Below are 57,671 nucleotides of genomic sequence, written 5' to 3' on the forward strand. Positions count from 1 at the left end.
CCTCGTTTTGCAGTTTTCCAATGAACAATCCCTCTCTTGCGGGGTGCAAATATAAAAACTATTTTTCTCCTAATCCAAATAAAAATTACCCTTTTTTTGTCTTTTTTTTAATCTCCTGATATCATGAATTTTACAAACACCGTTTGTCGATAGTTTACTTTTTGAATCGTTTTAAAAAACACAAAGCCTGCTCTTTTAGCCCCGATAGGAGCTAGCTACCGTGTAGCGCGGATAGCGGGACGACGCCTCTTGAAAACCCCTAAAGTTCTGCTCCTGATAAATCTTTTCTATATTACACTATATATATTGTATGTGTTTTGTTAATCTGTTATATTTGCATCCCGAAGATTCGGGACATAAAATTTTAGAAATGATAAAGATTACACTACCTGACGGTTCGGTTAAGGAGTTTGAGCAGAATTCGACTCCAATGGATGTTGCGAAAAGCATCAGTGAAGGATTAGCGCGAAATGTGATTTCGGCAGCTTTTAATGGTACCACTATTGAAACAGAAACACCATTAACGACCGACGGTTCCCTTATATTGTATACATGGAATGACAAAGAAGGCAAAAAAGCTTTTTGGCATTCGACTTCGCACGTAATGGCGCAGGTATTGGAAGAAAAATTTCCTGGTATAAAATTAACGCTTGGTCCTGCGATTGAGAATGGATTTTATTATGATGTTGATTTTGGAGATAAAAAAATCACTGATGCCGACTTTAAAGCTATTGAGGACCGCGTGTTGGAGATATCGAGAGAGAAACACGAATTTAAAATGAGAGCTGTTTCTAAAGCTGAGGCTTTGGAAATCTATAAAAACAACGAATACAAAACGGAGTTGATTTCGAATTTGGAAGACGGAACGATTACGTTTTGTGATCATGCCAACTTCTTTGATTTGTGTCGCGGAGGTCATATACCGAATACCGGAATCATCAAGGCGATGAAAATCATGAGTGTTGCCGGAGCTTATTGGCGTGGTGACGAGAAAAATAAGCAATTGACTCGTGTTTACGGAATTTCGTTCCCGAAACAAAAAGATTTGACGGACTATTTAGAATTATTGGAAGAAGCAAAACGTCGTGACCATAGAAAACTTGGGAAAGAATTAGAATTGTTTGCTTTTTCGCAAAAAGTAGGTCAAGGTTTGCCATTATGGTTGCCAAAAGGCGCTGCTTTACGAGACAGATTAGAGCAATTCTTGAAAAAAGCACAGAAAAAAGCAGGTTACGAGCAAGTAGTAACGCCACATATCGGGCAAAAAGAATTGTATGTAACTTCAGGTCATTATGCTAAATACGGCGCTGATAGTTTCCAACCAATCCACACTCCTGCAGAAGGTGAAGAGTTCTTGTTGAAACCAATGAACTGTCCGCACCACTGTGAAATTTACAACAACAAACCATGGTCTTATAAAGATTTACCAAAGCGTTATGCTGAATTCGGAACGGTTTACCGTTATGAGCAATCTGGAGAATTACATGGTTTGACTCGTGTTCGAGGGTTTACTCAGGATGATGCGCATATTTTCTGTACGCCGGATCAATTAGACAGAGAATTCAAAAATGTAATTGACCTTGTATTATATGTATTTGGTTCGTTGGGCTTTGAAAACTTTACGGCTCAGGTTTCGTTAAGAGACAAAGAGAACAGAGATAAATACATCGGAAGCGATGAAAACTGGGAAAAAGCGGAACAAGCAATCATCAACGCAGCAAGCGATAAAGGCTTGAATTATGTAATTGAATATGGCGAAGCCGCATTTTACGGTCCGAAATTGGATTTCATGGTCAAAGATGCTTTGGGCAGACAATGGCAATTGGGAACGATTCAGGTAGATTACAATTTGCCGGAGCGTTTTGAGTTGACATATAAAGGAGCCGATGACAAGTTACACCGACCAGTAATGATACACCGAGCGCCATTTGGTTCGATGGAACGTTTTATCGCTATTTTACTGGAACATACGGCTGGAAATTTCCCACTTTGGTTGATGCCGGAGCAGGCAATTATCTTGTCTTTGAGCGAGAAATATGAAAATTATGCGAAAAAAGTTTTAGAATTGCTAGAAAATCACGAAATTCGCGCCCTAATTGACAACCGCAACGAGACGATTGGAAAGAAAATCCGAGAAGCAGAAGTGCAAAAAATGCCGTTTATGCTGATTGTTGGTGAGGAAGAAGAAAAAAACGGAACCATTTCAGTTCGTCGTCACGGACAAGAAGGAAAAGGGAATATCACGGTTACAATTGACGAATTTGCCAGAATTGTAAACGAAGAAATTGCCAAAACATTAAAAACATTTGAAGTTTAATTTAAATAAGTAAGCCATAGCAATTAGAAACAACAGAGGTTATCAACCTCGAGTAGAAAAAACAGCAGCCCACAGAATTAACAATTTAATCCGTGGTGTAGCAGAAGTTCGTTTAGTAGGAGAAAATATAGAACCGGGAGTGTTCAAGTTTTCCGATGCAATGCGTCTCGCAGAAGAGCAAGAAGTAGATTTGGTGGAGATTTCGCCAAATGCGGATCCGCCTGTATGTAAGTTAATGGATTATGGAAAATTCATTTATCAACAAAAAAAGCGTGATAAAGAATTAAAAGCAAAGTCAACGCAAATCACCGTTAAAGAGATTCGTTTCGGCCCTCAGACTGATGAGCATGATTATGAATTTAAAAGAAAAAATGCAGAAAAGTTCCTAAAAGAAGGCTCAAAATTAAAAGCTTTTGTATTCTTTAAAGGACGTTCGATTATTTATAAAGAACAAGGTCAAATCTTATTGTTGCGTTTAGCACAAGATTTGGAAGAATACGGAAAAGTGGAAGCGATGCCGGTATTAGAAGGAAAGAGAATGATTATGTTCATTGCTCCGAAAAAGAAAGGAAAGTAATTAGGCAATAGGCAGTAGACAATAGTTTTAAAACTAATGGCTAATGGCTTTTGACTATTCACTAAAAATAAAGTAAGTAAGTTAAATTAAATAAACTAGGAAAAGATGCCTAAAATGAAAACAAAATCCAGTGCTAAGAAGCGATTCAAAGTAACTGGCTCTGGAAAAATCAAGAGAAAACACGCTTTTAAAAGTCACATCCTGACTAAAAAATCTAAAAAGCGTAAATTGGCTTTAACTCACTCTGCTTTGGTTCACAAAACAGATGAGAAAAGTATCAAACAACAATTAAGAATTATCTAAGAAAGCCATTAGTGAAAAGCCATTAGCCATTAGTTTACTACTGCCTATTTTGCCTAATCACTATTGCCTAGATAAAATCTTTAGGTTAAAAAATTATTTAAAATAACCTTGGAGTATGGCTTTAAAGTTCCCTTGATTGAATTCGGGACGCCTGCTACAAAAAAACAGAAAAATTATGCCAAGATCAGTAAATTCAGTTGCTAAAAGAGCAAGAAGAAAAAAGATAATGAAGCAAGCCAAAGGTTTCTTTGGTCGTCGTAAAAACGTTTGGACAGTTGCTAAAAACGCAGTAGAAAAAGCCATGTGCTATGCTTACCGCGATAGAAAGCAAAACAAAAGAAACTTCCGTTCACTATGGATCACGCGTATCAACGCCGGTGCTAGATTGGAAGGAATGAGTTACTCACAATTCATGGGATTAGTTAAGAAAAACGGTATCGAATTGAACCGTAAAGTATTAGCTGATTTAGCCATGAACCACCCAGAAGCTTTTAAAGCTGTTGTGAAAAAAGTAAAATAAACGTTTGTACAAACTCAATTTAACTTACTTACATAGAAAAATCCCAGTCGAAAGATTGGGATTTTTTTTGTTAAATATCTTTTTCTATATTTGACTCTAATCTTAATCATTTAATTATGAACACAAAACAATTAATGAAACCTTTATTGTTACTCTTTCTGTCGGCAACTTTATTAACCGCTTGTTCAAGTGATAGTAGTTCATCAAGTGGTGATACTGACCAATTGTTTGACAAATGGTGGTACGATTCAGAAGATTTTACTGCTGATGTCTTTTTCCACGCTGACGGAACCTACGAACAATATTTAGAATTCGCAGGCATGAGCTTCTCTAATACAGGAACTTGGGTTTGGCAAAACGAAAGTCAAAAAATAATGAAAGTTACCTACGAAACCGGACCAAATGCTGTCACTGAGGCTTGGTTCAAATTTTCTAACATTCAAGAACAAAGTTTTAACCTAAAGCAATCAGTTGACGGTACAACTTATACTGATGAAGCCAGATTATATAAGGACACTGATGAATAACATTAATCCCAATCATTCGATTGGGATTTTTTTTTCACATATATTTGACAAAAAAAACCATGAAAACAAAATCTTTAATCAAAACAATGTTTTTACTAATTGCTGTCATGTTAGGTAGTAGTTGTTCCAATGACAACAGCACTGCTGAAGGAGATGTCAGCTTATTGTACAACAGATGGTGGTACGACAGTAAGGATACAAATCCGGCTCCTGATTTGTTCTTTAATACCACAAGCGCCTTCCAGCAACACCAAGTAATTTCGGGTGTTAGCGTTTTTTATAACGGCACTTGGATTTGGGAAAACCAAGACCAAAAAATTATGAAAGTCACACACGACAGCGGAACTGGTACGTCAACTACGATTTGGTTTCAATTTTCCGGCATACAGGAAAGTGGTTTTAAAGTCAAACAATCAACTGACGGGATCACTTTCTCGAACACCACTTTGGTATACCGATTTACCAACGAATAAAACCAAGTCCCAACCATCTTTGGGGCTTTTTTTATGGCGTGACCACAAGGGTCGCGCTGTCCGCAGTACACGGTACTTCGCTTCCATCGCTCACTCAACAACTCTCAATCCTAATTGTCCATTAAACCATCCTCTTTTTTACAATTAAAAACCAACTGCACTCATTCATTTTAACATTTGTTTGTAAAAATAAAACCATTTGTTTCCCTATTTTTGGACGAAACTAAACCATTTATGAAAAAAATAATCATTGCCTGTTGCTTGCTAATTGCCGCAAACTCAATTGAAGCACAAACTTATTCCACAGAAAAAAAACAAGACAGTCAAGGCTATACCTATGAAACTGTAAAAAATGACAAAACGGGTGTTAGAGTTTACACACTGAAAAACGGTCTAAAAGTCTATTTAGCCCAAAACAGTGATGAACCAAGAATACAGACTTACATTCCTGTAAGAACCGGTTCCAACAATGATCCGGCTGATAATACCGGGTTGGCACACTACTTAGAACACATGGTTTTTAAAGGAACCAGTAAGATAGGAACTCAAGATTGGGCAACCGAAAAAAAACTCATAGCCCAAATTTCAGACCTTTACGAACAACACAAGGCAGAAAACGATCCTGAAAAAAAGATTGCTATCTACAAACAAATCGATCAAGTTTCGCAAGAAGCCTCTAAATATTCAGTAGCCAATGAATATGACAAACTGATTTCATCTCTAGGCGCCAAAGGAACAAACGCACATACTTCACTTAACGAAACCGTTTATAAAAACAACATTCCCTCTAATGAATTAGAGAAATGGATGATTATTGAAAAAGAACGTTTTTCTGAGTTAGTGTTACGCCTTTTCCACACCGAATTAGAAGCAGTCTATGAAGAATTCAACCGTTCACAAGACAATGATGGCCGTTTGGTCAACTTTGAATTGATGGCTGCTTTATTTCCGGACACACCTTATGGTCAACAAACCACTATTGGTAAATCTGAGCACTTGAAAAATCCTTCAATGGTTGCTATTCACAACTATTTCGACACTTATTATGTACCAAACAATATGGCCGTAGTCTTAGTAGGCGATTTAGATTTTGAAAAAACCATTAAAATGGTAGACAAACACTTTGGAACGTTCCAATACAAAGAATTACCAATGAAGAAAAAAGTAGTCGAAAAGCCTATGACTGCTATTGTTTCCAGAGAAGTAAAAAGTCCTACAGCTGAACGCTTGAACATGGCTTGGAGAACTTCAGGTGATGGAACTAAAGAAGCTAGATTGGCTGATATGACTGCAGAAATATTGTCGAACGCCGGTGATGTTGGTTTAATTGACATCAACATTAATCAAAAGCAGTTGGCTTTGAACGCCGGTGGTTTCAGCACTACTTTCAATGAATATGGCTATTTAGGCATGAGTATTACGCCAAAAGAAGGACAAACTTTAGAAGAAGCCAGAGATTTGCTGCTTTCCCAAGTAGAAAAAATCAAAAAAGGCGAATTCGACGAGTGGATGATTCAAGCCATCGTAAATAACATGAAACTAAACCAAATGAAGGCCTATGAATCGGGTGACGGATTAGCTACAAGTTTATACCGTGTTTTTATTCAAGGTAGAAGTTGGGAAGAAAACCTAGCAGAAATCAATGAATATTCTAAAATTACCAAAGCCGATATTGTTAAGTTTGCCAATGAGTTTTTCAAAGACAATTACGTAATTGTATATAAAAGAAAAGGCGTGAACGATAAATTGGTTCGTGTCTCAAACCCAAAAATCACACCTATTCAATTAAATCGTGATGCGCAATCAGAGTTCTACAAGAACTTTGCTATGCAAACACCTAATGATTTAGCTCCGGTATTTGTTGATTTTAAAAAAGAAATTCAAACTAAAAAATTAAAAAACACCAATATCAGTTTTATCAAGAACAATACGAATACCATTTCCAGCTTATATTATATATTCAATATGGGTTCTGATCATGACAAAAAGTTACAATTGGCAGCTGGAATGTTGGATTATTTAGGTACTGACAAAATGAGTTCTGAAGACGTAAAAAAAGAATTCTACAAAATCGGAATCTCTTATTCAGTGAACTTTACTAATGATATGACTTATATATCGCTTTCGGGTTTAGAAAACAACTTACCAAAAGGAATTGCTTTACTAGAAGATTTACTTAAAAATGTAAGGCCGGATCAAGAAGTTTATAAAACCCAAGTAGAAAGTATTTTAAACGCTCGAAATAATGCTAAAAAACGAAAAGAAAGCATCTTAAACGCTTTGGTAAATTATGCCAAATACGGTAAAGATTCTCGTTTCAGAGACATCATTTCTGAACAAGAATTAAAAACTATGGACGTGGCCAAACTTACTGATTTAGTTAAAGGAATGACTAATTATGAACACCAAATTTTCTTTTACGGAACAGATTTAAACCCGATAGTTGCCGCACTAGAAAAGCACCATAATTTAGCGGCCAACAAACCAATTCCGGCACCAAAAAAGTACCAAGAACCGGAAACTTCTAACAAAGTTTACTTCGCCAATTACGATATGGTGCAAACCGAAATGACTCGAGTAGCAAAAGGCACAAAATATAATGCAAAAATAGCAGGAACCGTTAATGTCTTCAACTCTTACTTCGGTTCGGGCTTATCTTCAATTGTCTTCCAAGAAATCAGAGAATCTAAATCTTTAGCTTATTCGGCACGTGCCAATTACACTATGGCCAATGACAAAAACCTAAACGATTACATGCAAGTAGCGATTGGAACACAAGCCAATAAATTACCGCAAGCCGTTGAAGCTATCAATGCTTTATTAGCAGAGATGCCAAGAATAGACAAACAATTCGACAATGCCAAAGAATCCAGTTTGAAACAAATTGCATCAAGTAGAATCATCAAAACCAATATTTTCTTCAACCAACTTAACTTGAAAAAATTAGGTTTCGATTATGATATTCGTAAAGACATTTATAAAGACATACAAGGATTAACAATAGAAGCTACCAATGATTTTTTCAATAAAGAAGTAAAAACTAAAAATTACAACACTGCCATTATTGGTAAAAAAGAGAGTTTAGACTTTGATGCCTTAAAAAAACTAGGTGAAATTGAAGAAGTAACATTAGAAGAAATTTTCAACTATTAAAAGATTTTTTCACAAATCATTCATTTAAAATCCCGGACTGAACTCCGGGATTTTTTTTGTATTACACCTTATAGCCGTTAAAAAAATCATAACATTTGGTTGACACATCAAATAATATAGTAAATTGGTGGGTTTAAATTCTAACACTTAACCTTATTCATCAATCTTAAATTAAATTTAAACTATGAACAAAATTAGACTTACGTTCATGCTTTCTTTGGCAGTGCTTTTGAGTTCTGGTTTGTCACAGGCACAAGACAAATCGAATCGTAAAAAGAAAAATGACAAAGAAATTGCTGCGGCAAAAGCAGATTCAATTAAGGCCAAAAAGCCGGCTAAAGTTTCTATCGCCGACAAGATAAAAACCAGTAAAAAATCCGAAGGACTTTTCACCATTTATCAAGATACGGTAACCGGAAGCATCCAACTTTTCATCAAGAAAGACCAATTAGACAAAGAGTTCATTTACCAAAGTTATTCGATGAACGGACCAACCATGCTAGGTTTGAACCAAAGCATGCACAGAGCAACTAATATTTTTAATATTAAAAAAGCCAATGACAAAATCGAGTTTGGATTAGTCAACACCAATTTTTACTACGACAAAAACAATGCAGTAAGCAAAACAGCGGGAACCGACATTGCTGAGGCTATTTTCTTAGCTGAAAAAATTGTAGCCAAAGACAGTACCGGTTATTTAATTGCAGCAGATGGTTTATTCTTAAGTGAAAAATTAGACCCTGTTAAACCAGTTATGCCTCCGGGGATTCCACCTGGAGCTGTATTTAATTTGGGTAATTTTAATGCTGCAAAATCAAAATACCACAGCGTTCGTTCTTATCCAAACAATACGGATGTGTTAGTTGACTTAGCCTATGACAATCCGGCTCCTTTAAATGGCGGTGGAGCTGATATCACTGATGCGCGTTATGTTCGTGTTCGTATCCAACATACTTTTTTAGAAATACCGGTTAATGATTTTAAATCTCGTAGAGATGATCCTCGCGTAGGTTACTTTGGACAAACCATTAATGACCAAACAAGTACAAAACCAACCCCTTACAAAGACATTATCAATCGATGGTATTTAACTAAAAAAGACCCTGTTGCTTTCTTAAGCGAACCGGTTGAACCAATTGTTTGGTGGATTGAAAATACGACGCCTGTAGAATACCGTGAAACAGTTATGAATGCAGGAAACAAATGGAACGAAGCTTTTGAAAAAGCCGGTTTCAAGAATGCTGTAGTCATGAAAATCCAACCCGACGATGCCGAATGGGATGCTGGCGATGTTCGTTATAATGTAATCCGCTGGGTTGCTTCGGCTAATCCACCTTATGGTGCAATTGGCCCAAGTTTTGCCAATCCGCGTACCGGTCAAATTTTAGGTGCCGACATTACAATTGAATGGGCTTCAGGAAGTAATTCCCCTACTTTAGACGAATTGTTTTCCGGACCTGGTTCAGAATCAGGAGCACATCTCAATCATTATTTCCACAATGACGGAACTGCTTGTACATTGGCTAACGAACTAAAAAATCAGTTCTTAATGGGTACGACAATAGCTGAGGCATACGGTGAAGATAAGGCAACCATATTAAAAGTACACGAAGAGTTTTTATACTATTTGGTTTTACATGAAATGGGACACACTTTAGGATTAAACCACAATATGAAATCGAGCCAAATGTTAAGTCCGGCCGACTTACACAACAAAGCCATCACTGAGAAAATAGGCCTTATTGGTTCAGTAATGGATTATCCTTCCATCAACCTTTCTTTAGACAGAAGTAAACAAGGAAATTATTACACAACAAAACCAGGTCCTTATGATCTTTGGGCTATTGAATACGGTTACAAAGAATTTGATGAAAAATCAGAGGAAGCAGAATTGGCCAAAATATTAAGCAGAAGTACTGATCCAAATTTGACTTTTGGAAATGATGCCGATGATATGCGTTCTCCGGGTAAAGCCATTGATCCTCGTGTAATGGTTAACGACTTAAGTAGCGATGCTGTTGGAAATGCGGAAGAAAGATTCAAACTGGTTAACAATGTAATGACCAAATTGAAAACCAAATACAGCAAAGAAGGACAAAGTTATGCCGAATTAAGAGCACGCTACGGAATGCTAAATGGCCAAAGAAGAAACATGGCAGCTGTTGTAAGCCGTTATGTGGGTGGTGTTTATGTTGACCGAAGCTTTGTTGGTCAAAACACAACCCAAAAACCATTTACTCCGGTAACCAAAGCCCAACAAAAAAGAGCCATTGACATCTTAAATAAATATGTTTTTGCTCCTGATGCTTTTGATGCTGACATACAATTGTATCCTTATTTACAAATGCAAAGACGCGGATTTAGCTTCTTCTCTTCAACAGAAGATCCAAAATTAAGCGCTATTTATCAATCTATTCAAACTGATGCAGCCTTAGGCCATATTCTTCACCCAACTACTTTACAAAGGGTTTCTAATTCAAGTTTGTATGGCAACAATTATTCTGTAGCAGAAGTAATGGGCGATTTGACCAATGGAATTTTCAAAGCGGATTTGGTAGGTAAAGTAAATATACAACGTCAATACCTTCAAACTTACTTTGTAAAAGAAGTAGCCAAAATTGCCGATATCAATGATACTAGAAGTAGACACGATGATATCTCAAAAGCAGCGGCACGCCAAACTTTAAAGAAAATTAAATTGATGTTAGCTACTGCTTCTTCATTAGATGAAAGCACCAGAGCACACAGAAATTATATCAATTTCTTAATCGAAAATGCATTAGCCATTAAATAATCGATTAGGCTTGACAATAAAAAATCCCAACCAAATGGTTGGGATTTTTTTATATCTATTACGATTAAAACTAATTAAAAACTTCTTCTTTCTCGCCATCAAAACTGGCAAAAACCATACTCGGATGCGAATCTTGGTGGAAAATATTGCCTTTATTGTCAATGGCGATTGCTCCGGCAAAACCATCAAATGGCTTTAGTTCATTAAACGTTTTTTCAAAAGCTTGCGCCAAAGTAAATCCATCGGTAACACGAGTCACAATTTTAGCTGCAACAGCACCGCTGACAATATCTTCACCAACTCCGGTCAAACTTACACCGCAAAACGCATTAGCGTAATTTCCGGCCACAGTTGCCGAATCGGAGATTCTTCCCGGAATTTCAAAACCTTTTCCGCCGGTAGAAGTGGCAACTGCAATTTTTCCTTCGGCATCTAAAGCTACACAACCAACCGTTCCTGTTCCGGTAGCAACTAATTTGGCTTCATATTCGGCTCTTCGCTGTGGAATTTCGGTGGAAAATTTTTCAAATCCGTGTTGGCGTGCAAAGTTCGTAGCGCCGCTTCCACCCAAAACTTTATCATCATAATTCAATAAAACCTGCGCGACTTGTACCGGATTTTTGACTTCTTCGATATTAATCACACCACTCATTTTCATCGTCGAACCATCCATCAAAGAAGCACTCATTCTGATTTTACCGTCAGATTGAATTTGGGAACCTATTCCGGCGTTGAATAACTCATCATCTTCCAATAATGACGTTGCATAAACCACCGTTTCTAAAGCAGAATGGTTTTGCAAATAAGCATAAGCCTCTTTGGCAATACGCAATAAAGCTTGCTGTTTCGCCACTTTAGTTTCGTGATTAGTTGACGATTCTGAGAAAAATCCACCGTGAATTATGATTTTAGACATGTTATATTTTTAGATTTTTAGACTTCTTAGACGACTTATATCCTTAGAAAACATCTAATATTCTAACAATCCAAGAAGTCTAACGATCAAAATTAAACGTATTGCGATGACTTAATTGTCATTTTAAAGGTAGTCAAATCAAAAGTATCATAAATGCTCAACACATGGGTTACCAAATGATTAATGGAAATTGGTTGACCTAATTCTACTTGCGTTAAATTTGTGTCTTTTATTTCTCTTCCATCAACCAGTATTACCAATCCTGAACCAATAGCTTCCATCTTAGTATTGTGCGTAATTAACAAACCGGTATCTTCTCCCAATCCGATGCCTAAAACTTTCGGATTACCGACAACCGATTGGAACAAACGTCCGATTCTACCGCGTTGTACAAAATGGGTATCGATAATTACACCGTCTATCAAACCTAATCCGGAAGTAATTTTTACTTCGCCTTTCAATAAAGCCTCGCTACTACTTCCTTGGTAAATCATATTGTTAGAAGCTGCTGCTGCACCGGCTGAAGTTCCGGCGTAGATAAATTCTTCGTTATGGTATTTGTCTAAAATAATATCGTGAAACGGTGTTCCACCTAGGATTGAGGTCAATCGCAATTGATCACCACCAGTAAACATTACCACATCAGCAGCTCTCAATCTGTCTAAAACTTCAGGGTCTGAAGCTTGTTCTCGCCTTTCGATATTCAACACATCAACATTGTCAGCACCTAAATAATGTAGGGCTTTCACGTATTCCGGACCAATTTCTCTGGGGATTTTGGAAGCCGTTGTAATTACTTCTATTCTGGAAGCTGTTTTATGCTTAGATTCTTCAATTATTCTTTTTAAGATACCGGCTTCAAAGAAGTTCAAATTCTTTGCCGCACTTCTATCTAAATTGGTTTCAGTGAAACTACCTTTATCAACAGCGCCACCTATTATTATTAATTTTCCACGTATATTCATGTCGGTAAAAATAACAAAATCTTAATACGTACAAAGTCTTTTTTTCTCTTTTTGATGCTAATTTATCAACGACTTATCAAGAAACAGTATTCTCAAAATATGTTATATTTGCCAAATGGAAGTCAATCAAACCCGTATCAATAAATTCCTGTCCGAAAGTGGTTTTTGCTCGCGTCGTGAAGCCGATAAATTATTGGAACAAGGCCGAATTACCATCAATGGCATTGTACCCGAGTTGGGTACCAAAGTTTCCTCGGAAGATGAAATACGCGTCGATGGAAAACTCATTCGTGAAAAAACCGAAAAACCGGTCTATTTGGCTTTCAACAAACCTGTTGGTATTGAATGCACTACGAATCAAAATGTGCGCGACAACATTGTTGATTACATTAATTATCCGAAACGTATTTTTCCAATCGGACGTTTAGATAAAGCCAGTGAAGGTCTAATTTTTATGACCAACGATGGCGATATTGTCAATAAAATTCTTCGGGCACGAAACAATCACGAGAAAGAATATGTAGTAACGGTTGACCGACCAATAACAGACCGATTCATCGAGAGAATGAGCAACGGAATCCCGATTTTGGACACCGTAACCCGAAAATGTAAAGTTGAGCAAATCAGCAAATACGTCTTCCGAATCATTTTAACACAAGGTTTGAACCGCCAAATCCGAAGAATGTGTGAATATCTAGATTATGAAGTTACGGCTTTAAAAAGAACTCGAATCATCAATATTTCGCTCGATGTCCACGTTGGCAGATACCGAGATTTAACCGAGGCCGAAATCAAACAATTGAATAAATTGATTGAACCTTCAAGCAAAACGGAAGAAGCGAGTTTGCCTAAAAAAATCAATCGCAATTTCAACAACAATAAAACGTAAATGCTAAAACCCATTTTATATTTAGTTTATAATGGGACAATTGGAAGTTTTTTACAACTTTTCAACTCTTTGGTATGAAAAATTTGAATCTTTCAAAACAATAATTTCTTTTTGGCTTTTGCTTACATTGGTTTGAGCATTTATCTCGTTCTTTTTGCGATTTGGGTTAGACTTTTTATATCCAAATAATTACCATTTCCTGAAAAAAATGTAACTTCGCCATCTATGAAAAAAGAAGACATTTTTGCCATCCAACAATTGTTGGCTACGCCAAAAAAAATTGTGGTGATTCCACACCGAAGCCCTGATGGAGATGCTATGGGTTCGACCTTGGCTTTGTACCATTTTCTGTTGAAGTTGAATCATCAGACGGTTGTGATTGCACCTAATGATTTCCCGAATTTCTTGGCTTGGTTACCAGGTTCAGAAACGGTCTTGGTTTTTGAAAATGATAAGATAAATTGTTCCAAAATTATTCAAGAAGCCGAAATAGTTTTTACTTTAGATTTTAATGCGTTACACAGAACCGGAGAAATGGAACAAGTGCTAAATAAAGTTACCGTTCCAATGATTATGATTGACCATCATCAAAAACCGGACACTTACGCTACGTATACTTATTCCGATACGATTTTTGGTTCAACTTGTGAAATGATTTACAATTTCATTACGTTTTTAGGTCATAAAGATTTAATCGATAAAACTATAGCGAGTTGCATTTATACAGGAATCACAACTGATTCGGGTTCGTTTCGATTTCCGTCAACCACTGGAACAACGCACAGAATTGTAGCAGATTTGATTGATTTAGGCATTGACAACAGTCAAATTCACAACCTACTTTTTGACAATAATTCTTATAATCGATTACAACTTTTGGGAAGAGCTTTGCAAAACATGAAAGTGTTTCCGGAATATAAGACGTCTTACATCACGCTATCGCAAAAAGAATTAGACGAGTTTCATTATGAAAAAGGTGATACAGAAGGTGTCGTAAATTATGGATTGACGATTAAAGGCATACATTTTGCAGCCATTTTTATTGAACACAAAGACGAGAATATCATCAAAATCTCTTTCCGTTCCCAAGGTAATTTTGATGTGAATCAATTTGCCAGAGATAATTTCAATGGAGGCGGACACATCAATGCGGCGGGTGGAAAATCATATGAAAGCATGAAAGAAACCATCAAAAAATTTGAAAATTTAATTTCAAAAATAACTATTTAGTATATGAAAAAGATCACCCAAATTGCAGTTTTACTAATAGTTTTTGTAACCTTGATGAGTTGCAAACAACAACAAGCTCGTATGCCGATTTCAAGATCATCGGGTACATTTATGAAAGAATCTATTGAGCGCAATAAGAAAATGATTGCCGGCGAGGAAGCCAAAATAGATTCGATCATTAAAAGCAATCCGAAAATAAAATATTCTGCTTCTAAAAAAGGGTATTGGTACCATTATGTAATCAAAAACGATCGCGATACGCTTAGACCTAAAAAAGGAGATGTGGCAAATTTCGATTACGAAATCAAGGATTTGAAAGGCAACGTCGTTTATTCTGAAGTAGAATTACGTCCGCAAACTTATGTAGTTGACAAACAAAATATCATGATGGGATTACGACACGGCATCAAATTGATGCGTAAAAATGAAAAAGTTACTTTCTTGTTTCCCTCGCACATGGCATACGGATATCATGGTGATAATAAGAGGATTGGTTCAAACGAACCACTGATTTGTACTGTGACTCTTAATGATTTTAAACCAGAAACTAAATTAAAAACAGAAAATTAATTCCCTCCAAATGAACAAAACAATTTGTCTTTTTGTATTGACTTTATCCTTAGTCGTTAGCTCTTGTCAAAATGAATACAAAAACCTGAAAGACGGTTTATATGCAGAAATCATCACCTCCAAAGGTACTATTGTTTTAGAGCTTGACTATAAAAAAGCACCCATTACTGTTGCCAACTTTGTAACTTTAGCCGAAGGAAATAATCCTTATGTAATGGAAGACCTTAAAGGAAAACCTTTTTACAACGGAACTATTTTCCACCGTGTGGAAAAAGGATTTGTAATTCAAGGTGGTGATCCTTACGGAAATGGTTCCGGTGATCCTGGCTATATTTTTAAAAATGAAATCAGTGATTTAAAACATGACAAAGCCGGTATTTTAGCCATGGCCAATTCTGGTCCTGACACTAATGGCTGTCAATTTTACATCACCCAAAAACCAACACCCGATCTTGATGGCAATTACAGCATATTTGGTCACATTGTTGAAGGCATGACTGTTGTTGATTCTATTGCCAAAAATGACGAAATGATTGAGGTAAATATTATCCGAAAAGGAGAAGATGTAAAAAAGTTTGATGCTGTAAAAGTATTCACTGACTTCTTCAAAAAACAAAAATCTACCAAAGACCAAAAAGCAAATTACTTTAAAGAATTGCAAAAATCTGCAAAAAAATTGCCTTCAGGATTAGCTTATAAAATCACTCAAACTTCTTCAACTGAAACTCCAAAACCTGGTACGACAGTCATGATTAATTATTCTGGCTATCTAGAAGACGGAACACTTTTTGACACCAGCGATACAGATATTGCTAAACAATTTGGTAAGTTTGATCAACAAAGAGCTGCCCAAAACGGATATTCAAAAATACCTTTTACTTTTGGTGGGCAAAATCGATTAATTCCGGGATTCATCGAAGGAATAGAAAAATTAAAAGTAGGTGAGAAAGCCATACTATTCATTCCATCAAATTTAGGATACGGAGAGCAAGGTGCCGGAAATGTAATTCCGCCAAATGCCAACATCATTTTTGAAATTGAACTATTAGAAAAATAAACACAAACGAAATCTATTAAACCATGAAAATAAAATTCAGTCTTCTTTGCTTACTTATTGTCGGATTGACATGCAGCATAGCACAAACCAAGAAAAAACCTTTTGCCAGCAAAGCAACACCAGCAGTTCAGGCAAAAAAACCTGTGACAACTAATGCTTCCGATGGTATTTTTGCTGAAATCGATACAGATAAAGGAAAAATTATTTTACAATTAGAGTTTCAAAAAACACCAATAACTGTAGCCAACTTCGTTTCTCTAGCTGAAGGAACTAATACCTATATTGTTGATGAAAAGTATAAAGGAAAGCCTTTTTATGATGGATTAAAATTCCATAGGGTAATTGCCGATTTCATGATACAAGGTGGCGATCCTGCCGGAAACGGTTCGGGCGGACCGGGCTATGCTTTTAAAGATGAAATTGTTGCTGATTTAAAGCACAATCGTCCGGGTGTATTGTCTATGGCCAATTCAGGCCCGAAAACCAATGGATCTCAATTCTTTATCACACACAAAGATACGCCATGGCTGGATGGTAAACACACCGTATTTGGCTTTGTTACCAAAGGACAAGAAGTGGTAAACGCGATTAAGCAAGATGATGTGATTAAGAAAATAACCATCATCCGAAAAGGAGTTGAAGCCAAAAATTTTGACGCGACAAAGATTTTCACAAACTATATGTCGAATAAAGCCAGTGATGAAGCTAAAGAAGCCGCTCTTGCTGCTGAAAACAAAAGAAAACAAGAAGAAGCCGAAGCAAAAAAACAAGCAGAATACAAAGCCAAATATGGACCTGTTTTTGAGGCTAAAGCAAAATATTTAAATGATGTAAAAGCGACCGCTACTGAAACCGCTTCGGGATTAAGATATAAAATCATCCAAACCGGAACCGGTAAAAAACCAGCTGACGGGACGAATGTATTTATACATTACGCAGGTTATTTAGAAGACGGGTCTTTATTTGACAGTAGTTATGAAGAGGTTAATAAAGAATGTGGCAAATTTGATGAAAATAGAGCCAAGCAAAATGGTTACCAACCTTTTCCTTTTCAGTATGGAAAAAAAGATGGTTTAATTCCCGGTTTTGTGGAAGCATTAGGCATGATGAACTTTGGGGATAAATTAATTGCTTTTATTCCGTCAAAATTAGGATATGGAGAAAGAGGTGCAGGAAATGTCATTCCGCCTAACTCAAACATTATTTTTGAAATTGAAATGTTAGAAGCTGTTCCAACTAAATAATTCTCAATTGTTATAAAAAAAAGAGTCCTGAAAATCAGGACTCTTTTTTTATTCTTTTTTATTCATAAACAAATAATACACCGGTATTCCTAAAGCAACTATCACTAAACCTAATCCGGTATTTACAGTATCGTAAATCAATAAGGCTACACAAATAGCAGCGGTCAAAATTATATAAAGTGCCGGAATTATTGGGTAACCAAAAGCTTTATAAGGTCGTTCCGCGTCGGGTTCTTTCTTTCTTAAAATGAATATGCCATAAATGGTTAGAATATAAAACAGTAACGAAGCAAAGGTTGCATAGGTCAACAAATCGCCATACTTTCCTGATATACAAAGCAAACATGCCCAAATACATTGAAACCACAACGCTCTTTCCGGAACATCATGTTTATTCAATTGACCAGCTTTTTGGAAGAACAAATTGTCTTTCGCCATAGCATAAAACAATCTTCCACCAGATAAAACCAAACCGCTGTTACATCCGAAAGTCGATACCATAATTAATCCGGCCATCACAAAAACACCTATATTACCCATAATCATATTGGCTGCAGCAGCACCTACTCTATCTTGAGCAGCAAACATAATTCCGTTTTCAACCACTGAACCATCGGGCGTTCCTGTTAAAGGCAATAAAGCTAAATAAGCAATGTTGGCCAAAATGTATATGATGGTCACGATTAAAGTTCCTAAAAACAAACTTCTCGGAATATTCTTCTTAGGATCTTTAATTTCTCCGGCAATAAAAGTCACATTGTTCCAAGCATCGCTCGAAAATAAGGAGTTGATTATCGTAGCTCCGATAGCCCCAACTATAGCAATTCCGGTGAGTTTAGTAACGGTAACTGTCTTAGTAGTTTCATCAAAAACAGTTTTACTGGCTTCCCAAGTATTATCAAAATTACTAGAAAAAGTATCGGTACTAAAACCTATATACAAACCAAAACCTATTAAAGCGAAGAGTGCAATTAATTTGGCAGAAGTAAAAACCAGCTGAATGACTTTTCCGTTTTTAACGCCTTTAGTATTGATATAAGTTAATAAGACAACGCTAAACATCGCTAGAACTTGGCTGTTTTTAAACACAAAAGAGTCGCCTATTCGGAAAATTTCTTCTTGTAAAACCGGAAAGAAAACCGCAGTATAATTGGCGAAAGTCACTGCTACAGCAGCAATCACTCCGGTTTGGATTACGGTAAAAACCGTCCAACCATAAAGAAAAGAAGCCAGTCTTCCGTAAGCTCTTTGGATGTAAACAAATTGACCACCGGCGGTTGGCATCATTCCGGCTAACTCACCATAGCTTAAAGCGGCTGACATCGTTAACAAACCGGTAATTAACCAAGTGACCAATATCCAAGCGGCCGAACCTAAATCGCGTGCCATGTAAACCGTTACTACAAAAATACCGGATCCTATCATGGAACCGGCAACTATACTGGTGGCGTCTATTAGCCCAAGGGAACGTTTTAATTCGTGTTTTGTTTCAGACATAAAGTGTTTTTTGGTTGGTTAGTTTATCAAATATAGTGAAATAGAGAAAAGAAAATAGAACAAAGAAAAAAGACTGCTGTTGTGTTAATCGAATGCCGGCCAACTGAACACTACAACTTCTTCGCCTCTTCCCAAAATACATCCATCTCTGCGAGCGTCATATCGGCTAAAGGTTTGCCTAGTTCACCTGCTTTACTCTCGAGGTACATGAATCGCTTCATGAATTTTTTATTCGTCCGTTCCAAAGCGTCTTCAGGATTTACTTTTAGAAATCTTGCATAATTTATCATTGAAAATAAAACATCGCCAAACTCGGCTTCGATTTTATCTTGATTGCCTGCACTTACTTCGACCTGGAGCTCTTGCAATTCTTCTTGAACTTTGTCCCAAACTTGATGTGGCTCTTCCCAATCGAAGCCAACGCCTTTGACTTTGTCTTGAATTCGGCTGGCTTTGACTAAGGCCGGCAAGCTTTTCGGCACGCCTTCGAGTACTGATTTTTTACCTTCTTTTAGTTTGAGTTTTTCCCAATTTTGCTTTACTTCTTCTTCATCGGCTACAATAACATCTCCGTAAATATGGGGATGACGGTCGATTAATTTGTCACAAATACTATTCGCCACATCGGCTATGTCAAAATCATTAGTTTCGCTACCTATTTTGGCATAAAAAACGATGTGCAATAGTAAGTCGCCCAACTCTTTTTTGATTTCTTGTAAATCATTATCCAAAATAGCGTCGCCCAATTCATAAGTTTCTTCAATAGTCAAATGACGCAGACTTTCGAGGGTTTGCTTTTTGTCCCATGGACATTTTTCACGCAAATCATCCATAATATCTAGTAATCGATTGAAAGCTTCGAGTTGTTGTTGACGAGTGTTCATTTGTTGTTTTTGTTTCAAGTTTCAAGTTCTATTGCCTATTGCCTATCCTGTAAAAATAAAAAATCCTATCATTGAAATTCAACAATAGGATTTGTATTTATAAAGAAGTAATTAACTATTCTTCTTTCTTAGTTGCTTTTTTGGGTGCTTTCTTAGCTTTTACTTCTTCAACCACTTCATCTTTGATCGTTTCAGCGTTTTCCACTTTTGGCTCTTCTTTAGAAACCAAACCTTTGCCCTGAAGAATATTATACCAGTTCAACACTTTTTTAATATCCGAAGCGTAAACTCTTTCCTCGTCATAATCAGGCAGAATTTCTTTGAAGTAAGCGATTAATTTGTTGTTGTCTTCTTTGTGAGAAATGGCCGGACCTTCATTTTCTTTGATAGCAATCGCTCTCATGATATCAGCTAACGGTTTTTCTTCGCTATAGGTATACATCGAAATTTCTGAAAGCAAACTCACGTTACTTCTCATTCCAACAGTAATTTTTTTTCCGTCGATTAGTGATTCTGCTAAAAACCCGGAACGAGTTTGCAATTTCAATTCGAATAAACCCGGTTTTCCGGCAATAGCTAATATTTTTTCTACGTTCATTGTATAATTTTAATTAGGGCACAAATATAAATAATAAAAATCCCAAAGTTCAAAAAGCAAAATCCATTTTAAGTTAAAATTAATACTGTTCTTTGATTTTTATTTTTTTGGGAATTTGAATAAACTATCTTCCTTTTTTATTGGCAAATTTCATTCGGTAATCAGGGAAAGCTTTGCCATCCATTATGTTTTGCAATTTCTTCTTAATCAATGTTTTTTTTAAGGTCGAAATTTTATCTGTAAACAATACGCCTTCAATGTGGTCGTATTCATGTTGGATTACACGCGCAATCAATCCGTCAAATACTTCTGTTTTTTTGTTGAAATCCTCATCACAATATTCAATCGTAATTCTTTCATGACGGTATACATCTTCACGAACATCCGGAATGCTTAAACAACCTTCGTTAAAACCCCATTCTTCACCTTCTTCTTTCAACATTTTGGCATTGATAAAGGTTCGTTTGAAGTTTTTCAATTGCGTTTGTTCTTCTTTGGATAAATCATCGCTGTCACTGAATGGTTCGGTGTCGATTACAAATAATCGAATCGCCATACCTACTTGTGGCGCGGCCAAACCAACACCATAAGCATTGTACATCGTGTCATACATGTTGGCGATAACTTCTTTTAAGTTTGGATAATCGGGTGTTATTTCTTCTCCGACTTTTCTTAAAACAGGTTCACCATATCCGTAAATAGGAATAATCATTTTGATTTTAGATTTTGGGTTTAAGAATTTTGATTTTTGACCATCAGAATTCTTATTTTTATTTTAACGGAGCAAAAGTAACAAAATTAAATCATTTTTCGTGTCAGATAATCTTGTAGCAAGATTGTTGCGGCAATTTCATCCACCAATCCTTTATTTTGTCTTTGCTTCTTTGACAAGCCACTATCAATCATTGTTTGGAAAGCCATTTTAGATGTAAAGCGTTCATCTACTCTTTCTATTTTCATTTCTGGGAAAGCCGTAGTAAAATGGGTTACAAACTTTTCTATAATCGGTGTACTTTCCGAGGGCTGACCGTTCATTTGTTTGGGTTCACCAATCAGTACTTTAGCCACATTTTCTTTGGAAAAATAGTCTTTCAAAAAAGTAATCGCAGTTTCAGAAGGAATCGTAGTCAAACCCGATGCGATGATTTGCAACTCGTCGGTCACGGCTATTCCGGTGCGTTTCATTCCATAATCGATGGCGAGAATTCTTGGCATTCCTTTGTTATTTAGACGGTTCAAAGGTAGCCAAAACTTCCTTTTTACCTTTATGAAGCTTAAGAATATTATCTTTAATTGAATATCGGTCTGTTGCTTCCAATGCTTTTGAAAAACGGGCTTCTAAATCCATATTCGAACAAGCCATTCGGGTCATAGCCACATCGGAAAACGATAAACCAAAAGCCGAAGGCATCATGTAACTTCCCATGATTGAATTACAACCGGCGTAAGCACTAAATTTACCGTCATTTGAATTTAATTTGATAAAATGGTCTTTCTTTCCGTTTTGGTCAACAACCTTTCCATTAAGAGTTATGAGTTTCCATTTCGTTTCAGCTAAAGTAGCTTTTCCAATGGCAGGGTTTACTTTTTTGACAACAGTTTGTGATTCTATTCTATTGTTCAAATCTACAGTGGATTCGTTTTTTTGAGGAGTTTCAATAACGGCATTAGTTTCAGGTTGCTTAGCCAAAACATAGTCTGAAGCCAAATCGCCGGTTATTTTTTTTCCTAACATGTCCAATTGAGTCAAGGTGTTTTCACCTACAAAGTATTGATTAGGTCCGTTTGCTTCGTGGTCTAAAACAATAGTATTTCCGGCTTTATTCCAGGAGAAAGTTCCTTTTTGCTCAAAAATTTTATTGCCTTTTCCCAGGTATTTGGTTTTGATGTTATAAGTATTGTTCTCATTGATACAAATAATAGTTTCCAAACCTTCACAGTCTGCGCAAGGCAGAATACCCTTATAAGTTCCAATGTAATCCAGTGAGTTTTTTGCATTATGCGCCGCCACATTGTTTATCGAATCAACTTTTGTAATCGAATCTTGGTTGGACAGATTGCTATCAGTAGTCTGCTTTTGACAGCTTATAAAAAAGCTCAGAGATAGTAAAAAAAGTAATAGTCTTGCTTTCATAAGCTTACAGATTCAAAATGTTAAATTGGTTGAAGCAAACTTACTTATTCTAGCAACTAGTAATAAGAATTTAACATTTTTTTGATACAATAACCTATCAAATAAATGCTTTGTTACTTTCTAAAATTGAAACTATCTTTGCTAAAATTCAAAAACATGACAACACTACAACATACCATTGAAAAAGCATGGGATAACCGTGCTTTACTACAAGAAGAAAACACTACAAATGCCATCAGAGAAGTTATCGCTTTATTAGATGCCGGAACTTTGAGAGTTGCGGAACCAATAGCAGATGGTTGGCAAGTAAACGAATGGGTAAAAAAAGCCGTAGTGATGTATTTTCCAATCCAAAAAATGGAAACTTGGGAAGCCGGAATTTTTGAATACCACGACAAAATGTTACTAAAAACAGATTATGCCGAAAAAGGAATTCGTGTTGTACCACCGGCTACGGCTCGTTATGGCGCATACATTTCTAAAGGCGTAATCTTGATGCCAAGTTATGTAAACATCGGCGCTTATGTTGATGAAGGAACCATGGTGGATACTTGGGCAACAGTTGGAAGTTGTGCCCAAATCGGGAAAGATGTTCACCTTTCGGGTGGCGTTGGAATCGGTGGTGTTTTAGAACCATTACAAGCTGCTCCGGTTATTATTGAAGATGGCGCTTTTATTGGTTCAAGATGTATTGTTGTAGAAGGCGTTCACGTGGGTAAAGAAGCGGTTCTTGGTGCCAATGTTTGTCTGACGGCATCCACCAAAATCATCGACGTTACCGGAAGCGAACCGATAGAATACAAAGGATTTGTTCCGGCGCGTTCTGTAGTTATTCCTGGAAGTTACACTAAATCTTTTGCCGCTGGCGATTATCAAGTGCCTTGCGCTTTAATTATAGGAACCAGAAAGCCTTCAACCGATTTAAAAACGTCTCTTAACAATGCGTTGCGAGAATATGATGTAGCTGTTTAATTTTAATTTTTTTTAAGTAAAAATATTTCATACGCTATGAGTTTGTTGCCAATTTTGCAAGCTCATAGATTTTTTTTATTTGTTTTTCCTGAAAGTGATTTTCAATAATATGCTGCCTTCCGTTTCTTCCCATTTCTTTAGCTTTAACGGGATTTTCAAGAAGTTGCATCATAAAATCCGCCATTGCATTCTCCTCTTTTTCTTCTACTAAAAAGCCCGTTTTCCCATGAATAACGGCTTCTTTTATTCCACCGTGAAGCGTACTCACAACCGGTAAAGCTGCGGCACTTGCTTCTAAAATTCCAAGCGGCGTTCCTTCCATATCACCATTGGAAGCCGTAATAGAATGTTGTACAAACGCCAATGAATTACTCATTAAATCGGCAATTTCATTAGAATTAAGAACGCCTGTAAAATTTACTGAATTTGAGATATTTAATTCATCTACTAATTTTTGACATTCCTCATACAGCCCTGTTTTTCCACCAACCATAACCAATTTGGCTTCAGGAAATTTCTGTAATGCTTTGTTGAATGCCCGAATAGTATACAATGGTCCTTTTTTTTCTGTAAATCTCCCTACGGCTAAAAAAGTATTGACGTTATTATTCTCGTCATTTGGTTTAAACTTTGAAACGTCTACTCCATAAGGAATAAGTTTTAGCTTTTCTGGAATTGCTCCTAGAGCGATTAACTTATTTTTCATGACTTCTGAAACTGCAATCGTGAAAGAGGCATATTCAAACATGCTTTTATACTTCTTTTTGTATTCGTTCAAAAGTTTTTTATCAGTAGCATCATGTCCGTGAAAAATGACCAATAAAGGAATGTTCAATGCTTTACAAATTGGCGCCATGTGTGCGCCGGGCATCCCATAATTAGCTAGAACAACTTCAATTTTATTGTCTTTTAAATATTTTTTTACAGCATAATTTCCGAAAAAGTTATTTCTCCCCAAAAACACTTTAAGGACTTTGTGCAAAGCCCATAAAAATTTTGAAGTTAGCATCGTTCCATCTTCTTTTTTCTCAGGAAGTCGTCCGCTATGAATAGTGTAAACATCAGCCCAATTTTTAAAACCCGCAATTTGATCGCGAATAAATGTTTCAGAATAGGCATTTCTACTGGAACGTGTTATACAAATACGCATCGTTTTTGAATTTAATTAAAGATTAGATTCGATACCAATTGGTGTTTTGATTACTTTATTTTTTCGAGTATTCTCTCTGATGGCGTAATTCTTCTTCCAAGTTTCTTGGTTTACATAACCGCGTTTGTGGTCTAGATGAACGCAAATAGCCGAATACCTGATTTGTTTTGATTTCAAACCTTTGTTGAACAATCTTTCGCCCAATTCTCTGTCTTGACCACCATATTGCATTTCTTGATTGAAACCGTTTACCTCAATTAAATCTTGTTTCCAACCGGATGAATTGTGTCCGTTCCAAGAAGCGTTTGTTGGTGTAATAAAGTTTAAAATTTTCGAACTTAATCCTGAAGCTAAAAACTTTACATTCTTGAAACCAGCGGGTAATCCGTTGGCTTTTAACCAATTTAAATCAAAACAATTCTGTTCAATAATATCTTGTTTTGTGATAGCTTTAGAAATATCCATTGGCAACTTAAAATAACCACCTGACAGAAAATATCCTTTTTCTCTAAAGTTGTTATGAACCGCAACAAAATCTTTTCTTGGAATACAATCACCGTCTGTAAAAATTAGATAATCAGCCTGAGAGGCCAAAATAGCTTTGTTGAGAATTTGTGATTTTTGAAAACCGTTATCTTCTTGCCAAACGTGAACAATCGGAATGTCAATTTCCTTTCTCAATCTGTCAATAAGCGTTTTGGTGGCGTCTCTGGAACCGTCATCGGCAATTATAATTTCGAAATCGCGATAGGTTTGCACACTGAAACCTAAAATAACTTTTTCAAGCCATTCCTCAGAATTATAAGTACTAAATATGACTGATATTTCCATTTCTTATATTTTTCGTTGCAAAATTACACTTTTATGACTTAACAATTCCGGTGGAAATCCAAGTAATATTATTCTTTTTATTGAATTTTCTAACTGAAAGATTAAATTTGATTTTTTCAGGATTGACATAATTTCGGGCATGATCCAAATGAACACAGATCGCAGAATACCTTATTTGCTTAGACAATAAGCCGTTATTAAATAATCGTTCACCCATTTCTCTATCTTCACCGCCATATGCTAACAATTCATTGAATCCGTTAATCGCTAAAATATCCGATTTATAACCTGATGAATTGTGTCCGTTCCAAGAACGTTTGGTTGGTGTAATCCAATTCATAAAAGCAGCAATAGTCTTGTTATTCGTAAGTTTTGTGACTTTAAAATTAATTTTTAAGCCTTGTTTTTTTAACCAAGAAATTTTAAAACAATTTTGATTTATAATTTCTTCATCCGAAATAGATTTAGAAATTGACATTTGAAGTTTAAAATAACCACCCGACAAAAAATAACCAATTTCTTTATGTTTCAGATGATTAGCCACAAAATCTTTCCTTGGTATACAATCACCGTCAGTAAATAATAAATAATCGGTATTTGACTTTTGAATGGCTTGATTGAGAATGATGCATTTTCTGAATCCTTTATCTTCATGCCAAACATGAATAATTGGATGTTCAAATTTATGCTGAAACTGTTCAATTACACTTTTAGTTTTGTGGGTTGAACCGTCGTCTGCTACTATAATTTCAAAATCATTCTCTGTTTGAATAGAATAGCCGAGTAACACTTTGTGCAACCATTCTTCTGCATTATAGGTAGAGATAATTATAGACAACTTCATACCATACAAACATAAAGAATAAATTGGATTTTGAGCAAAAGTTGTACTATCGTTTTAGGACATTAAAAAAAAAACTAATTTTACCAAAAATACAACGATCAACCACAAAACAAATGACTAATCAATCGGACCTTAATTTTGAAATAGATGTAGTAATTTTATGGGTTGACGGAAGTGATGAAAACCATATCAAGAAATTATCTCAATATATTGAAAATAAATCTTTATTAGATAAAAAAGGATTTCTGACCCGGTATTTGCAAGTTGATGAAATTGAATATTGTGTGAAATCAATAAAACGGTTTGCGCCTTATGTCCGAAATATTTATATCATTACAGACAATCAAATCCCATCATTTTTAAAAAATCAACAAAATCAATCGGAATTTGAAAACGTAAAAATCATTGACCACAAAGTCATTTTTAAAGGATTTGAACAGTATTTACCAACATTTAACTGTTATCCAATTGAAACAATGATGACGAAAATTCCCGATTTAGCTGAACATTTTATCTATTTTAATGATGATATGTTTATTATCAAAGAAACAAAACCGACTGATTTTTTTACAACAAAAGGATTTCCAGTTTTAAGAGGAAAATGGTCCAATTTTGACACTAATTCTTTCAAAGAATTCTTGAGGAAAATTGGCATCAAAAAAAGACGTATCTCAAAAGTTACTTATAAAAAGTCACAGGAAAATTCGGCAAAAATTCTTGGAATGAAACAATATTTAAAAGTAAGCCATACACCTTTCCCAATGCGAAAATCTACTTTTAACGATTATCTGGATAAAAATACTGATATTATGGTCAATAGTATCAAACACCGTTTTAGAGATTCGTCCCATTTTATGATTCAGTTACATGCTGCGCATTTGGAAATCTTGAACAATACCTGTGAACTGAAAAAAAACTATAAATTGGTACATTTTGGTTCTACAGAAAAATCGATGTTGTGGATAAAATTAAAGTTGTTTTTGACTGAAAAAGACCAAAACAAATTGTTCCTAAACATTCAAAGTTTGGACTTGTATCCCGAAGAAAAACTCAACTATATTCTAAATTGGCTCGATAAATTATTACAAAAAAACAAAGATGAATCTTAACGAAGAAGTACACAAAGCTTTTGAAGTCATCCAAAATGGTGGCATCATCTTGTATCCGACCGACACCGTTTGGGGAATCGGTTGCGATGCTACCAATGCGGAAGCCGTGAAAAAAATCTATGCCTTAAAACAACGTGAAGAAACCAAAAGCATGATTGTATTGATGAATGGCGAAAAAATGATGTACAACGTCTTTAAAGACATACCGGAAGTCGCTTGGCAGATATTGGATTTATCCGAAAAACCTACAACCTTAATTCTTGATAATCCGAGAAATGTTGCCGCAAATGTTATCGCTGAAGACAAAACCCTTGGTGTGCGAATCGTTAAAGAACCGTTTTGCTTTAAACTGATGGAACGAATGAAAAAACCCTTAGTTTCTACATCAGCAAATATTTCGGGCATGTTTACCCCAAAATCTTTTAAAGAAATAAGCTCCGAAATTATAAATGGTGTTGACTATGTAGTAAATTTGCACCACGAAAAAATTTGCGATAAACCGTCAACAATTATTAAGTTAACTAGTGATAGCCAGGTGAAGATTATTAGAAAATAGTATTGACCGCAAATTCGCAAATTATTTTGAAATAAAATGGACGACTATTTATACAAGGACGAAAGTTATTCAATAGTTGGAATACTATACGAAGTACATAAAAACCTTGGAAAAGGATTTTCTGAAATTGTATATAAAGATGCCGTTGAATATGAATTTCAATTGTAAAATATACCTTATGAAAGAGAAAAAGAGTTTGCCGTTGCTTATAAGAACACGACACTAAAACATAAATTTTATGCTGACTTTGTAATATATGGAGAAATTATTCTAGAAATAAAAACAGTAGAATGTTTTAATAGTGCCCATTATAATCAATGTATTAACTATTTAAAAGTTTCAGGAAATCAATTAGCGATTCTTGCAAATTTCAATTTAATCTCTTTAGAATACAAACGCATAATAAATTCAAAAAAATAATTTGCGAATTTACGGTAAAACTTATGAATTACACCAAAGCCTTAGAAAATCCGATATTTAAAATTATAGCACAAGCAAGTCAAGAACTCAATCTGGAAAGTTATGTCATTGGCGGCTTTGTTCGTGACTATTTATTGCAACGCGATTTCAAAAAGGACATTGATATAGTTGCGGTTGGTTCCGGAATTGATTTGGCGCTGAAAGTTTCTCAATTGTTACCCAACAAACCCAAAGTACAAGTTTTCAAAAACTATGGCACGGCGATGTTGCGTTACAAAGAAATCGATATTGAATTCGTTGGCGCTCGAAAAGAAAGTTATACCCATGACAGCCGAAATCCTTTAGTAGAAAACGGAACGCTTGAAGACGACCAAAACCGTCGTGATTTCACGATTAATACGTTGGCTTTTTCTTTGAATCTCAATAATTACGGTGCATTGGTTGACCCGTTTGATGGTTTAACCGATTTGAAAAACAAACTCATCAAAACGCCCTTAAACCCTGATATTACTTATTCTGATGATCCTTTGCGAATGATGAGAGCGATTCGTTTTGCAACGCAATTGAACTTTACCATTGAAGAAAAATCATTGCAGGCCATTACTGATAACAAAGACCGAATCAAAATCATTTCCGGGGAAAGAATTGTAGACGAATTGAACAAAATTCTTGAAACACCGAAGCCGTCGATTGGCTTTTTACATTTATACAAAACCGGCTTACTCGAGTTCATTTTACCCGAATTGACTGCGCTCAACAACGTAGAAGAAATCGAAGGTCATACCCATAAAAATAACTTTTATCACACTTTAGAAGTGGTAGATAATATTTGCCCGAATACAGACGATGTTTGGTTGCGCTGGGCAGCTTTGTTGCACGACATTGGCAAAGCGCCAACGAAACGCTTCAATAAGAAACAAGGTTGGACTTTCCACGGACACGAATTTTTAGGCGGTAAAATGGTGAAGAAAATCTTTGAGAGATTGCACATGCCCTTGAACCAAAAGATGAAATTTGTCCAAAAAATGGTGATGTTAAGTTCAAGACCAATCGTATTGTCGGAAGACATTGTTACCGATTCGGCTGTACGTCGGTTAGTATTTGATGCGGGTGAAGATGTGGATAATTTGATGACGTTATGCGAAGCAGATATTACAACTAAGAATCCAACCAAGTTTAAAAAATACCATAACAATTTCGACATAGTCCGTCGGAAGATTGTTGAAGTAGAAGAACGAGACCACGTGCGTAATTTTCAACCGCCAATCTCAGGAGAAGAAATTATGGAACTGTTTAATTTACAACCTTCCAGAGAAATTGGCATTTTAAAAGAAGCGGTGAAAGAAGCTATTTTGGAAGGAGAAATTCCGAATGAATACCAAGCCGCATACAATTTTATTTTGGCTAAAGCCGAGAAAATGGGATTAAAAAAAACAACATAAATTGGCACTAGATTAACTTTTGTTGAAATCAGAATTCAACTTTCAACCATTAATTTTGTATAATATTTTAAATAAAGTGAAAAAAGACAAATCAGTCATTTATTGGCTACTTTCCGGTTGTATTTTGGTGTTTGTTATGGTAGTCGTTGGCGGCATTACTCGTTTAACGAATTCGGGTTTATCAATGACCGATTGGCATTTAGTAACCGATACTTTTCCGCCGATGAGTGAAGAAAAATGGCAACAAGCTTTTGAGGCTTACAAACAATTTCCGGAGTATCAAAAAATCAACATTCACTACGATTTTCAGTTGGAAGACTATAAATTCATTTACTTCTGGGAATGGTTTCATCGTTTTATCGGAAGGATTATCGGTTTGGTTTTTATAATACCTTTCCTTTATTTCTTAATCAAAAAGCGAATTGACAAAGCCACTTTGCAGAAATGTTTCATTCTACTCGGAATGGGTGCTTTGCAAGGTTTCTTTGGTTGGTTTATGGTGAAAAGTGGTTTGGTTGACCATCCTGATGTGAGTCATTTTCGTTTGGCCTTGCACTTGACTTTTGCTTTCATCACTTTTGCTTACACACTTTGGGTAGCCTTAGATTTGATATATCCTGAAAGAAAAGAAGTCATTTTACCTTTAAAGAAATGGGGCAGAATTACAATGTTCTTCTTAATCGTTCAAATCATCTACGGTGGTTTCGTTGCAGGATTAAACGCAGGATTATTGCACAACCATTGGCCACTGATGAGTGACGGACAGTTTTTTCACGATAGTATTAAGTTGGAATACGACAGTTGGTTATTGCGTTTCACTGAAGGCAAAAGCGGTGTGCAATTTGTTCACCGAACAATGGCTTATGTAGTCGTTGGATTGATTTTATATTTGTATTTCAAAAGTCGGAAATATACACTTTCAGCCCAACAAACCAAAGGATTAAATTCGTTGGTCGTATTGGTTTTTGTTCAGTTTGCTTTAGGGGTTTTCACTTTGTTGTATGCTGTTCCGATTTGGTTGGGATTGACGCATCAAGTGATGGCTTTCTTTTTATTGTCCGCAATGACTTATACATTACATCGCTTTTCTAAATAATTACGCTTACCAGACTATATTGTCGCAGTTACCTAGTTTACCAACTTAAATGTCTAAACTTACCGCACAGGATAAATTTTTAGATTTATCTGATTATGGAAGATCTTTCGGGAGATTTTTTGCCAATCAATTAAAAGATACTCGCTTTACGCCTATTCATGTAACCTTACTTTTTGGGCTTTCCGGATTGATTGCGATTTATTGCATTTTGGAACAGCATTTTTTTCTCGCCGGTTTTTTCATTCTCTTAAAATCCGTAATTGATGCAGCTGATGGTGAATTGGCCCGATTAAAAAACACGCCTTCTTATTCGGGAAGATATTTAGACAGTGTGTTTGACATTATATTAAACTTCATGTTTTTAATGGCAATTTGTTATGTTTCTGAAACCTCAATTTGGTTTACGATTTTGGCTTTTATTGGACTTCAATTACAAGGCACTTTGTATAATTACTACTATGTGATTTTGCGAAATAAATCAGTTGGCGGAGATAGTACCAGCAAAATTTTCGAATACAAAACACCTAAAGCTTTACCTGGAGAAACCCAAAAATCGGTCAATATCTTGTTTGGGATTTACCAAATTGTTTATGGAACATTTGACAAAATTATTCATGCTTTGGATCCAGAAGCCTATAAAGTCAAAACTTTTCCAAACTGGTTTATGACTTTACTTTCTTTATACGGATTAGGCTTTCAGTTGTTAATCATCGCTGTGATGTTACCAATGGGTGGCATTGAATTAATCATCCCCTTCTTTATTGCTTACACTTTGTTGGTTCTTGCCTTAATTGGAATACGAAAAGTTTTTATACAATAAAATTATTTAAGCTTACCTTTCTCTAAAATAAACAGCACGCTTCAAATTAGTAAACCTTTACAAAAGTTAAGAAATTTCTACTATCATAAAAAATACTATTCTTGTGCACTTCTATCGGAAAAAATAAGATTAAGGCTATATTAGAATGATCAAAACCCTAAAACCACTTATTTCATTATAAAACAACACTTTAACAACAACAAACTAAAAATCCTAAAGATTGCGTCTAAAAATTGCAATCGATTACATATTTAAAATTGTTTATGAAAAAAAACAGATAATTTATTTAAGTTGTTAATTTTTTATTATGTTTGTAATCGATTACACTCCATAAAAAATTTAATGATAAAAAATAAAACCCCAAAGCAAACATTACTCTTTAAATTTTATGCAATCGATTACATAAATTATAAATGATGAAAAAAATAATTACTTTATTAAATCTATTTTGCTGTATTTATATTAGTGAGGCTCAAGTGGGGATAAACACATCTACACCAAGTAACGCAGCTGTTCTTGAACTAAACAGTTATTACAGTGCCACAAAATATGGAGGTTTTATGCCACCGAGAGTAACTGAGGCACAGCGGAATTTAATACCGGTCACAGCAGCAGATGATGGATTGATAGCTTATGTTAGCTTTCCTAATGGAGATAGATGTTTACAACTATATGATGGTGTGACTTCAACTTGGGAAAGTATAAAATGTGTCACGCCACCGCCACCGCCGGTAGTTGTTTTTTTTGAACCAATAAACAACGCTACTAGCACTACATTAGCTACAGCTTACACCGGTTACAGTAATTATCCTACCTGTACTTTCACAAGACCTTATGGTTCAACTGCTGCATCGGTTAACAATACATCACCATCCAATGCAACTATTACTACTGCTTCCGGAACCGGAAACTTCTACTTTCAACCATCTGCTAATAGATCTGTTGCAATTGGAAATATAAATTTAACTAGTCACACAGGTCCGTTAACATTATCTGTATTGATTTTTAAATCTACTCAAGCTTCTACCGGCTCAGAACTTCTAATTGAATATTACAATGGAAGTACATTAATCAATGTTAGTGTAACAAATCTTCCAACAGGTGCAGGTACTGAAAATAAATGGTATGAAAGAACATTGTCGACAACTGTCCCAAATACTATTTCTGAAATTCGCTTTTCAGTGACTAGCACAAATACTTGTGAGTTTAGGATTGATGACATTAAAATTACCAAGCCTTAAAGTATTATCACAATTTTGGTTATTTAGTTTGAATATTTGGAAATATAATTAACAGCGTTATTTCCATAAAAAAAGTCCCGATTGATTCGGGACTTTTTTTATGCTTTTTTCTTGGTTTTAATTGAACAACCTATTGCTTTTGTAGTAGCCGGCATAGGATCGGTTCCATTGTCTAAAGCCCTGATTGCATTTTCAAGATACTTCTCTTTTACAGCAGACGGATCATCAGTGTTGTCATCGATAGCTCCTATGTATTTTACAATTAAATTTTTATCTAATAAAAATACGTGAGGCGTTTTAGTTGCTCCATATTGTGGATAAATCTTTTGCCCTTCATCTACTAAATAAGGAAAAGCAAATCCTTTTTCTTTAGCTTTTGCTTGCATCAAATCAAATGTATCGGCAGGTTGTGCTTCAGGATCATTTGGATTAATAGCTAATAGGACGTAGCCTTTTGAGGTGTATTTTTTAGCCAAAGCATTGATTCGATCCTCATATTTAATAGCGAATGGACAAGTGTTACAGGTAAAAACAATAATAAAGCCTTTGGCATCTTTGTAATCGGCCATGCTGTACATTTTGCCGTCAACGGACTTCAATTTGAAATCGGTGGCTTTGTCTCCTGGCTGGTAACCACCGGAAACCATACTATCTCCGGCAAACAAAGTGCTGAAGAATACAATTAATAAGGGTAAAAATTTCATAATGAATTAATTTAGATTGATAAATGAGTTAACATAGTCATTGAGTTCGGTAAAATTTTCAAATTCGTGCTCGGCAAATAATTTCTTTTTACCATGTATAATTAGTGTTGCCGGAATTGCACCCGACCAATCTTTGTCTATTTTAGACAACCAAGTATTATAATCTTTGTCGCTCAATAATAAAACCTCAGCAGTTATTTTTTTTCTTTCCACAAATGGTACAAGCTTTTTTTCCAAATCCTTTTGGCTATCGAGACTGACCAAAATAACTTTTACTTTTTTATTATCAGTATGTAGCTTTTCAAAATAAGGTAATTCTTTGATACAAGGTGCGCACCAAGTCGCCCAAAAATTAATTACATAAACCGTATCGTTTTCTTTGATAACAGCTTTTTCAAAACTATCAAACTTCTCATAAACCATTATTTGTGCCAATGAAGTGTTGGCGAATGTCAGCGTAAAAAAGATTGATAATATGTAAAGCAACTTCATAATAAGCGATTAAGCATAACGAAGTTAATGAGTTAGTGGTTTGATTGGAATTTACTTAACAAAAATTTATCAACTTTAACATGGCCAAGCATACATCGGATCGGTACAAGCTTCCAATAGTCAAAACAATCTTCTTTTAGTTTTCAAGATCAAAGACAATAATAATCAAAATCTTACGTTTACTTTAAAACGTTTAAACTTGAGGTCATATGATTAAGCCATTTCATCTTTTTTTCTTGCTATTTCCTTTTATTCTATTTTCTCAAAATCAAAGTCAGTATCCGGATGTCATCATTGATTCCTATAACAGTTCGACCAAAACAAAAAACTCTTTTTATGGCGGTTCAAAAATCCCCTCTAAGAGAATAGTAGTCTCTTTAGATTCGCTTTTCTATAAAAACGACTGTTTTATAAGTTTACCAAAAGGTAGCTATGTAATCGTTGGATTTACAGACAATTACATTATCGATGCACCTAATCAGAATGATATTTTTATTGAAGAAGTTGGCGGTGCTGGAGAATATGCTGATGTGTTTGTAAGTTCAGATAATGTGGAATATTCGTTTTTAGGAGTAGCTGGCAATGGTAGTGTTAATGAATTTGATTTGGCCAAAATCAATTATAAAAAACAAGTTAAGTACATTAAAATTATTGGTAAAGACAATAAAGGTTCCTCACCGGGTTTTGACTTAGGATGTGTTTATGGATTGCCCGGAGCCAATAAATATGAAGAGGTTGTAATTCTGGAAAACGTATTATTTCAAACCAATAAATCCATTTTATTAGAAGAGTCTTTTACTTCATTAGATAAATTAGTTCACCAGCTTCAAAAAAATGAAGCCTTAAAAATAGAAATAAGAGGTCATACCGATAACATAGGTATAGAAGTCAAAAATCAGTCGCTTTCAGAACAACGTGCCAAAGCTGTTCTAAACTACCTTGTTTCAAAGGGCATTGACTCCAATCGATTTTCTTATAAAGGCTTTGGAAGTACGCAACCAATTACATCCAATGACAGTGATGAAGGACGAAAGAAAAACAGAAGAGTTGAGTTTCTAAAAACAGAGTAAAATTGTAACCTAACCCAACCATTCCTTAAAATCATTCACCCTTTCTCTTGCCACGATAATTTCATCGTCTTTGTACGTTGGCAAAATAACTTTAAGTCTGGAATTACTGTGAAGTTGAATTTCTTTAATAGCTTTCATCGGGATGATGAATTTGCGGGAAATTCGGTAGAAATCCTTCGGATCGAGTTCGGTTTCGAGTTGTTCCAAAGTATTGTCGAGCAAATAATCGCGATTGTCTGAAGTATGCAAATAAGTACCTTTGTTTTCGCTGTAAAAACATTCGACTTCCTCAATGGCAATCATCTTTAACTGCTGTCCCATTTTGATGGTGAAACGCTTTTTGTAAGTTCTGTCGATTGGGTTGACCAACATTCTTTTTATCGACTCAAAATCCAAATTAGAAACCAAACTTTTCTGAAATTGATTTTTGAATTTTGTTATTGCTATGGCTAAATCGTCTTCATCTATTGGTTTCAATAAATAATCGATACTATTTAACTTAAAAGCTCGCAACGCATATTCATCATAAGCTGTGGTAAAAATCACGGCGCTTTTGATCTCAATATTTTCAAAGATTTCAAACGACAAACCATCGGACAATTGGATATCCAAAAAAATCAAATCGGGATGCGTGTTCGAGTTGAACCAATGAATGGCTTCTTCCACAGAATGCAATAAAGTATTGACTTCCAAGCCCAATTTTTCTACTTTGCGTTGGAGTAATCTTGCGGCCGGTTTTTCGTCTTCGATGATTATAATGTTCATCCGGTTTATTTATGGATTTAGTTATTGGATTAATTAAAACTGCTTACTGTGACTGCGACAGAAAACTGAGTTATTCCCATTTATTATTCTTCTCCTTCTCCATCAATTCCTTAATCTTCTTGTCTTCCCAATCTTTGCCTAAAATCATTGTGGGTACAAAAACAGAGAATCCGTGCGCTACTAAACCGATTCCCCAAAAGATAGGTGTAGCAAAGTGCTTCCAATGAAAAAAGCTTTCAGAAGAATTTTGACCATTTACAACCAACAGGATAATGTTAATCACTACATAAACCGCAGCATGCGTATAAAATCCTTTGATTCTTTTTACTCGTTTAACCGCTTCTTGGTATTTGATTTCGTCTAAATTTTCCATGATTATTCAAATTTATTTCTTTTATTCTCTTCGTCCATATATTGTTTGATCTTTTTTTCCTCCCATTCTTTATTGAAAAACGGAAACCAATTAAAAACTTTCATGGCGTGAAAAAACAGGCCAATTCCCCAACCCATCATCGACCAAATAAACCAAAGATATTGTGGTGTGTATTTTAAATTGATAAAGATTAAAACTGCCATTACTAAAACATAAGAAGCCAAGTGACCATAAAATCCTTTAATCTCTTCTACTTGTTTTTTGGCTTTTTGATAGCGTTCAAATTCGTTATTTGTTTCCATGATTATTGCCATTTTTGTTTTTCGATTCTTTCTTTTTCTATCATCCTCTTGATGCGTTTTTGTTCCCAATTAGCCCCAAAAACTTTTTGCACCAAAAACAATTGAACCGCCTGAACTACTAAAAAGAAAGTCCAAATCCACATTACAAATTCATTAATGAATCGGATGGGCCAAAAATTAAACGGAACACCAAAATACGTTTTGGCTACATAAATTGAAATTCCAATAACATAAATAAACAAGTGAATGTAAAATTGTTTTAATTTTTGCACGCGTTCTCTAACCATTTGCTCTAAAAGTTCGTTGGCATTTTCCATGACTAACTCCATTTGTTGTTTTGATTATTTTCTTTGTTTAATATCTCTTGAATTTTCTTTTCTTCCCAAGATTTTCCGTAGCCAAAAGTTTCTAAGGCGTGAAACGTTACTCCCATTCCCCAACCTAACATTGGGAACCAAAACCATTGGAATCCACCGGTTTTTAAATTGATAAAGATTAAAAACGGAATTACACAACAGTAAGAGATCAGGTTACCGTAAAATCCTTTGAGTTTTTCTACTCTTTCTTTGGCTTTCATGTAAGCCATATTTTCGTTGTAAATATTTTTTGTTTCCATGATGACAATTTGCTTGGTTAAAATCGGAATTTTTACTTTAAAGGCCGTTTCGGTTTGATCTACTAAAACTTTTCGGGCCGAAATCAAGGCATAACGATTAACGATGTTCTGCAGTCCAACGCCTTTTCGGTCTTGCAAGACTTCTTTCTTTTGTAAATTATTCTCGACGATTAAATAATTATTTTCAATGTAAATTTTAATGTGCAGCGGTTTTTGTTCGCTCGCCACATTGTGTTTAATAGTGTTTTCTAACAAAAGTTGTAACGATAATGGCACCACCTTAGCATCGGGATTATCAAACTCGGTTGGCAATTCGTAGCTGATGCTGTTTTCAAAACGCATTTTGAGCAAGTTCATATATGTTTTAGCGAAAGTCAGTTCTTCTTCTACAGAAACCAGTTCTTTGTCTTTTTGTTCCAATACGTAACGGTAGATTTTAGACAAAGAAGTCGTAAACTTTTGCGCATTATCCGGATTCTCTTCGATTAAAGAACTCAGTACATTTAGGCTGTTAAACAAAAAGTGTGGATCGATTTGGTTTTTTAAACTTTCAAACTGTGCCGAAGCTGTTCCGGCGATTACTTTTTGCTCTTTGACTTTGTTTTCGGCGTAAGCCTTATAGAAATAAAACGCGTGAAAAGCTAAGGTAACTATTAATGTAATAATAACCGCTACTAAATAATTGGCCATATGTTCTTGACTTAAAAAAAGGTTGAACGGTGTACCTTCAACAATTACATCTTCAAAAATTCGCAATAAAAATATAACGACAATAGAATCGATGAAAGACAAGATAAAACCAATTAACAATCTTTTAGGCGTAAATCTTTCAACTTTAAAAACCTTATCCAAATAGATAAAAATAAAAGCATTAGACAAGTACAATGAAAGTCCGTAGAGCATAGTGTAACCAAAATTGACCAGCAAAGCCTGATTGAACTCCACTTTGTTTCCGGTAATCAAGCTGATCAAAACCAAAACAAAAAAGATGGTAACGGAGATGATAATCGCTCTTGGAATTTCTTTTATCAATTTTTTCATTGCTTGTTTTTTTTTAGGCTCTAAGGTACTAAGGTACTGAGGTTTTTTTTACTTAGTATATTGAAGTCTTATTACTATTTACAATTTTTCAAACTTTGTTGGGCTCTTTCCAAACCCCAATTGGGATGAAATGGAGTTTCAGGCACAAACTTTCCAAATAACGGAATGGCTGATTCTAAATCTGAACATAGTTTTTTTACATCGGCTCCGGTCCATTGGGCACCACTAATTTCAAATTCAGCTTTGCAATATACTACTCTCGGATTTTCGGGAGCAATTATTTTTGCTTTAGTGTATAATTCCATCACTTTAGGCGAATACTTCATTCCGTTGACCATGGGGTCTTGTACAATTAAAGCGGTATAAATCATCGCTTGCATTACCATCAGTTCCGGATTGTCAACACTAATCATTGAGGCAGCATCTTGGGCGTTTTGTGCTTTTTCTAATAACGCAGCTACTTTGGTTTTATTAGCCGGTTTGAAGGCTTCTGTGGTGTTGATTAAAGCTACATAGTAATTGGGTAACCAATTTGTTTTTTCTGCAGCGGCGATGCGTTCCATTAAATCAGAAGCTTCTTGTGCTTTGCCTTCTCCCCAAAGTCCGAGAGATTTGGCCATTCCTTGTTCAAACTGTGTTTGCGCTGATAATAAAGAGCAAATGAAAAAGGCGATTGTTGTGATAATTTTTGTCATGTCTTTTAATTTTATTTGATGATTAAAACTCTTGTTATTTTATAGTCCAAAAGTATCTCGGTTTTTATTGTTGTAAAACTTATAATTACTGAACTGTTGATTTTTGGGGATGAATTGTTTTTTTGGAGTGGATGAATTTTTTCTCAGTTACTCAGAAACTTAAAGATTGTTTAACTGATTGTCTTTCTTATTCTCACTAATCGTCCAAAAGAAACCAACAAAGAAAAACTGGTCGGCAGTTGGTCTGATGGTTCTTCTGTTGTACACTCCATCAGTATTTGGTGAGTTCGCGTATTCGTACCCAAAGACGTTGGCGGTTCCCAATACATTCGATACAGAAAAATACAAAATCTTTTGTGGTGACATTAAATAAGCCCAACCCAAACTCAAATTATTATAGCCTTTGGTCCTGCCATTCATAAATTCTGTTTCATTCGGGTTGTTGAATGGTCTGCCGGATGTAAAGGAATTGGTAATACTCACTTGTGATTTTAGTTTGTTAATCCACCATTTGCTCACCACGCTTAAACTGTGATTGGCCACAAAACTTGGGGTTACTTCAGCTGTAAAGTTTTTATAATTTCTTTGGGTATCGATATAAGAATACGAAATCCAATATTCTACATTCTTGATGGTTTTATTGTCTCTCCAAAAAACGTCTAGACCTTTAGCGTAACCAGTTCCTGAATTATTGAAATCAGAATTAAATTGAGCCGCTTCAGTGTCGTATTTCACCAAATCAGAATACTCTTTTAAATAAATCTCAGCACGAAAAGTTCTTCGGTCTTTGCTGTATTGGTAATTCAAAATGTAATGCTGTGCTTTTTCGCTTTCCAAATAATCGGCATACTTCAAATAGTCTTGTCTTGGCGCTTGGGTAAAACTTCCGTAGGCAAAAGAAAACTGTCCGTTTTTAGAAATTTTATAGGCTAAAGAAGCTCTCGGAGCTACTACTGTTTCGTCTAATAAATCATTATTAGAAAGTCTTGCGCCTAATTTTACAGCAAACTTTTTAGAGAAGAAAATATCCGTTTCGGTAAAGAAAGCCGAGATGTTGGTGTTGTAACCGCTTTTGAAAGTATCGCCCTCGAATTGCTTGAAATCTTCGTCAAACTTAGTGATGAAATAATCGCCACCAAAGGACAACTTCACTCTATCGGAAAAGGATTTTTTTAGTTTTACTTTTAAATGAGAAGAATGCTCTAAATTGGTGACATCATCTAAATTGATGGCGATTTTATTTTGGCTATAACCATAACTCAAACCGGTAAACAACTGCCATTGGGAACCAAAATTGCCTTTATAAGATGAATTCAAATAGAAATTATTGTTGTCCAAATCGACTCTAATTTTATCCGGATTATTGATGGATTCGCTGTTGATATCAAACTGAGAAGCATCAAAAGCAGCGTATAATTTAAACAACCCATTCGTAAAACTATGTCGGTAAACCGCTTCGCCTGAAAGCGATTGAAAAGGTTTGTTCCAATCCGCTCGTTGCGGAAATACTTTTTGATAAGGTGCCAAATTGATATAAGCCGTGTTAAAACTTAAGGAATTGTTGCCCCATTTTTGAGTATTCGCTAAACCTAAACCAACGGTCATCAAAGAAATATCGGTTTTCTCTTCGGTCGCTTCGTCTTGCGTATTCAACAACAAAACACTTGACAAAGCTTCCCCATATTCGGCAGAATAACCACCGGTAGAAAAAGACATTCCGCTAAACAAAAAAGGAGAAAATCTTCCTCGTGTGGGAACATTTGCAGTCGTTGCACCATAAGGTTGAGCTACTCGAATACCGTCTACAAAAGTTTGGGTTTCATCGGCTTCACCACCACGAACAAATAGTCTTCCGTCTTCACCTACGGTTTGTGTTCCGGGTAAGGTTTGTAAAGCCGAAACAATATCGCCCATCGCGCCGGCTGTAGTCACTATGTCTAATGGTTTCAAAACCGAAACTCGGGCTTTTTCACCAGCATCAAAAGTTCCGGCGGTAACGATAACGGCATCGAGTGTATTGACACTTTCTTTGAGTTTAAAAGATTTGTTTTGACATGTCGCTACGTCAATTGGCATTTTTAAAGTTTCATAAGTCAAAAAACTTATCACTAAAATTTGATTGCCTTTGGCCGCTGTTGTGAATTTAAAATTGCCGTTCTCGTCAGACGAAGTGCCATCGTAAGTGCCATCGATAAAAATATTGGCTCCGACTATAGGTTTGCTTTTTTCATCTAAAACTATTCCTGAAACGACTTGCTGTGCGTTGCTTACAAAAGCAATTAAAAAAAGAACTAATGTATAAATTGTCTTCATCTGATGATATTTTGATGAAGCAAACTTGCGACAAAGTATAAAACTGTGAAATATAAGTTTACCGAATTGTTATAATGCACGGATGAATTGTAAATTCTAGCGCTGCGGTAAGACAAAATAAAAGAATAAAGGCTTTGTGTTTTTGTAATGATTCAAGGCAATTCAAATAAAGCATTTAGAATCAGCTTATTAAAAAACATCCTCCCTTAAAGACAAACAAATGTTAAAAATGTTCTTCTTTTTAACATTAATAATCAATAAAAATAATTAGAATTGCGTAACCAAAAATTACAAATACCACATAACCTATGAAAATTATCAAATCGCTATTTGCATTTGCTACGTTCTTTACCTTTAACACTTCATCAGGCCATTCAATTACAGATATTTGGCCTCAAATCAAAGCTTACCACGAAATAATGTCGAAAACATTTCTTTCTTCTGCAGAAGGAAATTTGATTCCCATAAAAACTTATTCAGAACTTCTCTTAGAAAAAGCCGAAGCCTTATCAGTTGAAAACATGCCTGAGACATTTAGAAGTCCAAAGTTGATTGAATCACTTGTAATACTAAAAAAAGAAACCAAAACCGTTAACGAATTAGTACAACAAAAAGCTAGCGATGACGAAATAAGCATAGCCTTAGGTAAACTGAATCAGACTTTTCATAAAATTGCAGGAATGTGTCAAGCGGAAAAAAAATAATTAAAAACCTAACTTAACCGTTAGGTTTTTTAATTTTGAAATATATGATAAAAAAGATAGCCTTTTGGACAGGGATAATTAGCACATTACTTTTTATTTCAACCACAATAATTGCCGGTTTATTTTATCCCGGTTACAGTCATACGTCACAATTTATAAGTGAATTATATGCGGTTGATGCTCCAAACGCCGACGTAATTCGATATTATTTTTATTTACCAAGTGGAGTTTTGTTTTTTTTGTTCGCCTTATCCTCAAATGCTTCTGCACCCAAATCAAGTTTGAAAACTCTTGGCCTCTTCGGAATTGGATTTGGCTATGGAATTGGAACCATTGTTTGTAGTATTTTCAATTGTGATATCGGTTGCAACCCTAAATTTGTAAATCCGAGTTTGTCTCAAATCATCCATAATTTGATGGGAATGCTTACTTACCTTGTGGTTCCGTTCTCTATTTTAGCTATTGCAATAGCTTCAAAGAAATGGAATAATGCGAACAATTTCACCACATTAAGTTACCTTATTGCCGGTGTTTCATTTGCTTTTGTCTTGGTTTTGAATGTGAGTTTAGAATCGTCTTTTAAAGGATTAATCCAAAGAATTATCGAAGGAAGCATTCTGATTTGGGTTGTTTTTTGTTCGTTTCAAATTAATAAAAATCTTATCAACAATTCATAATTCGCAATTCATAATTTATAATATATAATTTACCTTTGTCGGCTCAATAAAATTTCGATTATGATTTATAAATTCAGAGCAATTCTCGATGCTGAAGAAGATGTTTTCAGAGATATTGCGATTCAGGAAGAGGATACTTTAGAAGATTTGCACAATGCCATTGTCAACGCGTTCGGTTTTGACGGTTTAGAAGTCGCTTCTTTTTATACTTGCGATGACCAATGGAATCAGGAAGAAGAAATTCCGATGTTCGATACCGGCGACGTTGTTGGCGAACAAAAAATCATGAGTGATTATCCGTTGAACCAATTGTTGGGCGAAGACCAAACCAAAATCATTTACGTTTACGATTTCATCAACATGTGGACATTTCTGGTAGAATTAGCTGCCGTTGAAGAAGAAGAAATTGGGGTAATCTATCCAAATCTATTGTTTTCTCATGGCGTTTTACCCGCTATTGCACCGGAAAAAGAATTCGAAGCCGAAAATGAAGATTTCTACTCTGAATTTGAAGACGATTTAGATGATGATGATTTAGACATGTTTGGTGGTGATGACAGCTTTGAGGATTTCGGGTTTGAGGAGAATTGGAATTAATTTTAACAGAAAATAGAGAAAAGAGTATAGAACATAGACTTTAAAAGTCTTTATTCTATTTTCTATGTTCTTTATTCTTAAAAACAAAAAATGATAAACTTATTTAACGCTCATATTGAGAGCTTATCAATACACCGAGTTGGAAACAAAAGCCGTAACGAAGCTATTTTCCTTTCAGACCAACCTTATGGTTTGAATGACGAAATTGTACCACTTTTAAAAGAATATTTTTTCAAACCGTTTCGTGAAAAAGAAGAAAATTACTTCCAGTTTGCGCATGATGTCGATTTAGAATACAACGACATGTTCAACTTGGCCACGGAGATTTTCACTAATCCGAGTGACACACATGAAGTTTCTAAAAAGATAACCAAACATTTATTCGAACAGTCTAACCATCCGCATATAAAGAACGGTGAAGTATATGTAGCACATTTGACCAATGTTTCCATCGATAATAACGTAGTTGATGCAATTGGTGTTTTCAAAAGCGAAATCAAATCTGATTTTATGCAGTTTGAAGAAAAAGGCACTACCTTGGAAATGATTTTGCAACAAGGAATCAACCTAAATAAATTAGACAAAGGCTGTTTGATTTTCAATTACAAAAAAGAAGAAGGTTATAAGATTTTAACCATCGACAGTAACCGTTATGATGCCCGTTATTGGTTAGAGCATTTCCTTTCGGTAGATGCTTTTCAGGATGAAAATTTTTATACCAAAAAGTATTTGAAATTCTGTCAAGGCTTTGCCAAAGATGTAGTTCTTCCGGCAGAAGACAAGAAAGAAGAAGTAATGTTCATGAACCGTTCGGTCAATTATTTTGCCAAAAATGACGAATTCGAAGAAAGTAAATTCTTAAACGAAGTCTTAGACAATCCCGATTTGATTCCGGAATTCAAAAACTATAAAGTGGATAAAGGTGAAAAATACAGCATCGAAGACATCACCAATTTCCCTATTGCCAATGCCGCTGTAACGGATGCCCGAAAGTCAATTAAAAACGTGATTAATTTGGACACTAACATTCAAATCAAACTCGATTTTATCAACCCTGAAAGTGCCGAGAAATATGTTGAAAAAGGTTGGGACGAAGAAAAACAAATGTATTATTACTTGGTTTATTTCAATAAAGAACAGAAATCCTAATTTTCTAATAAAAGTAAAGACTTCCTCAATTGTTAAAAGAATTGAGGATTTTTTTTATCTGATGAATTATTTTATACCTTTCACAATTAGTTAATCAAGTTCAATGTCCTCAAAGCATTATATATACTTCCTACTCCTGCTTTTTTGTTGCCAAAATTTATTGGCACAAGAAAAAAAAAGCCACAGTGGTAATGATTCCACCAAAGTATATAAGAACATTGAAAAACTATCCAAGAAAAGTAAGTTCAATAAATTTATCTACAAACTGCTCTTCAAATCCAATCGAAAGCAAAAAGCTTCAACGTCTAGCACCAAAAGAAAACGATTTCTAATCAAAAAAGCCTTTGACCGAAGCGAAGGAAAAATCGTTAGAAACATCAATATCGAAACCCTAGATCCTTTCGGATACTCTGTTGACAATTACAAAGATGAACCTGAAAAAGGATTTGAAAAATTTGGCAACAGATTACACCTTAAATCAAAAAACTGGACCATCAGAAACCTTTTGCTTTTCAAAAAAAACGAGCCTTTAGATTCGTTGGTAGCCAAGGAATCAGAGCGTTTAATCCGACGCCAACGCTACACGAGAAGCGTAATCATCAAACCTGTTGAAATACCCGGCAGTAAAGATTCTGTAGACATTTCTGTACGTGTTTTAGATTCTTGGAGTTTAATACCAACCGGAAGTTTGTCGAGTTCACGAGGAAATTTTGAATTGACAGAACGAAATTTTTTTGGTCTTGGTCACGAATTCAGAAACGATTTCACCAAGCGATTTGACACAGGACAAACGGCTTATTTAGGTCAATATTCTATCAATAATATTAAAAACACCTACATCAATAGTGTTTTTACCTATGAAAACTCAATTTTCAACAATACCACCAAAAGTGCAAGAATAGAACGTCAATTCTTCTCGCCTTTTACACGATTAGCCGGTGGCATCTATTTTGAAGATCGTTTTTATGTAGATTCATTATCCCTTGGTACTGTTGATTTTGAAAGCCACCGATTCAAATTGGAAACACAAGAATATTGGCTAGGTCATTCGTTTAAAATATTTAAAGGAAGAGATGAAGACTATCGAACTACCAATTTGGTAACAACCATAGGTTATAAAAATGTCAACTATTTAGAAACCCCAACTTTAGTCTATGACCCGAAACGTTTTTTTGCTTCTGAAAAATTATATTTAGCCACAATTGGATTAAATACCCGAAAGTTTGCCGAAGACAAATACTTATTCAATTTTGGGATTATCGAAGATATTCCATATGGCCAAATCTACTCGATTACCGGTGGATTTCAGGATAAAAACAACAACAGACGAAGTTATTTTGGCGGTCGATTTGCTTATGGCGACTATTTTCCCTTTGGCTATTTGAGTTTAAATACGGAATGGGGAAGCTTTTTCAATAATGGTTGTACTGAAGAAACTACTTTTAAAATTGAAGCAAATTATTTCACCAATCTAATTCAGCTGGGCGAGTGGAAAATAAGACAGTTTGTTAAACCAAAATTGGTCATTGGAAATCACAGAGCACCGGTTAGCAAAGACAGAGTTTTACTCTCTGATGACAATGGCATCGTCGGATTTAATAATCCTTTAATTAGTGGTACTCGAAAAATTTCGATGGCTTTACAAACCCAAACTTATGCGCCTGGCAATTGGCATGGTTTTCACTTTAGTCCATTTTACAATATGACTTTTGGTTTTTTAGGTGATGAAACCGACAAAACTTTTGATGGTCGATTGTATTCTAAATTCAGCATAGGTGTTTTGATTAACAATGACTATTTGGTTTTCAATAGCTTCCAAATTTCTTTCTCCTATTATCCATCAATACCATTTGAAGGCGACAATGTTTACAAAACTAACTCCTTCAAAAACGACGACTTAGCCTTACCGGATTTCCAAATTGGTCAGCCTATTATTGTTCCTTATAAATAAAACTATATTACCTTAAAGTTAATTAATTGTAAGTTTTATCGCTTCTAAATAACTGAAACCATGCATTTTAACGATTATTTTTTGTTTTTCAACGATAAAACAATAGGTTTACTATACCTAAACTAACCCGAGACGTCGTTTCATAACTTTAGCCAAACAGCGAAGCCATTGAATAAAACGTAGCGGAATAAACCTTATCCTATGAATCTAAACTACTTAACTCATGGAATGGTAAAAAAAAATATTCGCTGTTCCTTTCTTGGACATCGCTTTGTGGAAACGAAAAAAATCAATATTCACTTTAGCGAATACCAATGCGAAATATGTAAACTACAAGCAACTAATGATAGTAGAGGTCAAAAAATTACACTGACTTCTAAACTCAGAGACATCAACGAAACTCTTTTTTATTTGAATTTGAAAAAACAATTTATCAGTAGATTTTATTTTCAGAAAAAAGAGTAGTAACAAATTCAGATTTCAATCGTCATACGTGAAACCAAAAAACTGACCATTGGAATCAACAATCCTCTCTATCAATAAACTCAACAAACGTTACGGGAAAATTCATGCGGTAAAAGACGTTTCTCTCGAAATACACAAAGGCAATGTTTACGGCATCCTCGGACCCAACGGAAGTGGAAAATCTACCACTTTAGGCATTGTTTTAAATGTGGTTAACAAAACATCCGGTGAATACAGTTGGTTTGGCGGAGCGATGCAAACCCATGAAGCTTTAAAAAAAGTTGGAGCCATCATTGAACGACCGAACTTTTATCCTTACATGACAGCCAAGGAAAACTTAGAATTGGTTTGTAAAATTAAAGGCATCAACTATACCAAAGTTGACGAAAAGCTTGAAATTGTTGGACTCATAGATCGAAAAGACAGCAAATTCAAAACCTTTTCGTTAGGGATGAAACAGCGTTTGGCTATTGCTTCTGCTCTTTTAAATGATCCTGAAATATTAATTTTAGACGAACCAACTAATGGCTTAGATCCACAAGGTATTCACCAAATTCGTGACATCATTCGATTAATTGCTTCACAAGGCACAACGATTCTTTTGGCTTCTCACCTCTTAGACGAAGTGGAAAAAGTTTGTAGTCATGTATTGGTTTTACGCTATGGCGAAATTCTTTACAGCGGAACTGTTCACGGAATGGTTGCGCACGAAGCCTATTTTGAATTACAATCCAATGATCCTAAAAAACTTATAGAAGTTATAAATTTACATCCGGAACTCGAGAAATTCTTAGAGACTGACGGTAAATTAATAGCTCATTTCAAAAAAGAAGTAGATGCAGCTCAATTAAATAAGTACTTGTCTGAGAAAGGTATTTACCTTAATCATTTAGTGGTAAAAAAACTAAGTTTAGAGGAACAATTTTTAGCCTTAACCAATAAATAAAAGCCACGAATATGAAAAGATTAATCTCCATAGAACTACAAAAAATCTGGAAAAATCGTGCCAGTAAAATTTTGACCATCGGTTATTTTGTCATCCTTTCTTTTATTGCTTTAATAGCTTCAATAAAGTTTGATATTGGAAATTTTAAAATTCATTTTGCCGAAATGGGCATCTTTAATTTTCCTTTTATATGGCATTTTAACACTTGGGTAGCTTCATTGTTAAAGTTCTTTTTAGCGATTGTGATTGTCTCAATGATGGCTAATGAGTATAGCTACGGTACTTTGAAACAAAACCTTATTGACGGAATGAGCAAAAAAGAGTTTATTCTTTCTAAATTCTTAACAGTAGTGCTATTCGCATTTGGTTCAACAGTTTTCATTTTTATAATGTCGCTAATTTTAGGCTATAGTTTTTCTTCATATACCGAATTTAGCATCGTTTTTTCCGGTATGGAATACTTGCTTGCTTATTTTGTAAAGTTAGTTGGATTCTTCTCTTTCTGTTTATTTTTGGGAGTTTTAATCAAACGCTCTGCCTTTGCTATCGGATTTTTATTCATTTGGTTTTTGGTTGAAAAAATATCCTATGGGATTTTAAAATTTGAAATCTTTAACAAAAATCCAAAAGTAGATGATTTTTATGCTTTTATGCCTTTAGAATCAATGAGTAACTTAGTTATTGAACCTTTTACAAGATTAAGTGTTATCAAAAATATTCAGACTGCAGTCGGGGAAAATAATGTTAAAGATTACGACGTTCATTTTTTATCATTGCTAATCGTTTTAGCTTGGACCACAATTTTTATTTACTCATCTTATAAAATAATCAAAAAACGAGATTTATAATTCAATCTTCAATCATTTCTTAAAGAAAACATAAATAGAAAACTTCTCTTTATGTTTTCTTTTTTATTTGTTAATTTTAGCAAATGAAAAAGAAGTTATTTTTTTTATTTTTTATTGCCTTTCTCTCTACCAATTGTTTTTCTCAATTTAGTAAAACACATTATATTCCGCCACTTTCGGGTTCCAATTTGGTTACTTCCGAAGATCAATTTCTATATATTTCCACGCCAAACAGCAATCCCATTAACTTCAGAATTATAGAATTGGGTGGAAGCATCATTAACGGAACTGTTTCCAAAAGCGCACCTTTTATATACAATGTAGGTTTTGGAAACGATACTCAATTGCATGTTGATGCCAGTCAAACTAACAACATTTTTAGCAACAAAGGCTATATTGTTGAAGCAGACGATTTGATTTATGTTTCTGCCAGAGTAACTGCCGGAAACGGAAATCAAGCCGGAGAATTGGTTTCAAAAGGAAAAGCATCCCTAGGAAACCGATTTAGAATTGGTGCCATACCTAATCTTACGGTAAGTAATTACAATGAAATTCACAACACTTTCATATCTGTCTTAGCCTCTGAAAATAATACAACTGTTAACTTTAGTGATTTCAAAACCGGTGTACAACCTATTAATAGTGGAACCGGAAATAGTCCTTTCAGCATTGTTTTAAATAGTGGCGAAAGTTATGTGATTGCCGTTCAAGGGCCGCATGGACCTAATCGTGACGGATTAGTTGGTGCCTTGGTTACCTCAGACAAGCCTATTGCTTTAAACTGTGGTTCTTTTGGTGGCAGCAATGCTCAGGGGAATCTCGATTTAGGTTTTGACCAAATAGTTCCGGCGGAACGTATAAACAATAACGAATACATCTTTATTAAAAGTACCGGAGTTAATATTGTAGAAACTGTTTTATTAGTAGCCGATGTTGACAATACCGAAGTGTTTTTAAGCGGTTCAACCACACCCGACTTAATTATAAATGCCGGTAATTATGCCGTTTTGAACGGTTCTAATTTTGATGCTAATGGGAACTTATACATTAGAACCAGTCAAAAAGTTTTTGCCTATCAAACCATCGGCGACAATAGTGCATCGGACCAAAGAAATCAAGAAATGTTTTTTGTACCGCCTTTAAGTTGTCAAACCCCAAGAATCATCGACAATATTCCATCAATAGACTATATTGGCAGCAGACAATTTACCGGAAGAGTTACCATAGTAACCAAGACCGGCGCTACTTTAAATTTTACCATAGACGGCACAAATTACACCTTAGCCGAATTATCTTCGATAACCAATTTAACAGGACCAACAAATGTTACAGGCAATAATAATTACCAAACCTATGTAATCACCGGATTAAGTGGAGATGTTTCAGTCTTTTCTACAGAAGAGCTATATTTAGCTGCTTATGGTACCAGCGGCGCAGCAACTTTTGGCGGATTTTATTCAGGTTTTACCTTTGAACCTGAAATTTCTTTTACCCAATTAGATCTTAGCCAGGCTAATTGTATTCCTAATACTAGTTTATCTGTAAACACTCTGAGTCCATTTGATACTTTTCAATGGTATTTTAACGGAAATATTATTCCAAGTGCGACCAACAGTAGTTATGTTCCTTCAACACTTGGCCCCGGTTACTACTATGTTTCAGCAACTATTTCTAACTGTACACTTCCTATAAATTCTAGTGAAATTCCGGTAAGTATTTGTCCAACTGACTCCGATAATGATGGTGTGAACGATAACATGGATCTTGATAACGACAATGATGGTATTACTAATTGTAACGAATCCCTCGGAAATCAAAATATTAATTTAACCAACACTACTCTTGGCTCAGTTAATATTGAAGATTACATCAATTCTTTCTTGGGCACAATTACTTTTGCAGGAACCGGAACTCCTTCTGCTACGCCTATTGTTGGTGATGCCGATGGGAATTTTGTAACCGAAGCAGCCATCGGAAAACAAAACAAAGTGAGCTATACAACCACATGGAACAATCCGATAAGTTTAGCCGTTGAATATGCCACGACAGCTCTAGCCGATGATTTATTTACAGCGGCTACCGAAATTAGAATAACTTGTCCTATCAATAAAACCTTAACTATTTTAAACCCGAACGATCAGGTTTTAGTTGATACCAATTATGATGGAATTTTTGAAAGCGGCGTTACTGCTTATTCCTCTTTTGAAATTCGATTTCGTTTAAACGAAAATACTTCATTGCCTGCCGGATCCGGATCTTTTTCTGTCAGAGGAAATTTAATCGACCAAATAACGGTAACCAATGTAAACTTGGTTGATACCAATACCAGTAAAGTTGCTCTGCGATTAATTGCTACTTGTGTCCCAAAAGACTCTGATAATGACGGTATTCCTGATCATTCAGACTATGATAGTGACAATGACACAATTCCGGATTTTATTGAATCACAAGGCCAAAATATTACTGCGTTATCCAATGTAGATTCCAATAATGACGGTATTGATGATGTTTTTGCAAACGGAATTCAACCGGCAGATTCTGACAATGACGGCATTCCAAATTACCTAGACTTAGACAGTGACAATGACGGAATTTTTGACATTATAGAATCAGGAAGCCCTGGCAATGGTTCCAATACCAATGGTATTACTATAAATCCTGTAGGAAGCAACGGTTTGGATAATAGTTTGGAAACAACAGTAAACAGCGGTATTATCAACTTTACTTTAGCGGATACCGATGCGGATGGTATCTTAAACTATGTGGAGATTGACAGTGATGACGATGGTTGTTTGGATGTGACTGAAGCCGGTTTTATCGACACCAATAATGATGGAATTGTAGGCGATGAAACTCCAACTAACACAGACGGTAACGGACTTGTATTAACCGGTAGTGGTTATGGTGTCCCAAATGGTGATTACATTATTGGCGCTCCAATATCAATTTCTGTTCAGCCGGTTGATGTGACTACCTGTGAATTACAATCGGCGACTTTTACCATAACTTCGGTTGCCGTTGACAGTTACCAATGGCAACTTTCGACTGATGATGAAACCAGTTGGACTAACTTGACCAATAATACTACTTATTCCGGTGTAAATACGGTTTCACTCACCGTTTCCAACGTTTCTCCGGCTATGGTTGGCTACAAATACCGTGTGTTCATTAATAAAAATGGCAATGCTTGTGGCTTGTATTCAGAGTCCGCTACTTTAACTACTCTTGTATTGCCTGTCGTTACAACACCTATTTCCTTAATACAATGTGACAATGACACCGATGGTATTTCTGTATTCAATTTGACTCAGAAAAACGATGTAATTTCAGCTAATTACTTCAATGAAACCTTTAGCTATTATACAACTTTGGAGGCAGCTAATAACGAAAATACAGCTTTTGAAATCACAAACCCTTTGGCTTATACGTCAGGAAACGGGAGTGTTTTTACCAGAGTAGAAAACAGTAATGGCTGTTTCAGCACTGCCCAAATTAATTTGTTGGTTTCAGTAACCCAAATTCCGGCCAACTTTGTGATTCCAAATCAGTATTTATGTGACGATTATTTGGATGTTTTAAATGATGACCGAGACGGCATTTCTGGACCATTTAATTTTACCAATATCCAAAATAGTTTGGCCGCAATTTTACCTAACAATACTACCATAAAATTTTATAAAACCGAAGCCGATTTCTTAGCAGAAACCGATGCTTCCGGAAATTCTTTGGCCATAGTTGATATAACCAATTACAGAAATATCGGTTTCCCTAATTCACAAAAAATTTGGGTAAGAGTTGATAGTACGATTGACAATTCTTGCTTTGGATTCAAAACTTTTGATGTAGTAGTCGAAGCCTTACCGATAGCTTATCCGATAAATGCTGACAATTTGATTCGAGCTTGTGATGACAATCATGATGGTATTTTATGCTTTGACACTTCCGGAATTCAATCTGCTGTCTTGAATGGACAAACTGGTGTCAATGTAACTTATTTTAGAGCGAACGGAACTCAAATTTTACCTTTTACCAATCCGTATTTTGTAACCGGAACGGAAACCATAACCATAAGAGTCAGTAACAACTCCACACAAACAGGTGGTCAACCTTGTTATGACGAAATACCATTACAATTTATTGTCGACGATTTACCGGAAGCTTTTGCGGTACCAAATAATTTAACCACAACTTGTGATGACGAAGCAAATTCAATTGACCAAGATGGCTTTTTTGATTTTGATACCTCAAGTTTTTTAAGCACAATAATTGGAACACAAACCGGAATGAATGTTTACTATTACGACGAAAACAATGTGCTTATTCCAAGTACAATTCCAAATCAATTGCCGAATCCTTTTAGAACCAACACTCAAAACATAAGGGTTATTGTTGAAAATGCGCTCAATAGTTTATGTTCTGCTGAAGTAATTATTCCTTTTGTAGTAAATCCAACCCCAAAAATTGATCAGGAAGAACGCGTGACCATTTGTAGTCCGGAAACCCAAACGCTGATTGATGCCGGAATTGTAGATGGTTCACCTATAGCTAACTACACCTACCAATGGTATTTTAACAACGTAATTATGCCGGGACGAACAGGTTATTCATTAATAGTCAGTGCTGAAGGTGTTTACAGCGTGATTGTAACCAATAGCTTTGGATGCACAAAAACAAGAGTCATAACCGTAATAACCTCAGAAATAGCTACTTTACAAACTCTCAATGTTATTGATTTGAGTGAGGTCAACTCTATTTCAGTAACAGTAAACGGTTCTGGAGATTATGAATATTCTTTAAACGACATAAATGGCCCTTACCAAGACAGCGGTTTCTTTAACAATGTACCAATGGGATTGTACCAACTTTATGTTCGTGACAAAAACGGTTGCGGATTGTTAGGACCTATCGGGATTCCGGTTTTGGGAATTCCACAATATTTTACGCCAAACGGAGATGGATATCACGACTACTGGAATGTAAAAGGTGTCAGTATGTTTTCTAATACTAATTCTATTATTTTCATTTTTGATCGATATGGAAAGTTATTAAAACAACTCAATGCTTTCAGTCCTGGTTGGGACGGAACCTACAACGGACGTGAAATGCCAGCAGACGATTATTGGTATTCCATTCAATTTGACGACGGACGAAACGTTAAAGGTCATTTTGCGCTGAAACGTTAAATAAAATAAGCTAATGGCATGTATCAAGAAATCTTTTTTTCTTTTTTTTCTTTTTTGCTTTCAAACCTGTTTTTCACAAAATGATTGCATCAATGCTTTAGTCTCTTGCGGAAACACCAGTTTTAACAATTTGTCAGTTCAAGGACCGGGCTTACAAGAAATAACACCGCCTTCCTGTGATAGTCAAGAAAACAATTCTTTATGGATTAAAGTCACCATTAAAACCGATGGTACGTTGGGATTTTTGATCACTCCTCAAGAGAGCAACTTAATGGTCGATTTTGACTTTTTTGTTTTTGGTCCCGAAGTGACTTGTCAAAGTTTAGGAAGTCCTATTCGATGTTCTACCACCAATCCTATTTTGGCTGGTTTACCCAACAATCTGACCGGAATGATTGAAACGGAGTTAGACTGGAACGAAGGACCTGCTCAATTTGGCAATGGTTATGTCGAATGGCTTGAAGTTCTGGAAGGAGAAACCTACTATATTGTGGTCGATAGGGCTGCCGGAAATGGTAATTTTTCTTTGGAATGGACCGGAACGGCCACTTTTAGTGAACCTCCAGTGGTTAATGAAAGTACTTCAGGTGCTTTGAATATCGTTTTGTGTGATAGTGATGCTATTGACGATGGATCAACTGCAATTGATTTAACCCAAAGCGGTACTTTAGCGGTAGGTAATCAAAACAATATTGTAGTCACTTATCATTTAACCGAAAATGAGGCTACCATCAACTCGAATGCTATTCCGAATCCGACTAGTTTCATAAACACTGTAAACCCTCAAACCATATTCATCCGATTGGAGAATGAGGTCAGCGGTTGTTTTACCCTAAGCGCTTTTTCCGTGTCTGTTACCCCTTTCAGCCTTCCTGACCTAATCGATTTGGAAGAATGTGACAATGACAATGACGGTTTTGTTGTTTTTGATTTATCTCAAATTAGCGATTTGTTCATTACCGACCCAAACTTTACCATTAGTTTTCACCCTTCCGATAATGATGCGGTAACTTTACCTCAATCGTATACCAACCAACTGCCCTTTGGCAATGAAGTCTTATGGGCAAAAATTTACAATGCGGCTGAAGGATGTACGGTATACAAACCTTTTAACCTAATTATCAACAGAACTCCTGTAGCCGTTCCTTCTCAAATAACACAATGCGATTTTGAACTTTTTCCTGACGGATTAACAACCTTTAATCTTAATCAAGCCACTACCAATTTAACCAATGGCGACAGTTCCGTGTTGACTCAATTTTATCTAAACGCAACCGATGCTTTGAACAGTCAAAACGAACAAAATACAATCTTCAACAACACTGTCAATCCTCAAATACTGACTGTAAAAATCATCAATCCCTTAACAGGTTGCTACAGTCTGACAACGCTTACACTGAACGCTAATTTAAATCCAACCACTATCGTCAACCTGCAAAGTTGTGATGATAATGCAGCAGACGGAATAGCAACTTTTAATTTAACAGATGCCGGTTTTGAAACCAATGGCAATTCTGTAAGTTATTATTACAATACAAATGATGCGTTAATGGAACAAAACCAAATAACAACCAATCAATTCTCAGAACAAAATATTTACGCCCGAGTTGAAAATGGAAATGATTGCATTGGTATTCATATTGTCCAACTTGAGGTTTCCGCTATTCCGCAAGCTACAATTGAGGCAGAAGGAATCCTTTGTGCTAACTTGCCAAATCAAACCATTACTTTACAAACCGAAATTAATAATCCCGGAAATTATACTTTTTATTGGTCACCAAACGGAGAAACCTCTCCAACTATAATGGTCTCTCAAGCCGGAGATTACACTGTAACAATTACAAATGCTTTAACGTCCTGCTTTACATCTGTCACTGTTCAGTTGGAAGCTTCAGAAGCTCCAATTTTAGAAACCATAGAAGTCATTGATTTGGTCGAAAACAATTCGATAACCATCATTGTTTCCGGTAGTGGTGATTATTGGTTCAGTCTTGATAACGGCAACTATCAGCAATCTAACTTTTTTGACGGTGTTGTTCCTGGCCAACATATCGTTTCCATTAAGGACATGAATGGTTGCGGAGTTATTTATCAAACCGTTTTTGTCTTAGGAATTCCAAGTTATTTCACCCCAAACGGAGATGGTTATCATGATTACTGGCAAGTTAAAGGACTAGATATCAACACCAACAGCAACTCTAAAATTTATATTTTTAACCGATTTGGAAAGTTGCTAAAGCAAATTAGTGCAGTGGGTGAAGGTTGGGATGGAAATTACAACGGACGCCAGATGCCTTCTGATGATTATTGGTATTCCATTCAACTTGATGATGGTCGAAATGTTAAAGGTCATTTTGCTTTGAAAAGATAATGGTAAATTTGCAGGCAAATAAAAAATCACATGATTTTTAAAAAATACCCTTTTATTTTACTTTTTTTCTTTGGTACTGCCTCTGCTCAATATATTACAACTGACGAAAGCAGGACACCAATCCAATTAATTGAAAATGTCTTGATTAATTCGGGCTGTGCTTCCGTTTCAAATGTTTCGGTATCCGGTGGTAATTTTGCCTCCGGAGAAAAAAGTTGGGGTTATTTTAATGCGAATGGTTCAAGTTTTCCTTTTTCCGAAGGAGTAGTCTTAAGCACCGGGAAAATTATAAATACTCAAGGACCAAATACTTTTATTTCTGATGATGGCGGCGGAATGGGATGGACTGGCGATAACGACTTAAATCAGGCGTTGGGTTTAAACAATACTTTTAATGCTACCGTTCTGGAATTTGATTTCATTCCTTTAGGAAACCAAATTAGTTTTGATTATATTTTCTCTTCTGAACAATATTTAACCAATCCGAATCCGAATCAATGTAGTTTTACAGATGGTTTTGTTTTTTTATTAAAAGAAGTCGGCAGTGCGAATTACGAAAATTTAGCCGTAATTCCCAACACAAATATCCCGGTAAGAGTCAATACTGTTCGAGGATCAGGGACCATTTGTCCGGCTGAAAACGAACAATACTTTGGTGGCTTTAACGGCATAGAACATCCAACCAATTTTAATGGACAAACGACCATATTAACCGCAAGAGCTACTGTAATTCCGGGAAACCAATACCATATTAAATTGGTGATTGCCGACGAAGGGAATTACCGTTACGATTCGGCTATTTTCTTAAAAGGAAGTAGCTTTTCTGTAGGCGTTGATTTAGGAAACGACCGAACTTTTGCCAACCAAAATCCGGTTTGTCATAATGAAAATTTAACTTTAAATGGCACTTCAAATGGCGCTCAAAGTTACCAATGGCGTTTTAACGGCAACCCCATTATTGGTCAGACGGCTAGTACTTTAAGTTTTTCTCCTCCTTACAACAGTTCACAAAACGGAATGTATTCATTGGCAACCACTTATTCTCCTACTTGTACTAATATCTCTGAGATTTACTTAGAATTTGCTCCTGAACTCACTATTGCTCAAACCTCATATTCTTTTTGTGACAATGACAGCAATCAAAATGGAATTACCACTATTTTATTGAATGATATTGTTCCTACCCTATTCTCCAATTTGCCTTCGACTTATCAAGTTGGGTTTTATAGTAGCACAACGAGCACAACGCTTCTCCCGAATTCTTATCAAAACACCACACC

51 protein-coding genes and 1 pseudogene (1 of these 52 running past the window's edge) are annotated in these 57,671 nt (G+C 35.5%); 32 read left to right on the forward strand and 20 right to left on the reverse strand.

What is annotated here, in order from left to right:
- The first annotated feature begins 370 nt into the window (after positions 1-370).
- The 8 genes from thrS (at position 371) to ACK4R1_RS09720 (ending at position 10,664) form a co-directional block, all read left to right on the forward strand.
- Complete coding sequence (gene thrS, locus ACK4R1_RS09685; protein ID WP_409686314.1) at positions 371-2,317, forward strand: threonine--tRNA ligase; 1,947 nt, start codon at positions 371-373, stop codon at positions 2,315-2,317.
- 76 nt (positions 2,318-2,393) lie between these two features.
- A complete protein-coding gene (gene infC, locus ACK4R1_RS09690; protein ID WP_199717202.1) occupies positions 2,394-2,894 on the forward strand; it encodes a translation initiation factor IF-3 in 501 nt (166 codons plus the stop codon).
- A 105-nt stretch (positions 2,895-2,999) separates the two neighbouring features.
- Positions 3,000-3,197 (forward strand): 50S ribosomal protein L35, encoded by a 198-nt coding sequence (gene rpmI / locus ACK4R1_RS09695; RefSeq protein ID WP_011921545.1) that lies wholly within the window; start codon positions 3,000-3,002, stop codon positions 3,195-3,197.
- 175 nt (positions 3,198-3,372) lie between these two features.
- On the forward strand, positions 3,373-3,717 hold the full coding sequence (gene rplT, locus ACK4R1_RS09700; protein WP_121313103.1) for a 50S ribosomal protein L20: 345 nt from the start codon (positions 3,373-3,375) through the stop codon (positions 3,715-3,717).
- Between the two features lie 116 nt (positions 3,718-3,833).
- Positions 3,834-4,244: a hypothetical protein gene (locus tag ACK4R1_RS09705; RefSeq protein WP_409686316.1), complete on the forward strand. Its 411-nt coding sequence runs from the start codon at positions 3,834-3,836 to the stop codon at positions 4,242-4,244.
- A 59-nt stretch (positions 4,245-4,303) separates the two neighbouring features.
- Positions 4,304-4,717, forward strand: a complete 414-nt coding sequence (locus ACK4R1_RS09710) for a hypothetical protein (protein ID WP_409686318.1) — start codon at positions 4,304-4,306, stop codon at positions 4,715-4,717.
- 234 nt (positions 4,718-4,951) lie between these two features.
- Positions 4,952-7,870, forward strand: a complete 2,919-nt coding sequence (locus ACK4R1_RS09715; protein WP_409686320.1) for a M16 family metallopeptidase — start codon at positions 4,952-4,954, stop codon at positions 7,868-7,870.
- Positions 7,871-8,054: 184 nt separating this feature from the next.
- Complete coding sequence (locus tag ACK4R1_RS09720) at positions 8,055-10,664, forward strand: zinc-dependent metalloprotease (RefSeq protein WP_409686322.1); 2,610 nt, start codon at positions 8,055-8,057, stop codon at positions 10,662-10,664.
- Positions 10,665-10,734: 70 nt separating this feature from the next.
- On the opposite strand, the gene ACK4R1_RS09725 is transcribed toward ACK4R1_RS09720, so the two are convergent.
- Positions 10,735-11,580, reverse strand: coding sequence for an isoaspartyl peptidase/L-asparaginase (locus ACK4R1_RS09725; protein WP_409686324.1), 846 nt, complete (start codon positions 11,578-11,580; stop codon positions 10,735-10,737).
- A 92-nt stretch (positions 11,581-11,672) separates the two neighbouring features.
- Positions 11,673-12,545: a cyanophycinase gene (locus ACK4R1_RS09730; RefSeq protein WP_409686326.1), complete on the reverse strand. Its 873-nt coding sequence runs from the start codon at positions 12,543-12,545 to the stop codon at positions 11,673-11,675.
- A 115-nt stretch (positions 12,546-12,660) separates the two neighbouring features.
- Between ACK4R1_RS09730 and rluF the strand changes: the two genes are divergently transcribed.
- The 5 genes from rluF (at position 12,661) to ACK4R1_RS09755 (ending at position 17,535) form a co-directional block, all read left to right on the forward strand.
- Complete coding sequence (gene rluF / locus ACK4R1_RS09735) at positions 12,661-13,434, forward strand: 23S rRNA pseudouridine(2604) synthase RluF (RefSeq protein WP_409686328.1); 774 nt, start codon at positions 12,661-12,663, stop codon at positions 13,432-13,434.
- Positions 13,435-13,659: 225 nt separating this feature from the next.
- Positions 13,660-14,664: a DHH family phosphoesterase gene (locus tag ACK4R1_RS09740; protein WP_409686330.1), complete on the forward strand. Its 1,005-nt coding sequence runs from the start codon at positions 13,660-13,662 to the stop codon at positions 14,662-14,664.
- Between the two features lie 3 nt (positions 14,665-14,667).
- Positions 14,668-15,234, forward strand: coding sequence for a gliding motility-associated peptidyl-prolyl isomerase GldI (gldI, locus tag ACK4R1_RS09745; RefSeq protein WP_409686332.1), 567 nt, complete (start codon positions 14,668-14,670; stop codon positions 15,232-15,234).
- 10 nt (positions 15,235-15,244) lie between these two features.
- Positions 15,245-16,291 (forward strand): peptidylprolyl isomerase, encoded by a 1,047-nt coding sequence (locus ACK4R1_RS09750; protein WP_409686334.1) that lies wholly within the window; start codon positions 15,245-15,247, stop codon positions 16,289-16,291.
- 23 nt (positions 16,292-16,314) lie between these two features.
- Positions 16,315-17,535: a peptidylprolyl isomerase gene (locus ACK4R1_RS09755; RefSeq protein WP_409686335.1), complete on the forward strand. Its 1,221-nt coding sequence runs from the start codon at positions 16,315-16,317 to the stop codon at positions 17,533-17,535.
- Positions 17,536-17,583: 48 nt separating this feature from the next.
- Here ACK4R1_RS09755 and ACK4R1_RS09760 read toward each other — a convergent pair whose 3' ends face one another.
- The 6 genes from ACK4R1_RS09760 to ACK4R1_RS09785 form a co-directional block, all read right to left on the reverse strand.
- The gene (locus tag ACK4R1_RS09760; protein WP_409686337.1) at positions 17,584-19,032 is read right to left on the reverse strand and encodes an APC family permease; all 1,449 of its coding nucleotides are present in this window, start codon (positions 19,030-19,032) and stop codon (positions 17,584-17,586) included.
- A gap of 110 nt (positions 19,033-19,142) precedes the next feature.
- Positions 19,143-19,916, reverse strand: coding sequence for a nucleoside triphosphate pyrophosphohydrolase (gene mazG / locus ACK4R1_RS09765; protein ID WP_409686339.1), 774 nt, complete (start codon positions 19,914-19,916; stop codon positions 19,143-19,145).
- Between the two features lie 115 nt (positions 19,917-20,031).
- Entirely contained in the window at positions 20,032-20,514 is a 483-nt protein-coding gene (locus ACK4R1_RS09770) for a DUF5606 domain-containing protein (protein WP_409686341.1), read from the reverse strand.
- 124 nt (positions 20,515-20,638) lie between these two features.
- Positions 20,639-21,226, reverse strand: a complete 588-nt coding sequence (gene def, locus ACK4R1_RS09775) for a peptide deformylase (protein WP_409686342.1) — start codon at positions 21,224-21,226, stop codon at positions 20,639-20,641.
- A gap of 86 nt (positions 21,227-21,312) precedes the next feature.
- The gene (ruvX, locus tag ACK4R1_RS09780) at positions 21,313-21,729 is read right to left on the reverse strand and encodes a Holliday junction resolvase RuvX (protein WP_409686344.1); all 417 of its coding nucleotides are present in this window, start codon (positions 21,727-21,729) and stop codon (positions 21,313-21,315) included.
- 7 nt (positions 21,730-21,736) lie between these two features.
- The gene (locus tag ACK4R1_RS09785; protein WP_409686346.1) at positions 21,737-22,648 is read right to left on the reverse strand and encodes a copper resistance protein NlpE N-terminal domain-containing protein; all 912 of its coding nucleotides are present in this window, start codon (positions 22,646-22,648) and stop codon (positions 21,737-21,739) included.
- Between the two features lie 156 nt (positions 22,649-22,804).
- On the opposite strand from ACK4R1_RS09785, the gene ACK4R1_RS09790 reads away from it, so the two are divergent.
- Positions 22,805-23,620, forward strand: a complete 816-nt coding sequence (locus ACK4R1_RS09790) for a 2,3,4,5-tetrahydropyridine-2,6-dicarboxylate N-succinyltransferase (protein WP_409686348.1) — start codon at positions 22,805-22,807, stop codon at positions 23,618-23,620.
- 34 nt (positions 23,621-23,654) lie between these two features.
- On the opposite strand, the gene ACK4R1_RS09795 is transcribed toward ACK4R1_RS09790, so the two are convergent.
- From ACK4R1_RS09795 to ACK4R1_RS09805, 3 genes are read right to left on the reverse strand one after another with little or no spacing between them, the layout of a single operon-like run.
- Positions 23,655-24,770, reverse strand: a complete 1,116-nt coding sequence (locus ACK4R1_RS09795) for a glycosyltransferase (protein WP_409686349.1) — start codon at positions 24,768-24,770, stop codon at positions 23,655-23,657.
- Between the two features lie 15 nt (positions 24,771-24,785).
- Entirely contained in the window at positions 24,786-25,601 is an 816-nt protein-coding gene (locus ACK4R1_RS09800) for a glycosyltransferase family 2 protein (RefSeq protein ID WP_409686351.1), read from the reverse strand.
- 31 nt (positions 25,602-25,632) lie between these two features.
- On the reverse strand, positions 25,633-26,445 hold the full coding sequence (locus ACK4R1_RS09805; protein WP_409686353.1) for a glycosyltransferase family 2 protein: 813 nt from the start codon (positions 26,443-26,445) through the stop codon (positions 25,633-25,635).
- 113 nt (positions 26,446-26,558) lie between these two features.
- Here ACK4R1_RS09805 and ACK4R1_RS09810 point away from each other — a divergent pair, with 113 nt between their 5' ends.
- The 7 genes and pseudogenes from ACK4R1_RS09810 to ACK4R1_RS09840 all read left to right on the forward strand — a co-directional run bounded on the left by ACK4R1_RS09810 (position 26,559) and on the right by ACK4R1_RS09840 (position 33,129).
- Complete coding sequence (locus tag ACK4R1_RS09810; protein WP_409686355.1) at positions 26,559-27,554, forward strand: stealth family protein; 996 nt, start codon at positions 26,559-26,561, stop codon at positions 27,552-27,554.
- Positions 27,544-28,110, forward strand: coding sequence for an L-threonylcarbamoyladenylate synthase (locus tag ACK4R1_RS09815; RefSeq protein WP_409686357.1), 567 nt, complete (start codon positions 27,544-27,546; stop codon positions 28,108-28,110). Before ACK4R1_RS09810 ends, ACK4R1_RS09815 begins: the two co-directional genes overlap by 11 nt.
- Before the next feature lie 36 nt (positions 28,111-28,146).
- Positions 28,147-28,530, forward strand: a pseudogene (locus ACK4R1_RS09820) (GxxExxY protein).
- Between the two features lie 23 nt (positions 28,531-28,553).
- Positions 28,554-29,972: a CCA tRNA nucleotidyltransferase gene (locus ACK4R1_RS09825; protein ID WP_409686359.1), complete on the forward strand. Its 1,419-nt coding sequence runs from the start codon at positions 28,554-28,556 to the stop codon at positions 29,970-29,972.
- 76 nt (positions 29,973-30,048) lie between these two features.
- Entirely contained in the window at positions 30,049-31,068 is a 1,020-nt protein-coding gene (locus tag ACK4R1_RS09830) for a COX15/CtaA family protein (RefSeq protein WP_409686616.1), read from the forward strand.
- 49 nt (positions 31,069-31,117) lie between these two features.
- Complete coding sequence (locus ACK4R1_RS09835; protein WP_409686360.1) at positions 31,118-31,888, forward strand: CDP-alcohol phosphatidyltransferase family protein; 771 nt, start codon at positions 31,118-31,120, stop codon at positions 31,886-31,888.
- A gap of 413 nt (positions 31,889-32,301) precedes the next feature.
- On the forward strand, positions 32,302-33,129 hold the full coding sequence (locus tag ACK4R1_RS09840) for a hypothetical protein (RefSeq protein ID WP_409686361.1): 828 nt from the start codon (positions 32,302-32,304) through the stop codon (positions 33,127-33,129).
- A 98-nt stretch (positions 33,130-33,227) separates the two neighbouring features.
- Here the strand turns inward: ACK4R1_RS09840 and ACK4R1_RS09845 are convergent, their stop codons facing one another.
- Together ACK4R1_RS09845 and ACK4R1_RS09850 are read right to left on the reverse strand one after the other, a co-directional pair.
- Positions 33,228-33,833, reverse strand: a complete 606-nt coding sequence (locus ACK4R1_RS09845; RefSeq protein WP_409686363.1) for a thioredoxin family protein — start codon at positions 33,831-33,833, stop codon at positions 33,228-33,230.
- Between the two features lie 6 nt (positions 33,834-33,839).
- Positions 33,840-34,325 (reverse strand): TlpA family protein disulfide reductase, encoded by a 486-nt coding sequence (locus tag ACK4R1_RS09850; RefSeq protein WP_409686365.1) that lies wholly within the window; start codon positions 34,323-34,325, stop codon positions 33,840-33,842.
- A gap of 209 nt (positions 34,326-34,534) precedes the next feature.
- Here ACK4R1_RS09850 and ACK4R1_RS09855 point away from each other — a divergent pair, with 209 nt between their 5' ends.
- On the forward strand, positions 34,535-35,395 hold the full coding sequence (locus tag ACK4R1_RS09855) for an OmpA family protein (protein WP_409686367.1): 861 nt from the start codon (positions 34,535-34,537) through the stop codon (positions 35,393-35,395).
- Positions 35,396-35,404: 9 nt separating this feature from the next.
- Here ACK4R1_RS09855 and ACK4R1_RS09860 read toward each other — a convergent pair whose 3' ends face one another.
- From ACK4R1_RS09860 to ACK4R1_RS09890, 7 genes are all read right to left on the reverse strand, one after another.
- Positions 35,405-36,160, reverse strand: a complete 756-nt coding sequence (locus ACK4R1_RS09860) for a LytR/AlgR family response regulator transcription factor (protein ID WP_409686369.1) — start codon at positions 36,158-36,160, stop codon at positions 35,405-35,407.
- Between the two features lie 70 nt (positions 36,161-36,230).
- On the reverse strand, positions 36,231-36,533 hold the full coding sequence (locus ACK4R1_RS09865) for a 2TM domain-containing protein (protein ID WP_409686370.1): 303 nt from the start codon (positions 36,531-36,533) through the stop codon (positions 36,231-36,233).
- Between the two features lie 2 nt (positions 36,534-36,535).
- Positions 36,536-36,835 (reverse strand): 2TM domain-containing protein, encoded by a 300-nt coding sequence (locus tag ACK4R1_RS09870; RefSeq protein ID WP_409686372.1) that lies wholly within the window; start codon positions 36,833-36,835, stop codon positions 36,536-36,538.
- Between the two features lie 2 nt (positions 36,836-36,837).
- Positions 36,838-37,164 carry a 2TM domain-containing protein gene (locus tag ACK4R1_RS09875; protein ID WP_409686373.1) on the reverse strand — a complete coding sequence of 109 codons (327 nt, stop codon included), beginning with the start codon at positions 37,162-37,164 and terminating at the stop codon, positions 36,838-36,840.
- Positions 37,155-38,492 (reverse strand): 2TM domain-containing protein, encoded by a 1,338-nt coding sequence (locus ACK4R1_RS09880; RefSeq protein ID WP_409686375.1) that lies wholly within the window; start codon positions 38,490-38,492, stop codon positions 37,155-37,157. Before ACK4R1_RS09880 ends, ACK4R1_RS09875 begins: the two co-directional genes overlap by 10 nt.
- Positions 38,493-38,566: 74 nt before the next feature.
- The gene (locus ACK4R1_RS09885) at positions 38,567-39,187 is read right to left on the reverse strand and encodes a hypothetical protein (protein WP_409686377.1); all 621 of its coding nucleotides are present in this window, start codon (positions 39,185-39,187) and stop codon (positions 38,567-38,569) included.
- A 159-nt stretch (positions 39,188-39,346) separates the two neighbouring features.
- Positions 39,347-41,500, reverse strand: coding sequence for a TonB-dependent receptor (locus tag ACK4R1_RS09890; RefSeq protein WP_409686378.1), 2,154 nt, complete (start codon positions 41,498-41,500; stop codon positions 39,347-39,349).
- Between the two features lie 308 nt (positions 41,501-41,808).
- On the opposite strand from ACK4R1_RS09890, the gene ACK4R1_RS09895 reads away from it, so the two are divergent.
- The 10 genes from ACK4R1_RS09895 to ACK4R1_RS09940 all read left to right on the forward strand — a co-directional run.
- Positions 41,809-42,204, forward strand: coding sequence for a hypothetical protein (locus ACK4R1_RS09895; protein ID WP_409686380.1), 396 nt, complete (start codon positions 41,809-41,811; stop codon positions 42,202-42,204).
- A 44-nt stretch (positions 42,205-42,248) separates the two neighbouring features.
- Positions 42,249-42,881 carry a DUF998 domain-containing protein gene (locus tag ACK4R1_RS09900; protein ID WP_409686381.1) on the forward strand — a complete coding sequence of 211 codons (633 nt, stop codon included), beginning with the start codon at positions 42,249-42,251 and terminating at the stop codon, positions 42,879-42,881.
- 60 nt (positions 42,882-42,941) lie between these two features.
- Positions 42,942-43,478, forward strand: a complete 537-nt coding sequence (locus ACK4R1_RS09905) for an IS1096 element passenger TnpR family protein (protein WP_409686382.1) — start codon at positions 42,942-42,944, stop codon at positions 43,476-43,478.
- 90 nt (positions 43,479-43,568) lie between these two features.
- On the forward strand, positions 43,569-44,627 hold the full coding sequence (locus tag ACK4R1_RS09910) for a nucleoid-associated protein (protein ID WP_409686384.1): 1,059 nt from the start codon (positions 43,569-43,571) through the stop codon (positions 44,625-44,627).
- 160 nt (positions 44,628-44,787) lie between these two features.
- Complete coding sequence (locus ACK4R1_RS09915; RefSeq protein ID WP_409686386.1) at positions 44,788-46,578, forward strand: hypothetical protein; 1,791 nt, start codon at positions 44,788-44,790, stop codon at positions 46,576-46,578.
- Positions 46,579-47,092: 514 nt separating this feature from the next.
- On the forward strand, positions 47,093-47,989 hold the full coding sequence (locus ACK4R1_RS09920; protein WP_409686388.1) for an ABC transporter ATP-binding protein: 897 nt from the start codon (positions 47,093-47,095) through the stop codon (positions 47,987-47,989).
- An 11-nt stretch (positions 47,990-48,000) separates the two neighbouring features.
- On the forward strand, positions 48,001-48,837 hold the full coding sequence (locus ACK4R1_RS09925) for an ABC transporter permease (protein WP_409686390.1): 837 nt from the start codon (positions 48,001-48,003) through the stop codon (positions 48,835-48,837).
- Between the two features lie 83 nt (positions 48,838-48,920).
- The gene (locus tag ACK4R1_RS09930; RefSeq protein WP_409686391.1) at positions 48,921-54,020 is read left to right on the forward strand and encodes a T9SS type B sorting domain-containing protein; all 5,100 of its coding nucleotides are present in this window, start codon (positions 48,921-48,923) and stop codon (positions 54,018-54,020) included.
- A 130-nt stretch (positions 54,021-54,150) separates the two neighbouring features.
- Positions 54,151-56,391, forward strand: a complete 2,241-nt coding sequence (locus tag ACK4R1_RS09935; RefSeq protein WP_409686393.1) for a T9SS type B sorting domain-containing protein — start codon at positions 54,151-54,153, stop codon at positions 56,389-56,391.
- A 30-nt stretch (positions 56,392-56,421) separates the two neighbouring features.
- Positions 56,422-57,671 carry the 5' portion of a choice-of-anchor L domain-containing protein gene (locus ACK4R1_RS09940; RefSeq protein ID WP_409686395.1) on the forward strand. 763 nt of this gene lie beyond the right edge of the window, so the window shows 1,250 of its 2,013 coding nt (coding positions 1-1,250); its start codon is at positions 56,422-56,424; the stop codon falls past the right edge of the window.

This window comes from Flavobacterium sp., assembly GCF_046293665.1.
In the GTDB taxonomy this organism is placed as follows: domain Bacteria; phylum Bacteroidota; class Bacteroidia; order Flavobacteriales; family Flavobacteriaceae; genus Flavobacterium.

Coding starts and splice junctions, on each gene's coding strand:
- thrS (WP_409686314.1), top strand. CDS start 371: ATGATAAAGATTACACTACCTGACGGTTCGGTTAAGGAGTTTGAGCAG.
- rpmI (WP_011921545.1), top strand. CDS start 3,000: ATGCCTAAAATGAAAACAAAATCCAGTGCTAAGAAGCGATTCAAAGTA.
- rplT (WP_121313103.1), top strand. CDS start 3,373: ATGCCAAGATCAGTAAATTCAGTTGCTAAAAGAGCAAGAAGAAAAAAG.
- ACK4R1_RS09705 (WP_409686316.1), top strand. CDS start 3,834: ATGAACACAAAACAATTAATGAAACCTTTATTGTTACTCTTTCTGTCG.
- ACK4R1_RS09710 (WP_409686318.1), top strand. CDS start 4,304: ATGAAAACAAAATCTTTAATCAAAACAATGTTTTTACTAATTGCTGTC.
- ACK4R1_RS09715 (WP_409686320.1), top strand. CDS start 4,952: ATGAAAAAAATAATCATTGCCTGTTGCTTGCTAATTGCCGCAAACTCA.
- ACK4R1_RS09720 (WP_409686322.1), top strand. CDS start 8,055: ATGAACAAAATTAGACTTACGTTCATGCTTTCTTTGGCAGTGCTTTTG.
- ACK4R1_RS09725 (WP_409686324.1), bottom strand. CDS start 11,580: ATGTCTAAAATCATAATTCACGGTGGATTTTTCTCAGAATCGTCAACT.
- ACK4R1_RS09730 (WP_409686326.1), bottom strand. CDS start 12,545: ATGAATATACGTGGAAAATTAATAATAATAGGTGGCGCTGTTGATAAA.
- rluF (WP_409686328.1), top strand. CDS start 12,661: ATGGAAGTCAATCAAACCCGTATCAATAAATTCCTGTCCGAAAGTGGT.
- ACK4R1_RS09740 (WP_409686330.1), top strand. CDS start 13,660: ATGAAAAAAGAAGACATTTTTGCCATCCAACAATTGTTGGCTACGCCA.
- gldI (WP_409686332.1), top strand. CDS start 14,668: ATGAAAAAGATCACCCAAATTGCAGTTTTACTAATAGTTTTTGTAACC.
- ACK4R1_RS09750 (WP_409686334.1), top strand. CDS start 15,245: ATGAACAAAACAATTTGTCTTTTTGTATTGACTTTATCCTTAGTCGTT.
- ACK4R1_RS09755 (WP_409686335.1), top strand. CDS start 16,315: ATGAAAATAAAATTCAGTCTTCTTTGCTTACTTATTGTCGGATTGACA.
- ACK4R1_RS09760 (WP_409686337.1), bottom strand. CDS start 19,032: ATGTCTGAAACAAAACACGAATTAAAACGTTCCCTTGGGCTAATAGAC.
- mazG (WP_409686339.1), bottom strand. CDS start 19,916: ATGAACACTCGTCAACAACAACTCGAAGCTTTCAATCGATTACTAGAT.
- ACK4R1_RS09770 (WP_409686341.1), bottom strand. CDS start 20,514: ATGAACGTAGAAAAAATATTAGCTATTGCCGGAAAACCGGGTTTATTC.
- def (WP_409686342.1), bottom strand. CDS start 21,226: ATGATTATTCCTATTTACGGATATGGTGAACCTGTTTTAAGAAAAGTC.
- ruvX (WP_409686344.1), bottom strand. CDS start 21,729: ATGCCAAGAATTCTCGCCATCGATTATGGAATGAAACGCACCGGAATA.
- ACK4R1_RS09785 (WP_409686346.1), bottom strand. CDS start 22,648: ATGAAAGCAAGACTATTACTTTTTTTACTATCTCTGAGCTTTTTTATA.
- ACK4R1_RS09790 (WP_409686348.1), top strand. CDS start 22,805: ATGACAACACTACAACATACCATTGAAAAAGCATGGGATAACCGTGCT.
- ACK4R1_RS09795 (WP_409686349.1), bottom strand. CDS start 24,770: ATGCGTATTTGTATAACACGTTCCAGTAGAAATGCCTATTCTGAAACA.
- ACK4R1_RS09800 (WP_409686351.1), bottom strand. CDS start 25,601: ATGGAAATATCAGTCATATTTAGTACTTATAATTCTGAGGAATGGCTT.
- ACK4R1_RS09805 (WP_409686353.1), bottom strand. CDS start 26,445: ATGAAGTTGTCTATAATTATCTCTACCTATAATGCAGAAGAATGGTTG.
- ACK4R1_RS09810 (WP_409686355.1), top strand. CDS start 26,559: ATGACTAATCAATCGGACCTTAATTTTGAAATAGATGTAGTAATTTTA.
- ACK4R1_RS09815 (WP_409686357.1), top strand. CDS start 27,544: ATGAATCTTAACGAAGAAGTACACAAAGCTTTTGAAGTCATCCAAAAT.
- ACK4R1_RS09825 (WP_409686359.1), top strand. CDS start 28,554: ATGAATTACACCAAAGCCTTAGAAAATCCGATATTTAAAATTATAGCA.
- ACK4R1_RS09835 (WP_409686360.1), top strand. CDS start 31,118: ATGTCTAAACTTACCGCACAGGATAAATTTTTAGATTTATCTGATTAT.
- ACK4R1_RS09840 (WP_409686361.1), top strand. CDS start 32,302: ATGATGAAAAAAATAATTACTTTATTAAATCTATTTTGCTGTATTTAT.
- ACK4R1_RS09845 (WP_409686363.1), bottom strand. CDS start 33,833: ATGAAATTTTTACCCTTATTAATTGTATTCTTCAGCACTTTGTTTGCC.
- ACK4R1_RS09850 (WP_409686365.1), bottom strand. CDS start 34,325: ATGAAGTTGCTTTACATATTATCAATCTTTTTTACGCTGACATTCGCC.
- ACK4R1_RS09855 (WP_409686367.1), top strand. CDS start 34,535: ATGATTAAGCCATTTCATCTTTTTTTCTTGCTATTTCCTTTTATTCTA.
- ACK4R1_RS09860 (WP_409686369.1), bottom strand. CDS start 36,160: ATGAACATTATAATCATCGAAGACGAAAAACCGGCCGCAAGATTACTC.
- ACK4R1_RS09865 (WP_409686370.1), bottom strand. CDS start 36,533: ATGGAAAATTTAGACGAAATCAAATACCAAGAAGCGGTTAAACGAGTA.
- ACK4R1_RS09870 (WP_409686372.1), bottom strand. CDS start 36,835: ATGGAAACAAATAACGAATTTGAACGCTATCAAAAAGCCAAAAAACAA.
- ACK4R1_RS09875 (WP_409686373.1), bottom strand. CDS start 37,164: ATGGAGTTAGTCATGGAAAATGCCAACGAACTTTTAGAGCAAATGGTT.
- ACK4R1_RS09880 (WP_409686375.1), bottom strand. CDS start 38,492: ATGAAAAAATTGATAAAAGAAATTCCAAGAGCGATTATCATCTCCGTT.
- ACK4R1_RS09885 (WP_409686377.1), bottom strand. CDS start 39,187: ATGACAAAAATTATCACAACAATCGCCTTTTTCATTTGCTCTTTATTA.
- ACK4R1_RS09890 (WP_409686378.1), bottom strand. CDS start 41,500: ATGAAGACAATTTATACATTAGTTCTTTTTTTAATTGCTTTTGTAAGC.
- ACK4R1_RS09895 (WP_409686380.1), top strand. CDS start 41,809: ATGAAAATTATCAAATCGCTATTTGCATTTGCTACGTTCTTTACCTTT.
- ACK4R1_RS09900 (WP_409686381.1), top strand. CDS start 42,249: ATGATAAAAAAGATAGCCTTTTGGACAGGGATAATTAGCACATTACTT.
- ACK4R1_RS09905 (WP_409686382.1), top strand. CDS start 42,942: ATGATTTATAAATTCAGAGCAATTCTCGATGCTGAAGAAGATGTTTTC.
- ACK4R1_RS09910 (WP_409686384.1), top strand. CDS start 43,569: ATGATAAACTTATTTAACGCTCATATTGAGAGCTTATCAATACACCGA.
- ACK4R1_RS09925 (WP_409686390.1), top strand. CDS start 48,001: ATGAAAAGATTAATCTCCATAGAACTACAAAAAATCTGGAAAAATCGT.
- ACK4R1_RS09930 (WP_409686391.1), top strand. CDS start 48,921: ATGAAAAAGAAGTTATTTTTTTTATTTTTTATTGCCTTTCTCTCTACC.